General features: G+C 58.6%; 54 protein-coding genes (1 of these 54 only partly in view). 46 read left to right on the top strand and 8 right to left on the bottom strand.

Annotated elements, in window-relative coordinates; translation table 11 throughout:
* The 3 genes from ACO9S2_RS02055 to ACO9S2_RS02045 all read left to right on the top strand — a co-directional run.
* Positions 1 to 1,139 carry the 3' portion of an arylsulfatase gene (locus ACO9S2_RS02055; protein WP_423720141.1) on the top strand. 400 nt of this gene lie to the left of the window's left edge, so the window shows 1,139 of its 1,539 coding nt (coding positions 401-1,539); its start codon lies off the left edge, out of view; its stop codon occupies positions 1,137 to 1,139.
* Positions 1,140 to 1,235: 96 nt separating this feature from the next.
* A complete protein-coding gene (locus tag ACO9S2_RS02050) occupies positions 1,236 to 3,659 on the top strand; it encodes an arylsulfatase (RefSeq protein ID WP_423720139.1) in 2,424 nt (807 codons plus the stop codon).
* A gap of 61 nt (positions 3,660 to 3,720) precedes the next feature.
* Positions 3,721 to 4,338: a DUF1214 domain-containing protein gene (locus ACO9S2_RS02045; RefSeq protein WP_423720138.1), complete on the top strand. Its 618-nt coding sequence runs from the start codon at positions 3,721 to 3,723 to the stop codon at positions 4,336 to 4,338.
* 167 nt (positions 4,339 to 4,505) lie between these two features.
* Here ACO9S2_RS02045 and ACO9S2_RS02040 read toward each other — a convergent pair whose 3' ends face one another.
* The gene (locus ACO9S2_RS02040; protein ID WP_423720137.1) at positions 4,506 to 5,525 is read right to left on the bottom strand and encodes a DUF481 domain-containing protein; all 1,020 of its coding nucleotides are present in this window, start codon (positions 5,523 to 5,525) and stop codon (positions 4,506 to 4,508) included.
* 249 nt (positions 5,526 to 5,774) lie between these two features.
* Here ACO9S2_RS02040 and ACO9S2_RS02035 point away from each other — a divergent pair, with 249 nt between their 5' ends.
* The 3 genes from ACO9S2_RS02035 to ACO9S2_RS02025 all read left to right on the top strand — a co-directional run bounded on the left by ACO9S2_RS02035 (position 5,775) and on the right by ACO9S2_RS02025 (position 8,876).
* A complete protein-coding gene (locus ACO9S2_RS02035; protein ID WP_423720136.1) occupies positions 5,775 to 6,251 on the top strand; it encodes an META domain-containing protein in 477 nt (158 codons plus the stop codon).
* A 119-nt stretch (positions 6,252 to 6,370) separates the two neighbouring features.
* Positions 6,371 to 7,717: an esterase/lipase family protein gene (locus ACO9S2_RS02030; RefSeq protein WP_423720134.1), complete on the top strand. Its 1,347-nt coding sequence runs from the start codon at positions 6,371 to 6,373 to the stop codon at positions 7,715 to 7,717.
* 271 nt (positions 7,718 to 7,988) lie between these two features.
* Positions 7,989 to 8,876 carry a hypothetical protein gene (locus ACO9S2_RS02025; RefSeq protein WP_423720133.1) on the top strand — a complete coding sequence of 296 codons (888 nt, stop codon included), beginning with the start codon at positions 7,989 to 7,991 and terminating at the stop codon, positions 8,874 to 8,876.
* Positions 8,877 to 9,021: 145 nt separating this feature from the next.
* Here ACO9S2_RS02025 and ACO9S2_RS02020 read toward each other — a convergent pair whose 3' ends face one another.
* Both ACO9S2_RS02020 and ACO9S2_RS02015 read right to left on the bottom strand, forming a co-directional pair.
* Positions 9,022 to 9,987: a hypothetical protein gene (locus tag ACO9S2_RS02020; protein WP_423720132.1), complete on the bottom strand. Its 966-nt coding sequence runs from the start codon at positions 9,985 to 9,987 to the stop codon at positions 9,022 to 9,024.
* Between the two features lie 20 nt (positions 9,988 to 10,007).
* Complete coding sequence (locus tag ACO9S2_RS02015; protein ID WP_423720130.1) at positions 10,008 to 11,483, bottom strand: DUF4403 family protein; 1,476 nt, start codon at positions 11,481 to 11,483, stop codon at positions 10,008 to 10,010.
* A 380-nt stretch (positions 11,484 to 11,863) separates the two neighbouring features.
* Here ACO9S2_RS02015 and ACO9S2_RS02010 point away from each other — a divergent pair, with 380 nt between their 5' ends.
* A complete protein-coding gene (locus tag ACO9S2_RS02010; RefSeq protein ID WP_423720129.1) occupies positions 11,864 to 12,361 on the top strand; it encodes a hypothetical protein in 498 nt (165 codons plus the stop codon).
* A 12-nt stretch (positions 12,362 to 12,373) separates the two neighbouring features.
* Positions 12,374 to 13,465: a hypothetical protein gene (locus ACO9S2_RS02005; RefSeq protein WP_423720128.1), complete on the top strand. Its 1,092-nt coding sequence runs from the start codon at positions 12,374 to 12,376 to the stop codon at positions 13,463 to 13,465.
* An 18-nt stretch (positions 13,466 to 13,483) separates the two neighbouring features.
* On the opposite strand, the gene lhgO is transcribed toward ACO9S2_RS02005, so the two are convergent.
* Together lhgO and bioA are read right to left on the bottom strand one after the other, a co-directional pair.
* Positions 13,484 to 14,683, bottom strand: coding sequence for an L-2-hydroxyglutarate oxidase (gene lhgO / locus ACO9S2_RS02000; RefSeq protein WP_423720127.1), 1,200 nt, complete (start codon positions 14,681 to 14,683; stop codon positions 13,484 to 13,486).
* Entirely contained in the window at positions 14,670 to 16,040 is a 1,371-nt protein-coding gene (bioA, locus tag ACO9S2_RS01995) for an adenosylmethionine--8-amino-7-oxononanoate transaminase (protein WP_423720125.1), read from the bottom strand. Before bioA ends, lhgO begins: the two co-directional genes overlap by 14 nt.
* 156 nt (positions 16,041 to 16,196) lie before the next feature.
* Here bioA and lepA point away from each other — a divergent pair, with 156 nt between their 5' ends.
* From lepA to amrB, 17 genes are all read left to right on the top strand, one after another.
* Entirely contained in the window at positions 16,197 to 17,996 is a 1,800-nt protein-coding gene (gene lepA / locus ACO9S2_RS01990) for a translation elongation factor 4 (protein WP_423720697.1), read from the top strand.
* Positions 17,993 to 18,748 carry a signal peptidase I gene (gene lepB, locus ACO9S2_RS01985; protein ID WP_423720124.1) on the top strand — a complete coding sequence of 252 codons (756 nt, stop codon included), beginning with the start codon at positions 17,993 to 17,995 and terminating at the stop codon, positions 18,746 to 18,748. The genes lepA and lepB overlap by 4 nt, the downstream gene beginning before the upstream one ends.
* Positions 18,749 to 18,768: 20 nt before the next feature.
* A complete protein-coding gene (gene rfaE1 / locus ACO9S2_RS01980) occupies positions 18,769 to 19,794 on the top strand; it encodes a D-glycero-beta-D-manno-heptose-7-phosphate kinase (protein WP_423720123.1) in 1,026 nt (341 codons plus the stop codon).
* Positions 19,787 to 20,587, top strand: a complete 801-nt coding sequence (gene kdsB, locus ACO9S2_RS01975) for a 3-deoxy-manno-octulosonate cytidylyltransferase (protein WP_423720122.1) — start codon at positions 19,787 to 19,789, stop codon at positions 20,585 to 20,587. The genes rfaE1 and kdsB overlap by 8 nt, the downstream gene beginning before the upstream one ends.
* A gap of 49 nt (positions 20,588 to 20,636) precedes the next feature.
* A complete protein-coding gene (locus ACO9S2_RS01970; RefSeq protein WP_423720121.1) occupies positions 20,637 to 22,238 on the top strand; it encodes a CTP synthase in 1,602 nt (533 codons plus the stop codon).
* A 152-nt stretch (positions 22,239 to 22,390) separates the two neighbouring features.
* Positions 22,391 to 23,218, top strand: a complete 828-nt coding sequence (gene kdsA / locus ACO9S2_RS01965; RefSeq protein WP_423720120.1) for a 3-deoxy-8-phosphooctulonate synthase — start codon at positions 22,391 to 22,393, stop codon at positions 23,216 to 23,218.
* 38 nt (positions 23,219 to 23,256) lie between these two features.
* Positions 23,257 to 24,219, top strand: a complete 963-nt coding sequence (locus ACO9S2_RS01960) for a KpsF/GutQ family sugar-phosphate isomerase (RefSeq protein WP_423720696.1) — start codon at positions 23,257 to 23,259, stop codon at positions 24,217 to 24,219.
* A 16-nt stretch (positions 24,220 to 24,235) separates the two neighbouring features.
* Entirely contained in the window at positions 24,236 to 24,832 is a 597-nt protein-coding gene (pgsA, locus tag ACO9S2_RS01955; protein ID WP_423720119.1) for a CDP-diacylglycerol--glycerol-3-phosphate 3-phosphatidyltransferase, read from the top strand.
* Positions 24,833 to 24,948: 116 nt separating this feature from the next.
* Positions 24,949 to 25,554, top strand: coding sequence for a glycerol-3-phosphate 1-O-acyltransferase PlsY (gene plsY, locus ACO9S2_RS01950; protein ID WP_423720117.1), 606 nt, complete (start codon positions 24,949 to 24,951; stop codon positions 25,552 to 25,554).
* Between the two features lie 86 nt (positions 25,555 to 25,640).
* Entirely contained in the window at positions 25,641 to 25,991 is a 351-nt protein-coding gene (locus ACO9S2_RS01945) for a hypothetical protein (RefSeq protein ID WP_423720116.1), read from the top strand.
* Positions 25,991 to 27,826, top strand: a complete 1,836-nt coding sequence (locus ACO9S2_RS01940) for a glutamate mutase L (protein ID WP_423720114.1) — start codon at positions 25,991 to 25,993, stop codon at positions 27,824 to 27,826. Before ACO9S2_RS01945 ends, ACO9S2_RS01940 begins: the two co-directional genes overlap by 1 nt.
* A gap of 79 nt (positions 27,827 to 27,905) precedes the next feature.
* A complete protein-coding gene (locus ACO9S2_RS01935; RefSeq protein WP_423720113.1) occupies positions 27,906 to 29,036 on the top strand; it encodes a hypothetical protein in 1,131 nt (376 codons plus the stop codon).
* 181 nt (positions 29,037 to 29,217) lie between these two features.
* Positions 29,218 to 30,381, top strand: coding sequence for a DUF6754 domain-containing protein (locus ACO9S2_RS01930; protein ID WP_423720112.1), 1,164 nt, complete (start codon positions 29,218 to 29,220; stop codon positions 30,379 to 30,381).
* Positions 30,378 to 31,028: a hypothetical protein gene (locus tag ACO9S2_RS01925; protein ID WP_423720110.1), complete on the top strand. Its 651-nt coding sequence runs from the start codon at positions 30,378 to 30,380 to the stop codon at positions 31,026 to 31,028. The genes ACO9S2_RS01930 and ACO9S2_RS01925 overlap by 4 nt, the downstream gene beginning before the upstream one ends.
* 106 nt (positions 31,029 to 31,134) lie before the next feature.
* The gene (locus ACO9S2_RS01920) at positions 31,135 to 31,980 is read left to right on the top strand and encodes a hypothetical protein (RefSeq protein WP_423720109.1); all 846 of its coding nucleotides are present in this window, start codon (positions 31,135 to 31,137) and stop codon (positions 31,978 to 31,980) included.
* A 15-nt stretch (positions 31,981 to 31,995) separates the two neighbouring features.
* On the top strand, positions 31,996 to 32,745 hold the full coding sequence (locus ACO9S2_RS01915) for a hypothetical protein (protein ID WP_423720108.1): 750 nt from the start codon (positions 31,996 to 31,998) through the stop codon (positions 32,743 to 32,745).
* Between the two features lie 135 nt (positions 32,746 to 32,880).
* The gene (gene amrB, locus ACO9S2_RS01910; protein ID WP_423720107.1) at positions 32,881 to 34,125 is read left to right on the top strand and encodes an AmmeMemoRadiSam system protein B; all 1,245 of its coding nucleotides are present in this window, start codon (positions 32,881 to 32,883) and stop codon (positions 34,123 to 34,125) included.
* 240 nt (positions 34,126 to 34,365) lie between these two features.
* Here the strand turns inward: amrB and ACO9S2_RS01905 are convergent, their stop codons facing one another.
* Positions 34,366 to 35,403 (bottom strand): thioredoxin domain-containing protein, encoded by a 1,038-nt coding sequence (locus ACO9S2_RS01905; protein WP_423720105.1) that lies wholly within the window; start codon positions 35,401 to 35,403, stop codon positions 34,366 to 34,368.
* Positions 35,404 to 36,181: 778 nt separating this feature from the next.
* On the opposite strand from ACO9S2_RS01905, the gene ACO9S2_RS01900 reads away from it, so the two are divergent.
* The gene (locus ACO9S2_RS01900; protein WP_423720104.1) at positions 36,182 to 36,319 is read left to right on the top strand and encodes a hypothetical protein; all 138 of its coding nucleotides are present in this window, start codon (positions 36,182 to 36,184) and stop codon (positions 36,317 to 36,319) included.
* Between the two features lie 165 nt (positions 36,320 to 36,484).
* Here the strand turns inward: ACO9S2_RS01900 and ACO9S2_RS01895 are convergent, their stop codons facing one another.
* Both ACO9S2_RS01895 and ACO9S2_RS01890 read right to left on the bottom strand, forming a co-directional pair.
* Entirely contained in the window at positions 36,485 to 37,492 is a 1,008-nt protein-coding gene (locus ACO9S2_RS01895; RefSeq protein ID WP_423720102.1) for a tetratricopeptide repeat protein, read from the bottom strand.
* Between the two features lie 105 nt (positions 37,493 to 37,597).
* On the bottom strand, positions 37,598 to 37,957 hold the full coding sequence (locus ACO9S2_RS01890; RefSeq protein ID WP_423720101.1) for a four helix bundle protein: 360 nt from the start codon (positions 37,955 to 37,957) through the stop codon (positions 37,598 to 37,600).
* A 367-nt stretch (positions 37,958 to 38,324) separates the two neighbouring features.
* On the opposite strand from ACO9S2_RS01890, the gene ACO9S2_RS01885 reads away from it, so the two are divergent.
* The 20 genes from ACO9S2_RS01885 (at position 38,325) to ACO9S2_RS01790 (ending at position 56,620) form a co-directional block, all read left to right on the top strand.
* Positions 38,325 to 38,492 carry a Flp family type IVb pilin gene (locus ACO9S2_RS01885; RefSeq protein WP_423720099.1) on the top strand — a complete coding sequence of 56 codons (168 nt, stop codon included), beginning with the start codon at positions 38,325 to 38,327 and terminating at the stop codon, positions 38,490 to 38,492.
* Positions 38,493 to 38,604: 112 nt separating this feature from the next.
* Complete coding sequence (locus tag ACO9S2_RS01880) at positions 38,605 to 38,772, top strand: Flp family type IVb pilin (protein ID WP_423720099.1); 168 nt, start codon at positions 38,605 to 38,607, stop codon at positions 38,770 to 38,772.
* A gap of 73 nt (positions 38,773 to 38,845) precedes the next feature.
* The gene (locus tag ACO9S2_RS01875; protein WP_423720097.1) at positions 38,846 to 39,010 is read left to right on the top strand and encodes a Flp family type IVb pilin; all 165 of its coding nucleotides are present in this window, start codon (positions 38,846 to 38,848) and stop codon (positions 39,008 to 39,010) included.
* 14 nt (positions 39,011 to 39,024) lie between these two features.
* Positions 39,025 to 39,540, top strand: coding sequence for an A24 family peptidase (locus ACO9S2_RS01870; RefSeq protein WP_423720096.1), 516 nt, complete (start codon positions 39,025 to 39,027; stop codon positions 39,538 to 39,540).
* A gap of 113 nt (positions 39,541 to 39,653) precedes the next feature.
* Positions 39,654 to 40,475, top strand: coding sequence for a Flp pilus assembly protein CpaB (gene cpaB / locus ACO9S2_RS01865; protein WP_423720095.1), 822 nt, complete (start codon positions 39,654 to 39,656; stop codon positions 40,473 to 40,475).
* A gap of 12 nt (positions 40,476 to 40,487) precedes the next feature.
* Entirely contained in the window at positions 40,488 to 41,129 is a 642-nt protein-coding gene (locus ACO9S2_RS01860; RefSeq protein ID WP_423720093.1) for a pilus assembly protein N-terminal domain-containing protein, read from the top strand.
* A gap of 64 nt (positions 41,130 to 41,193) precedes the next feature.
* Complete coding sequence (locus ACO9S2_RS01855) at positions 41,194 to 42,630, top strand: type II and III secretion system protein family protein (protein WP_423720092.1); 1,437 nt, start codon at positions 41,194 to 41,196, stop codon at positions 42,628 to 42,630.
* Between the two features lie 55 nt (positions 42,631 to 42,685).
* Entirely contained in the window at positions 42,686 to 42,985 is a 300-nt protein-coding gene (locus ACO9S2_RS01850) for a hypothetical protein (protein WP_423720091.1), read from the top strand.
* A gap of 13 nt (positions 42,986 to 42,998) precedes the next feature.
* Complete coding sequence (locus tag ACO9S2_RS01845) at positions 42,999 to 43,400, top strand: TadE/TadG family type IV pilus assembly protein (RefSeq protein WP_423720090.1); 402 nt, start codon at positions 42,999 to 43,001, stop codon at positions 43,398 to 43,400.
* The gene (locus tag ACO9S2_RS01840) at positions 43,393 to 44,505 is read left to right on the top strand and encodes a pilus assembly protein TadG-related protein (protein WP_423720089.1); all 1,113 of its coding nucleotides are present in this window, start codon (positions 43,393 to 43,395) and stop codon (positions 44,503 to 44,505) included. The genes ACO9S2_RS01845 and ACO9S2_RS01840 overlap by 8 nt, the downstream gene beginning before the upstream one ends.
* A 25-nt stretch (positions 44,506 to 44,530) precedes the next feature.
* On the top strand, positions 44,531 to 45,751 hold the full coding sequence (locus ACO9S2_RS01835) for an AAA family ATPase (RefSeq protein WP_423720087.1): 1,221 nt from the start codon (positions 44,531 to 44,533) through the stop codon (positions 45,749 to 45,751).
* Between the two features lie 120 nt (positions 45,752 to 45,871).
* A complete protein-coding gene (locus tag ACO9S2_RS01830) occupies positions 45,872 to 47,185 on the top strand; it encodes a CpaF family protein (RefSeq protein WP_423720086.1) in 1,314 nt (437 codons plus the stop codon).
* Positions 47,179 to 48,165: a type II secretion system F family protein gene (locus ACO9S2_RS01825; RefSeq protein WP_423720085.1), complete on the top strand. Its 987-nt coding sequence runs from the start codon at positions 47,179 to 47,181 to the stop codon at positions 48,163 to 48,165. The genes ACO9S2_RS01830 and ACO9S2_RS01825 overlap by 7 nt, the downstream gene beginning before the upstream one ends.
* A gap of 15 nt (positions 48,166 to 48,180) precedes the next feature.
* Positions 48,181 to 49,131, top strand: coding sequence for a type II secretion system F family protein (locus ACO9S2_RS01820; protein WP_423720084.1), 951 nt, complete (start codon positions 48,181 to 48,183; stop codon positions 49,129 to 49,131).
* 959 nt (positions 49,132 to 50,090) lie between these two features.
* Positions 50,091 to 51,104, top strand: coding sequence for a DUF362 domain-containing protein (locus ACO9S2_RS01815; protein ID WP_423720082.1), 1,014 nt, complete (start codon positions 50,091 to 50,093; stop codon positions 51,102 to 51,104).
* A gap of 14 nt (positions 51,105 to 51,118) precedes the next feature.
* Positions 51,119 to 51,451, top strand: a complete 333-nt coding sequence (locus tag ACO9S2_RS01810; protein ID WP_423720080.1) for a hypothetical protein — start codon at positions 51,119 to 51,121, stop codon at positions 51,449 to 51,451.
* Positions 51,452 to 51,701: 250 nt separating this feature from the next.
* Complete coding sequence (locus ACO9S2_RS01805) at positions 51,702 to 52,904, top strand: acyltransferase family protein (RefSeq protein WP_423720078.1); 1,203 nt, start codon at positions 51,702 to 51,704, stop codon at positions 52,902 to 52,904.
* Positions 52,905 to 53,848: 944 nt separating this feature from the next.
* A complete protein-coding gene (locus ACO9S2_RS01800) occupies positions 53,849 to 55,825 on the top strand; it encodes a putative bifunctional diguanylate cyclase/phosphodiesterase (protein WP_423720077.1) in 1,977 nt (658 codons plus the stop codon).
* Between the two features lie 2 nt (positions 55,826 to 55,827).
* Positions 55,828 to 56,190, top strand: a complete 363-nt coding sequence (locus tag ACO9S2_RS01795) for a response regulator (RefSeq protein ID WP_423720076.1) — start codon at positions 55,828 to 55,830, stop codon at positions 56,188 to 56,190.
* A 184-nt stretch (positions 56,191 to 56,374) separates the two neighbouring features.
* Positions 56,375 to 56,620, top strand: coding sequence for a hypothetical protein (locus ACO9S2_RS01790; RefSeq protein ID WP_423720075.1), 246 nt, complete (start codon positions 56,375 to 56,377; stop codon positions 56,618 to 56,620).
* Positions 56,621 to 56,776: the final 156 nt, after the last annotated feature.

Genomic DNA, 56,776 nt, shown 5'->3' with positions numbered 1-56,776 from the left:
ATGAGATGCTGCCGACGAACCACGGGTTCGATGAGTTCTTCGGCAACCTCTATCACCTGAACGCGGAGGAGGAGCCGGAGCATCCTGATTATCCGAAGGAGTCCGAGTATCCGAACTTCAAGAAACGGTTCGGGCCGCGCGGCGTCATTCACAGCTTCGCCGATGGGCGAATCATGGACACCGGCCCGTTGACGAAGAAGCGTATGGAAACCATCGATGAAGAGGTCAACGCCAAGGCGCTGGACTTCATGGAACGCGCCAAGAAAGCGGACAAGCCGTTCTTCGTCTGGTGGAATTCCACCCGCATGCACATCTTCACACATTTGAAGAAGGAATCTGCCGGCAAGACCGGCCTGGGGACCTATGCGGACGGCATGGTCGAGCATGACGGCCACGTTGGTCTACTGCTCGCCAAGCTCAAGGAACTGGGTCTGGAAGAGAACACGATCGTCATGTATTCCACCGACAACGGCTCGGAATCCTTTTCCTGGCCGGACGGGGGCACCACGATGTTCCGCGGCGAGAAAGCCACGAACTGGGAGGGCGGCTACCGGGTGCCGACGCTCATCCGCTGGCCCGGCGTGATCAAGCCCGGCACGATCATCAACGAGATCGGTTCGCACGAGGACATGATGCCGACCCTCCTTGCTGCGGCAGGGGACAAGACAATCAAGGAAGACCTGCTGAAGAGCAGGAAGATCGGCGACACAACCTACAAGGTCCACCTCGACGGCTACAACCTGCTGCCCGCGCTAAAAGGTGAGGGACCGTGGCCGCACAAGGAGTTCATTTATTGGACGGACGACGGCAGCGTCGCCGCCCTGCGCTACGGCAACTGGAAGGCCACCTTCCTGCGACAGGACGCTCACGGCTTACACGTCTGGCAGGAGCCGTTCACGCAGTTGCGCGCTCCGATGCTGACCAATCTGCGCATGGACCCATTCGAACTCGCGCACGAAATCGGCATGGACTATCAGCGCTGGTTTGCCGAGCATATGTTCATGATTGCTCCTGCGGCCGGGTATGTCGGCCAATGGCTGCAGAGTTTCCGCGAGTTCCCGCCGCGTCAGAAGCCCGGCAGCTTCAATCTTGACCGTGTCATGGAAGCGGTGAGCAAGCCGCAGGGCGCCGGTAACTGAAACTGTCATAGCGGACAGGCGAATCGACCCGCCGGACCACATCCGTCGTCACGGCGGGTGCGGCCTCACAAGCCACACAACCGGAAAAGGGAACTCATGATGACAATCGCACGATCACAACATCTCCTTGCCATCGTCCTTAGCGTTGCGCTGGGCGCGGTGTGCGTGTTTCCGGCAGGGGCCCAAGAAGTCCTGCCCAGACCCGAACAACCCTTCGGCGGCAAGATCGGCCGCACGACCAAGGAGTCCATTAAGGACTTTCCCAAGGAAGTTCACGCGCCGAAAGGCGCGCCCAACGTTCTGCTCATCATGACCGATGATGTGGGTTTCGGGGCGTCGTCTACCTTCGGCGGGCCGATCCCGACCGCTACGATGGACTGGTTGGCGAAGAACGGACTGCGCTACAACCAGTTTCACACCACCGCGCTCTGTTCGCCCACGCGCGCGGCATTGCTTTCCGGGCGCAATCATCATTCGGCGGCGACCGGCATCATCATGGAGCTTGGCACCGGCTTTCCTGGCTACAACTCCCTGATGCCGAAGAGCGCCGGGACCTTTGCCGAGATTCTCAAACAGAACGGCTATAACACCTCCTGGTACGGCAAGAACCACAATGTCCCTGACTGGCAGAATAGCCAGGCCGGCCCGTTCGATCTCTGGCCGACCGGGCTCGGCTTTGAATACTTCTACGGCTTCATCGGCGGTGACACCAGCCAGTGGAATCCGGCCATCTTCGAGGGCACCAAGCCCGTCGAGCCGCCGCACGATGCGAAGGAGTATTTTTTCGACAAGGACATGGCCGACCACACGATTTCCTGGATCCGGATGCAGCATGCGGTCGCGCCAGGCAAGCCCTTCCTTGCCTACTACGCTCCCGGCACGGCGCACGCGCCGCATCACGCGCCGAAGGACTGGATCGCGAAGTTCAAAGGCAAGTTCGACCAGGGCTGGGACAACGTCCGCGAAGAGACCTTCGCCCGGCAGAAGCGGATGGGCCTCATCCCGGAGAATGCCAAGCTGACCGCACGCTCGGCGGGCATTCCCGCTTGGGATTCGCTCGATGCCGATCACAAGAAGGTCTTCGCCCGCATGATGGAGGTGTATGCGGCCGCTCTGGCGCATGCCGACTACCAGATGGGCCGTATCCTCGACGCCATTGAGGCGCAAGGCGAGCTGGATAACACGCTGGTGATTTACATCCAGGGCGACAACGGCGCCAGCGGCGAGGGCGGCATGCAGGGATTGCTCAACGAGATGACGGTGTTCAACGCCATTCCCGAGGACTTCAAGGACGTCCTGCGTCGCATGGGTGAACTCGGCGGCCCGACCACGTTCAACCATTACCCGGTCGGCTGGGCGCACGCGATGGACACGCCGTTTCAGTGGACCAAGCAGATCGCGTCCCACTTCGGCGGCACCCGCAACGGCCTGGTCATCTCCTGGCCTGCGCGCATCAAGGACGCCGGCGGCATCCGGACACAGTTCCATCACGTGATCGACATCATGCCGACGATTCTCGAAGCCGCCGGTGTGCCCGCGCCGTCGTCCATCAACGGCGTCCCGCAGAAACCCGTCGAAGGGGTGAGCATGGTCTACACGTTCGACGACCCGAACGCTCCGTCGAAACGCACGACGCAATATTTTGAGATGTTCGGCAACCGCGGGATCTATCACGACGGCTGGGCGGCCGCCACCACGCCGCCCATCGCACCGTGGGTCTCCATCGCGAAGCCCGTCGATGTGAATGCCTACCAGTGGGAACTGTACAAGGTCAGCGAGGACTTCTCCGAAGCCAGCAACCTCGCGGAACGGGAGCCTGCGAAACTGACGGAGTTGCAGGAACTCTTCTGGGCGGAGGCGGCCAAATACAATGTGCTGCCGATTGATAACAGCAGGGTCGAACGTTTCGACGTGACCAACCGCCCGAGCTTGACCACCGGCCGTAACAAATTCGTCTATTACGCCGGCCTGGTGCGTATTCCCGAAGGTGCAGCGCCGGATCTGAAGAACAAGTCTTTTCAGATCAAGTCGGAGATCGTGATTCCCAAGGGTGGAGCCGAAGGGATGTTGCTTACCCACGGGGGGCGCTTTTCTGGTTACGGGCTCTACTTGCTCAAGGGGAAGCCGGTGTTCCTCTACAACCTTGCAGGCGTGGCGCGGTACAGCGTGGCTGGCAAGGAAGCGCTCAAGCCGGGCAGGCACACCATCCTGTTCGATTTCACGTACGACGGTGGCGGGCTTGGCAAGGGAGGCAATGGCACGTTGCAAGTGGACGGGAGGACGATGGCCACCGGGCGGATCGAACGCACGCTGGGCTTCCGTCTCTCGCTCGATGAGACGCTGGATTGCGGTGAGGACACCGGCACACCCGTCAGCGAGGACTATGCAGCGAAGATGCCGTTCAGGTTCACCGGCGAACTGAAACAGGTCGTCATCGAACTCGGCAAGAGCGGGCTTTCAGCGAGCGATGAGCAGGCGCTTGAAGAAGCGAACAAGAAGCTCGCCGCGGTGCGGGAGTAAACACTGCACTGGATGAGTAGCTGAGGGTTCACTGATCGGGCCGCAGGCGCCGGATTGGTGGATGCGGCGGATCGGCATCGAGCCCAGACAGTCGTTTGATCTCGGGAAGCCGGAAGGTGTTGTCAAAGGCCGGTGGACCGTGCCGTATCCGACGCTCTCACGGCCATGCGGGAGAAGACCCCGACGCTTCCGCGTCGTAAACGGCTGGCAGATGAACACCGATACGATGGGGGTGTACGGGAATTCCTGTCTCAAGCGGGCCATTATCGCGATGGTCGCTCTGGGCGCCAACCTGCCGGAAGACGCGGTTTATCCACTCAACCTCGGCGACGCCGACGGCAAGCCGCTGATCGGGGCGAACAAGTACGTGCTGCGCTTTGCCAAGAACGAGATTCCACCCGCGAACGCCTTCTGGTCGGTGACGCTGTACGACAAGGACGGGTTCCCGGCGGCCAATGACCTGAAGCGGCACGCCATCGACGAACGCGATGCGTTCAGGTCCAACCCGGATGGCTCTGTTGAGCTGTATATCCAGCACGAGTCGTCCGGTACGGACAAGGAATCCAGCTGGCTGCTCGCACCGGCAGGGGACTTCAACCTGACCATGCGGATGTATTCCCCTCGAGCCCAAGTACTCGACGGAAGTTGGGCGCCACCGGCGATCAAGAAAGTGCAGTAGGATTAATGCACGATGTCACACCCGCTGCGGTCATTCGGCGGGTGTGATACGGTCCAGAAGAAAACAATTATTATGAACACCCCGCGCACATGGTGCAGGTTTGCCGCCGCGTTCGTTGGTGGCCTGGTTGTCATCACTGCGACGGTTGCGCAGGCCGGTTCCCGTCTCTACGGTTTTATATCGTAGCTGAATCCAAGGATCATCGTGGTGTCGGTCTTCTTGCGTCCGATGTCGGGCACCGAGTTGTATCGGATGTCGTATTCAAAATTCACCCGCCAGTTTCCGATCAGTTTTATGCGCAGTCCCTGATCGGCATTCAGCCGAATCGCGGACCCGTGCCCCAGATCCTGAAATCCCTGTTGCTTATGGAACACAATCACATCGTCGCCTCGCATCATGAATTCGTAACGCAGAAGCCATGTCGCGGAGGGTGTGACAGTGGAGGGATCTGTCGTGAAATCCTGATACACGGCGGCGGGGCCGGCAGCGACGGTCAAATTGTGATGTTCCCGGTCGAGCAGATCGTAGCCCATGAGCAGGCCGCTGGTGTTGCGCAGGCGGAGATTCTGGAACTGGTCCGTTTCGGCCAGGTTGAATCCGCCCACGTAGAACCGGCGCGCCACGAAGTAGTCGTATTTGATGGTGAGGGCGGCGTTATTGGCCGTATTTTCTCCCCCGGCTTCCGCGCGATTATATTTGCCATCCAGCAGGAAGCGATGTCCGTCTATCCGATACGTGAGCGTTCCTGAAACGTTCAGCGCCTGGGTTTCGGTGTTGCCGAACGATTGATTGCCGCCGAGGCTGAGGTAGCCGCGATAATCGTTCTCCGCAAAGTTGATCGCGCGCACGTCTTCAAGCCGGATGGCCCTGTCTTCTCCGAGCGACCTGACGGTGAGCCGGTGGAGTTGGCGATCTCCCGTGCCTTCGGGCAGGTCGACCTCACCGTACAACATGACCGACATGGGACGCTCGGTGGTCACGCTCTGGACGTCTTCCCATTTAATCCTGATGATGCCTGCAGAGGGCATATCGATCTCGAGCCGCTTATTCTCCATTTTCACGATCCGGCCGGTAATCCGATCGCCGTTCTTGAGCACGACGACCGCCGCGTGCGCCGGGCCGGGAATGGCCAGGAGACAGGCCGTGAACAGACTGAGGATGAAGACGGTGGTGATTGAATAACGCATCACTGTGTGGGGGTGAGGTATCCGGTGGAGAGCAACCGGCCGGCCTGAGGCCCTGGAGGGAGAAGATCCGCCGCCGCGATTGCTGCGCGCTAACGCAGGAGAGGGCGATTTTACGGAACGCCTGCCGATCTTTCAAGCGCAGGGGGCAAAAAATGGCAATCAATCGGATGGATTTTCTCGCACGATCTGGGTAGCATCCGCGCAGTTCTCTCTCTCGTCACACGACACCGCCGGCGGAGGGCCATCATCATGGAAACTACGCGCCCATACAACCTTCTTGCCGCTGTGTTCGTCGGTGCACTGGCCTGTGCAGCACCCGTTGCATGCGCCGCAGACCCTGCGGCTTCGCTGGACGCCGGTGCGCCGTCGGGTGCGAACAGGCTCGCCGGCATCAAGTGGCGCGTTGTCGAGCTCTCAGGACATCCCGTTGCGACGCCGCTACACGGAGAGCGGCCCTTCATCCTGTTTGACCAGGCGAAACAGCAGGTTACAGGCTACGCCGGCTGCAACAGATTCTTTGGTGGCTACGAACTCGACGGCGCCGCGCTCACATTCGGGCCGATCGGCGCGACCAAAATGGCCTGCCCGGATCTCGAGGCGGGTCTCGAGACGGAATTCTTTAAGGTGCTCGATGCCACCAGAGGCTGGAAGGTTGTAGAGGGGGTGCTGCGGTTGTTGAGCGGTGATGCAGTGCTGGCTCGCCTGGAGAAGGTGCAAGGACCCTGAGTGGCAGATGGCGCGTACGATCGACGCAGACGCGTGAGGGCTTTAACCGGGGTTTGCTCCCATTCAGCGGGAGCGTCGGTAAAAGAAAAGGCGCGCTCAATAGACGAGGAGGCTGGAGGATGGGTGATTCGGCATTCAAACCAGGTCAGTATCGCGCTGCGCATATGGGGATCTGGATCATCGCCTGCCTGATTCTGACCGGTTGTGTTTTTCAGGGGGTCCGCGACCAGCAGAGGAAAATTGAAGACCGCTGCGTGATTGGCGGGACGGTCACGACGGAGCACGACAGTGCCAACCCGATCCTGGTAGGACTGATGCGCCACACGGGTGGCGAGATTGAGTCACCGCAGAATTGGGCGCTTGTCGATCACTTTGTGCTGGAATCCGCGGGGCGCTGGATGTTTCACGCCGGTCCCAGCACCTACGGGCTCGTGGCGTTTGAGGACAGCAATGCCGACGGCATATATCAACCCGGTGAGCCCTTCCTGAATGTCGACGCGAAGCGGCTGCTGACCTGTCAGAGGGGCGACCGCAAGAACGATGTGGCGCTCGTCATCCCGACCCAGAGGCGTTCGCGTCTCGAAGGGGAGATCAATTTCGACACGCTCCAGGCGCGTACCTCGAGCGAGCAGGTGCGCGCGAGCCTCGGACTCGCGACGGCCTACGGTGAGGTCGTGACGCTCGACGACCCGCGTTTCCGGGAGGAACAGGCGACGAACAGCCTGTGGCGGCCGTACGACTTTATCTTCGACGTCCATCCCGGCGTGTATTTCCTTCAGCCGTACGATGCCGGGAAAATTCCGGTGCTCTTTGTGCATGGGATCAATGGCACCCCGAGCAACTTTCGTTCGCTCATCGAGCGGCTGGATCGGAGCAGGTACCAACCCTGGGTCTACTATTATCCCTCCGGCGCCCGCCTCGCCGTCGTCTCCGACCATCTCGATCAGATTATGAAGCATCTGCAGTTGCAGCATGGCTTTAGACGCTATTACGTGGTCGCCCACAGTATGGGGGGGCTGGTGTCGCGCGGCTTTCTGTTGCGGAATCAGACGGGGGGGAGCCGTGCGCGCATCCCGCTGTACATCACGATCTCCACCCCCTGGGCGGGGCACAAGGCGGCCGAGTCCGGCGTGAAGTATTCGCCCGCGGTGGTGGGCGTCTGGAACGACATGGCTCCCGGCAGTGCCTATCTGACCGATCTCTTCTTCCAGGAGGGCGGCGGCGCTCCGGTGCACCGGCCGCTGCCGGCCGGTGTCCGGCATCACCTCTTGTTCGGGTACAAGCCAGGCGGAAGCCCCGTCGGTGAGTGTACTGACAGCACGGTGACGCTGGCGAGTGAGCTGTATCCGGGCGCACAGGAGGACGCGAACCGGCTCTACGGCTTCGACGAGACGCACATGGGCATCCTCGACAGCGTGGAGACTTCGCGTGTGGTCAATCGTCTGCTCGACGAGGCGTCGCGTTAACAATGGCAAGGGATTCAGCCATTTGGTCTCGCCATGCCCGCGCGTGGGCCTCGTAGGTGGCTCCGCGGACCGGCAGAAAGAGTCTCTGACAGCTTCTTAGTCCCCTGTTGCCTCTGCTTCTTGACGGGTGAAAGCCTTCTCGCTATGCTGCCGCCCCATTGCTCATTCTCCGACGGGCACAAGACAATGTTTCGCTCGCCAGGCAGTTCAAGTGGACAAGTGGGATCATCGGGTGTCCCTGAGGGGGACATATCATATGGAGGAGATGTGTATGCGGCAAGGTGAAGTCATGATGTCCGTGCGTCGGGCTTTCTCGCGGTTCCGGAGTGTGCCGCTCCTGGCGGCGTTCGCCCTGGGCCTGCTTTGCACGGGGCCATCGATCGTGAGCGCGGAGGAGCCGGCGACTCCTGAACTGACTGACAAGTTGATGCTCCGCGGCGGGTGGGCCTATGTCTTCGGGGCGACCGCGAACGTGTCGGTCGGTGGCCCTGTTTTAGGCGTCGGCACAAACATTGACCTCACCAACACCCTGGGTGTGAACAGCAGCACCGATGCCTTCCGACTCGATGGCCTTTATCGGTTCAACGACCGGCATGCCATCGGGTTGTCCTACTATCGGGTGGGGTTGAGTGGGGACAAATCGATCAACCAGGAAATTCTCATCAACGACCAAACTGTTGCAGCTGGTGCGGCGACCCAAACCAGCCTGAGCTTCAACACCTACCGGTTGATCTACAATTACACCTTTTACCGGAACGACAAGGTGGAGTTGGGTGTGTCCCCCGGGCTCTACATGATGCAGACTAAATTTAGTTTCGCGGCGCAAGGCACCATTAATGGCACCGTAGCCAATTCAACAGTGGTCAAGGAGGAGTTGACGCTTCCGCTTCCGTCGATCGGCCTGGTCGCGAACTATAACATCACGCCGAAGCTGCAGTTTCAGAGCCGCTATGACATCTTCTATCTGACCATAGGCAATTACACGGGAGCGATGTTTGAGTTCTATGCCGGACTTGAGTACCGGCTCCATAAACACTTTGCGATGGGCGCCGCGTTCGACCGGCTGCAAGCCGAGTTGAGGGGAAGCGGAGATGAAGGGTTTAACGCGAATTTTAGTTACAACCTGGCTTATGTGTATGCGACCATCTACGCGTTCTAGGTATCTCCGCGCGGGTGGTGTCTCGTCAGCCTGAAGCACGATTAGATCTCGGTGTGTGCGTTCTATGAGCCCGGCGGAGGGGCGCTACACTGTCCCTGACTTGCATTGGGATTTGGTATAGCCGGAGGGGGGCTCTGCCGCTCCCCTAGAAGCTGCGGAACATGTAGCGCACGCCGACCTCGACATTCCAATCGTAGGCCCCGATCAGATCCCGCCCGAACACCCCGACTCCAGGCCTGGCATATACCCCCAAGGGCCCCACGACACTCCGCCCGACTTCAAGTTCCAGAGTCAGACTGCCTTTCGCGTTCCGCTCCCAATCGATCTGCCAGACCGTCTGCGCGATGCTCCACCAACGCTCGGCCCAGAACGAATTGATTTGTGCGACGAACCGCGACAGATTCAAGGACTTTCGAGCCGGATCGCCGCCAACGGAGACTTGTTGTGAGAACAATCCGATCAGGAAGGACTCCCATTGGGGAAGAAACCGGGCCGTGGCAATGGTGGGGCCGACCGTGTACTTGCCGAGGCCCAAACCGGTCTCGGCGGCGGTCGGCATCGTTGAGACCACCCCGACGAGGAGGGCGTATTCGGGCGTGTTATAGGCGCGCCACCCGGCTGTGACGGCGAGGTCGCTGAAGCCTTGTGTGCTGGTGATGCCGGTACGGTTCGGATCGCTCCATTTTATGAATGGCGCATCCACGCGGAACAAGAAATCCTTCCGGAACGGCAGATCGACCCGGGCGATGGTATCGCTGGCGCGCGCTCCCTGAGCAAGGTCGTTGTAGGCGGAAGACAGTTGCATGCGGCCCACGATGGCGGTGGGGTCGGTCCCATACTTGGCGGCGAGTTTTCTGAGACGCTCCGCCTCTTCCCGCTGTTCCGGTGTCACCGGCTGCGGCCCCAGCCGTTTGAAGAGGCCGCGTCTCATGGGGACGACCTCGGGCTCTTCCGCCGGCTCGTCCATCTCCACTTTCGGGCCCGACTCCGGGGCGCTCCGCACCGGCGGCTCAGGGCGTGGTCCCTGTGCCTGCCCGGCAAGGGGACAGGCGAGGACCAGTGCCAGTATCCAGCTGCATTCCCAGGCAAGCGCGGTTCGTGACGACTTCATCTGGACCATCCGGATGGCAATCATTGAATAGATAAGTTGAGTGTGCCATCCAGGACGAACTGTATTTCGATGCCGCCTGGGACCGGGTAGATGCCGCGCGGGTCGAATTTGGTGATGGCGCCTCCAATCGAAATGCCGGGAGCCAGTTCGCGGTTCATTTGCCGTTGTACCCGTGAGCGCAACCCCTCAATGCGGTCGCCTACTTCAATCTTCGTGTTGGGAAGGACTTTCTCGCGGATGGTGTCGTGCATCGTACGATTGGTAAATTTTGCCAGCCTGTCGGAGGTCTCCACCGTGAAATCGAAATGGCTCAGCTCCAGCGTGCGCCCGTCGGGAGTGAGCGTCGGCTTGCCCTGGAGATAGAGCTTGCCGTTGAGTCCTCCTGTGACCGTGACCTCGCTGATGAGGTTGTTGCCGCTCCCGTAGACCCGGATGCCGGTTACCTGGATTCTGGACCCGACCGGCGGAATAATTTCTTGGCCCACGAATTCCTTGGCCATCCGGTCGGTCAGCTCCTCATAAGGAATGAGCATGGGAACGGCCAGGTGAAAGCCTTCCTGTGCGGACGGCCCGATCTGGAGGGATGGGAGCGGGTTGCTCTCGATGCGCGGTTTGGGACCGACGACGATCCTCGGCTCGAAGGCAAAGCTGATGGTGGTCTGGACTGATTGGTCGCCATTCAGGGTTACCGGCCCCGGCCGGGGGTTTTGGGGGCGGTACAGCAACCACGTGCCGGGCCTGAGCTCCATTGGCTCCTGGAATTTCTCCCAGACGATCTGGGCCCGTTTCTTCGCCTCGGCATGTTTGAGGAAGGTGTCATCGATGGCCGAGGCCAGGGACGGCAGCCGCTGATTGAGCCACTCGTCCAGTAACTCGCTCACATCGAGGTCGATCGGCTTCAATCGGCAGGGTTCTCCGAATTGCGGAGGGCCGAACCGTGTGGCGGTGGACATGGTCCAGTTATCGCTCCATCGCACTTCCGACGTTGCCTCCAGGCTCATGCGCATGTGCGCGTTCTCTCCATACCCGCATTCTGCGATCCGGGTGCTTCCGTTCGGGTCCTTCAGCCGCACCCGCACGCGATAGCGGACATCGGGAAATTCCGTGATGAGCCGATCGCCCGCCATTTTGAAGCGCACCGGCCCTCTCCAAAGATAGTATTGATAGTCGAACGGAACTCCGTTGAGTGGCCGCTTGCCCGGGATCCATTCCTTCTCATGCTCATGATGGAGGGTGATGGCCGATTCCACGGCCTCCCTCATTTCCCCGAGGGCTTTCCCGACCTTCAGGTTGACGACGGAGGGCTCAAGTGCCGGGGGAGGGGGCGGCGGCGTGAGGACATCGGTCGGTTTCGGGATGACGAGGTTGGAATCAGCCAGGAGCAGGGGAGGGCTCAAGAGCCAGACCAGCAGGAAGACTGCCGGGATTCCTGCCCGCAAGATTCCGACGACTGTATGAATCGTGCTTGTCCGCGTATACGATAAGTTCTGCATCATGTTCCTCTAACCCTGGTCGTTCGATTGTGATTCAAAGTCGCGTGATTCATCCAGACGGGACTCGTAAGCCTGCGTAATGATTTGCGCGGGCGATGATACGCGACAGCGGGTAGCATGTAAATCCCGGTGCGCATCGATGGGGCGGGAGCGGTCATTTTCAGGTATTTCGAGACCTCCGCATATTGCGTCGTCTATCGGTTCTTGACATTCACTGGAATACCAGGCTTAAGTGCCTACGACTGGCTATGGTTGTCAGGAGAACTGCCTAGGAGTCCGCGAGGTCGTTGCGCACGCTCTCCGGATTGTACATCAGCGGTTTTCTCGGCAGCAGCAGTTAGCGTCCATTTATTTATCCACTCAGAAGGAAAGGAGTCTCAACGATGAAGATGAGATTGTTTGCGTCATTGATGTTTGCCGGGTTCGTGTTCGCGGCGTTGCCCGTGTCGGCCCAGGAGGCCGGCGCCTCCGCTGTGGATACCAACATGGAGATCCTAAAGGAGAAGCTGAAGGCGGACAAGAAATTGCTCGTCGCCGCCAACATGAATCTGACCGACGCAGAGAGCAAGAACTTTTGGCCCTTGTACGACGCCTACCAGAAGGACCTGATGCAGTTGAACGAGCGCATCGGCAAAACCATTTCGGCCTATGCCGAGGCCTACAACCAGGGCCAGGGCACGATCAAGGACGAGACGGCCAAGAAGTTGTTGCATGAGATTCTTGAGGTGGAGGAGGCGGAGGTCAAGCTCAAGCACTCCTATGCAAAAAAACTCGGCAAGGTGTTACCGGCCACGAAGACGGCCCGCGCTATCCAGATGGAGAACAAGATTCGCGCGCTGATCAAGTATGAACTTGCGGCGCAAATTCCGCTTGCGTACTAAGCGCGCAGCCTGATGACGCCATGGCGGGCTCCCGAAGGAGCCCGCCATGAACTGAGCATGATGGTGGGCGCTCATTCTGAACAGGGGAGAACCAATGCAGGGGAGAAGGCGATCAGCCTTCTGTTCTTCGTCCTCTTCCTGTCGCTCTTCTTGTGCGAGACGACCGCCCTTGCGGAGGTGACGGCCGAAGGGCGCGCCACCTTGTTTTACACGGATGACGTCGCGCTGTTTTCTGCCACCCGCCGGTTGAGTGTGCACGGGGATCCAACCCAGCCGGCTTTGGATACCTCCCTTACAGGGAAAGGTTCGGACATGGTGTTCGAGCCAGACCTGATCGTCTCAAAATTGATTGCCTCGTCCTGGGGAAAGACCACGCTGTCCGTCAAGGCCCAGGGGTTTATCTTTGCGGTGAATCCACGGTTCAACCAGGCGAGCGTGGGACTGCAGGCCTTGCACTCATTCACGCCGGATACGGCGATCAGGCTGCGGTACTACACGGCCCCCGACCAGCTTCTCGGCGACAACGAGGAGCGTCGGAGCGGCACCCACTCCCTTCAAGAAGAGCGTGTCACCTCGCATGTCGGGTCGATCCGGTTCGAGCAACGGCTCTCCGAGAACTGGGAATTGCGCATCCTGGGTCGCGTCGGAGCCCGCGAGTACAACGAGGCCTTCGCCCAACGGGATACGACCTTCTGGACGATCGGCCCTCACCTGGACTGGCGCGTAGCTGAGCGCCTGAAATTGTTCCTCGGGTATCACTACGAACGCGGTCTGGCGGATGGCCGAAACCAGCCTCAATTTGAGGACGACACGTCCTACGTCAATCACTTCGTGTCTCTCGGGCTTGAGGCCCAGTTGCTGGACCGTCTTGAGATGGAGCTGGGCTTTCACTTTGAGCGCAATAATTGGACGAGCGCCATTGAGGGGGATGAGCGACACGGCGCGCATGAAACAATCGTTCAGGGTGAGATGATGTTCTTCTACCGGCTCACGGACCAGGCGCGGTTGACGTGTGCCTTCCAGCGGTCGCAACGCCGTCAAAGTTTCGAACAGGAGAGCGTGTTCAATACGAACGTGTCCGTGGGGGCTAGTTATCGGTTCTGATGTGAGGTCCTATCGTGTCTAGGCCATGAGCCGGTCGATCCGGTCGCAGACATGAGCGGCGAAGGGGAGCGAGCAGGTAAAGGCCGGCGAGACGGCATTGAGCACGTGCATGGAACGGCGGTCGCCTTCAAGGACAAAGTCCATCTCCAGTTTCTTCTTCGTGATGTCGAGCAGTTGGGCCCTGATGCCCGGACGCCCCCACTTCACATAGTTCTTCTCCTCCACGCCTTCGGCCAGCACCGAGGCAAGCTCCACCATTTTGCTGCGGGAATACTTGGCAATCTCTTCGACTGCCAGACGCCGGTAGTCGAATTGCGCGTCTGTCAGCAGGCCTAATCCACGGCCGGCCACTTCCATCATCTCCCCCAGCTTGAAATTGCTGAGCCCCTCGTAATTCTCGCGCCACAAAGCCGGAATGGCCGTGGGGCCGATCTTGGCCTTTCCATCCGCTGTAATCGTGAAGTGGACGCCGAGGAAGGGATTTCTCAAATCGGGAACCGGATAGATATTGGTGCGGATCGCGCCCGGCGGTTCATTCGAATAGAGGTAGAGGCCCTTGAAGGGCAGGATGCGGTAGTTTTCGGAGAACCCGTATTCCAGGGCGATCTTGTCCGCATACAGCCCGGCGGCGTTCACGGTGTAGTCGGCCGCGATCAAGCCTTGGCTGGTCTGGATCCCCTGCTCGGTGCGCTTTACATAGGCGGTGCCGAGGCGTAGCTCGATGCCTTCATGCATCGCGTCGCGCTGTATGGCTTCAATTACATGAAGCGGATTGACGGTTGAGGTGCGCGGCGAAAACAGGGCCCGCTGAAAGGTTTTGACGCGTGGTTCGATTTTCCTGGCTTCCGCCTCGGTCAATTCCTGAATGTCGATTCCGTTCATCCGTCCGCGTCTCAGGAGTTCGTCCAGAGACGGGAGATCGCGCTCATCCTTGGCCACAACGAGCTTCCCGCATCGATTGATCGGGATACGGTTCCGCTCGCAATAGGCGGTCATGCGCTCATTGCCGAGTTTCGTGAATTTCGCCTTGAGGCTGTCTGGCGAATAGTAGAAGCCCGCATGGAGGACGCCGCTGTTACGTCCGCTGGCGTGGGCTCCACATTCCGTCTCTTTCTCGATTAAGACGATACGAGCATCGGCATGGCGCGTCTTGAGTTCTCTGGCGATACTCAGGCCGATGACGCCGCCGCCGATGACCAGAAAATCATAAGGAGTCATGGGTGCTCACGATGGATTGCCGGATGATCGAGACCATGCGCTGCAATTCGTTCAACGTGACGGACAGCGGAGGCATGAGGACGAGCACGTTGCCGATCGGGCGCAGCAAGAGGCCCCGGCCGCGCGCCTCCATGGCGACCCGGTGGCCCATCCTGGCAGCGAGCGGGTAGGCTGCTTTGGTTGCGCAATCCCGCACCAGCTCGATGCCCACCATGAAGCCCCGCTGACGAATCTCGCCGACATGGTCCAGCCTTGCAAGCGGACGCAGGAGGCGTGTGAGCGCGGCAATCTTAGGGCGCAGTTTCGTCAGTGTTTGTTCCTTCCTGAAGACCTCCAGATTTGCGAGTGCCACGGCGCAACCCAGCGGGTTGCCCGTGTAGCTGTGCCCGTGAAAGAAGGTCTTGAAGTCTTCATATCTTCCCAGGAAGGCCTTATAGATGTCTTCGGTCGTCAACGTGGCGGCAAGGGGCATGTAGCCGCCGGTCAATCCCTTGCTGATACACATGAGATCCGGCGTGACGCCTTCATGCTGGCAGGCGAACATCTTGCCCGTCCGCCCGAAGCCGGTGGCCACTTCGTCGGCAATCAACAGGACATGGTATTTCGTGCAGAGCTCACGGACTCGTTTGAGGTAGCCGGGCGGCGACGTGATCATGCCGGCCGCGGCCTGGACCAGCGGCTCGATGATGAGTCCGGCAAGGTCGCGATGGTGCCTCTTGAGCAGCTGTTCAAGCGGATCGACACAGGCGGTCCCGCAGTCCGGGTAGGTCAACTTGAGCGGACAGCGATAGCAGTAGGGCGGGTCCGCTTCAACGGTCGGGAACAGCAGCGGCTTGAATCGGCCGTGGAATAGTTCGATGTTACCGACACTGACGGCGCCGATGGTGTCGCCATGATAGGCCTGCTTCAAGTGCAGAAACGAGGTCTTGGGTCCGACATCTGGATGGCGCTGCTGCCAATATTGCACGGCCATCTTCAGGGCGACTTCGACCGCCGTCGATCCGTTGTCGGAATAGAAGACCCGTCTCAGTCCCTTGGGCGCGATGCGGATCAGTTCGCGCGCCAATTGAATGGCCGGTGGATTGGAAAGGCCTAAAAAGGTGGAGTGAGCAATCCTGCCGAGCTGGTTCTTGATGGCGCGATCGAGGGTCGGGTGCCGATGTCCATGAAGGTTCACCCAGATGGAAGAGGTGCCATCGAGATAGCGGTCGCCCTCCGCATCGATGAGGTATGAGCCTTTCCCTCGTTCGATGATGAGGGGGGCTTCCTGTTCCCACTCCTGCATCTGGGTAAAGGGATGCCAGAGATATTTATGGTCCCAATCCGCTAATCTGTCAGGGCCTGTTCTTTTGGGCATGCGAATCAAGACGTCTGAGAAGATAACCGGCGACGGTGTGCGTGGAAAGGAACAGAAAATCAGCGTGTGGTGAGGATTATACGGGCGCGCAGCCGCTTTGACAACCCGGAGGGCAGTTACTATAATGAACCGATTTTCTTCAGAAAAGAGCTGGATTTGCAAAGTCTTATTCGCAATTTCTCGATTATCGCCCATATCGATCACGGCAAATCAACCCTCGCTGACCGGATCCTCGACGCAACTGGCGCGGTGACCGCCCGGGAGGCCAAGGAGCAGATCCTTGATGCCATGGACCTGGAACGGGAACGTGGCATTACGATCAAGGCCCATGCGGTTGCGATCAAGTATCGAGCCAAAGACGGGAAGATCTACTCGCTGCATTTGATCGATACGCCAGGGCATGTGGACTTTACCTATGAAGTCTCCCGCAGTCTTGCGGCCTGCGAAGGAGCGCTCTTGCTGGTGGATGCCACTCAGGGAGTCCAGGCGCAGACCATTGCCAATGTGAATCTGGCCATGGCGAACAACCTCACCATCATCCCGGTCATCAATAAGATCGATCTGGCCAGCGCCGATGTCGAAGGCACCAAACAGTCGATTTCGGATGTGCTGCAGCTGGATGCCAGCGATGCCATGCTGATCAGCGCCAAGGAGGGCAAGGGGGTGCCGGAGGTGCTGGAGGCCGTCATCGAGCGGATTCCGCCGCCTTCGGGGGATCCCAACGCTTCGCTGAAGGCGCTCATCTTCGATTCCTGGTTTGACAATTACCAGGGCGTGATCGTCTTGACCCGGATCGTCGACGGTTCGGTTCGTCCCGGCATGAAGATCAAAGTGATGTCGAACGATCGGGTTTTCGAAGTGATGGAGGTCGGGCAGTTCACGCCGAAGCGGACCAAGAAATCCGAATTGTTGACCGGCGAAGCGGGCTATCTCTGTGCGAACATGCGGGAAGTGGCGGACGTCAAGATCGGCGACACGCTGACCGATGCCGCCCAGCCGACGAGCACCCCGTTCCCCGGCTACAAGGAAGTGAAGCCTCTGGTCTTCTGCGGCCTCTATTCGACCGATACGGCGAAATACGAAGACTTGCGGGATGCGCTGGTCAAGCTGCGTTTGAACGACTCCTCCTTCATCTATGAGCCGGAGACCTCGCTGGCGCTCGGGTTCGGGTTCCGGTGCGGCTTTCTGGGTCTGCTGCACATGGAGATCATTCAGGAGCGCCTGGAACGGGAGTACGGGCTGACGCTGATTACCACGGCCCCGACGGTGGTCTATCGCGTTCTGACGACGAAAGGCGATGTGCTGGAAATCGACAATCCGGCCGAGCTGCCGGAGCCGAGCAGCATCGAATCGTTCGAGGAGCCCTTTATTCTGGCCACCGTCATCACGCCCGAACGGTATATGGGGTCGATTCTCAAGCTTTGTCAGGAGCGCCGCGGCATTCAGAGGGATATCCATTTCCTCGACCCGACGCGGGTGGTTATCAGCTACGAGATGCCGCTCAACGAAGTGATCCTGGACTTTTACGACAAGCTGAAGTCGCGCACGCAGGGCTACGCGTCGCTGGACTACGAACTGCTCGGCTATCGGGAGTCCAAGCTGGTGAAGATCGATATTCTGCTGAACGGCGAGGCGGTCGATGCCTTGTCGTTTATTACGCATGAAGAACGGGCCTACTATCGTGGAAGGCAGATGGCGGAGAAGATGAAAGAGCTCATTCCCCGCCAGATGTTTGAAATCGCCATCCAGGCGGCGATCGGGAATAAGATCATCGCCCGCGAGACGATCGGCGCGATGAAGAAGAACGTGATCGCCAAATGCTATGGCGGTGACATCTCCCGCAAACGGAAGTTGCTCGAAAAGCAGAAGGAAGGGAAAAAGCGCATGAAGTCGGTGGGGAGCGTCGACGTTCCGCAAGAGGCGTTTCTCGCCCTCTTAAAAGTCGGTGACGAATGAGCGCCGAGCCGACCCCTCCCAATCTGGACGATGTGCCTGATCCTTCGGCCGAGGCTTCCTCCGGGTCGCCGGACACCGCCGCGGATCGGCCGACCGCCAAATCGATCGTTCGTGAATATGCCGAAGCCATCGTCGTGGCGATGCTGCTGGCGTTTGCCATTCGCGTGTTCGTGGTGCAGGCGTTCAAGATTCCGTCCGGGTCGATGATTCCCACGCTGCTGATCGGGGATCATATTCTGGTCAGCAAGCTGGCGTACGGCCTGCAGTGGCCGACCGATTGCAAACTGCAACCCGCCTTTCCTCCGGTGAATTGCTATACCTCCAGTACGGTCGTCGCTTTCGGGAAACCGCAGCGGGGCGACATCATCGTGTTCCGGTTTCCCGAAGACGAAGAGAAAGACTTCATCAAGCGGATCGTGGGCGGGCCCGGCGATACGGTGCAGATTCGAAACAAAATGGTCCTCGTGAACGGGCAGCCGTTGGACGACAAAGCCTTTACGCAGCGCATCGATCCCGGCATCATCGACAGTTCGGTCAATCCGCGCGACAACTTCGGGCCGGTGACCGTCCCGGAAGGCTCCTATTTTGTCATGGGCGACAATCGGGATCAGAGCCTCGACAGCCGGTTCTGGGGCTATGTGCGCGAAGAGAAGATCAGGGGCAAAGCCTTTCGCATTTATTGGTCCTGGAGCGGGCAGGGCGATTGGACCGAGTGGGTTCGATGGGACCGGTTCGGCAAGGCGATTCAGTAGGGAAGGACAGGCAGCAGGCCATGGCACCTCAGGTATGCAGCGGCTCCAAATCGCCGGCCTCTCCGAAGGCGCTCCGTCAGTACGTGCAGCGATTTCCCCAGGCCTGCGTGCTGGTCATCGGCGATCTCATTCTGGACCATTATGTCATGGGGCGGGTCAGCCGGATTTCTCCCGAAGCGCCGGTGCCGGTCGTGCATGTGGAGTCCGAATCCCTGCGGTTGGGCGGCGCGGCCAATGTGTTCAATAACATCCTGGCGTTGGGCGGCAAGGCCGACCTCTGCGGCGTGATCGGAGCCGATGAGAGCGGACGGTTGCTGCTGAAAGAGCTGGGAAGCCGGCGGACAGGCCGGTCTTCCCGTGGCGGCGTCATCATCGATCACGACCGTCCCACGACGCGAAAAAGCCGAGTCATCGCCCATAACCAGCAGATCGTGCGGTACGACGTGGAGGGGCGCCAGGAGCTGAAGGGCACGCTGCAGAAACGTATGTTGCGGTATGTCGAATCCCGTATGCGGGAATTGTCCTGCCTGGTCGTGTCCGACTATGCGAAGGGAGTCGTGACGGCTCAGCTCATGACGGAATTAACGAGGCTGGCCGCCTTGCGCCGGATTCCGATCATCGTGGACCCCAAGGTCGAGCACTTCAGTTACTATAAGAATGTCACCGTGATGACTCCGAATCATCTGGAAGCCACGCAGGCGGCCGGGCTGCACGGCGATGACGATCAGACTGTCGATCAGGCGGGGGCACTGCTCCGGCAGCGACTGGGCTGCCAGTCCGTCCTGATTACCCGCGGTGAAAAAGGCATGAGCCTCTACGAGGGGGAAGGAAGTTCCTGGCATTTGCCGACGCAGGCGCGCCAGGTTTACGATGTCACGGGCGCCGGCGATACCGTGATCGGCACCCTGGCCCTCGCGCTCTCGACCGGCGCCAGCATGCGCGAAGGCGCGACGCTGGCCAATTATGCGGCCGGGATCGTCGTCGGCATGGTCGGGACCGCAACGGTTTCCCCCGAGCAGTTATTGGAGGCGGTGGGGAATGGGTAACTCGTCGCAATCGGTGACCGTCGTCATTCCTGCGCGCTACGGGTCGTCCCGCTTCCCCGGAAAGCCGCTGGCCCAGTTGGGTGGGAAACCCATGATCCAGCATGTGTATGAACAGGCTGCGGCCTGCCGGTCGGTGGACGAGGTGCTGGTGGCCACCGACGATGACCGGATCAAGCAGGCGGTGGATCAGTTCGGCGGGCGCGTCGTGATGATGACCGGGGACTACCGCACGGGCACCGACCGGGTGGCCGGCGTGGCGCGGATGTTTGCCGGCGAGTGTTTCGTGAATTTGCAGGGCGACGAGATTCCGCTGAACCCCGAACTGCTCTCGGACCTCATCGAACCGTTTATGGAAAGCGGCGCGGACATGGGGACGTTGAAGCGGAAGATGGATGCGACGGATGACCTCCAGAATCCGGCGATCGTCAAAGTGGTCTCTGATGCGCGAGGCTACGCATTGTATTTTTCGCGTGCGCCGATTCCCTGGGTACGCGACGATCCGAGCCGGCAGGTCGTGAGCGGTCTCCACTATATCCACCTGGGCGTCTATATGTACACGAAGGACACTCTGTTGCGGATCGCCGCGATGGGCACCAGCCCCCTGGAAGATGCCGAGAAGCTGGAGCAGCTCCGCGCGCTGGAAAACGGGGTTCGCATCAGGGTCTGGGAGACCGGGCATGCGTCGTTGCGCGTGGACATGCCGGAGGATGTGCCGGAGGTGGTCGAGAAGCTGCAGCAGTACGATTCGATGAAGCGGGAATTGGGCCGGAATCGAGTGGTGCCGAGCCGATGAGACGGGTGGACGCATCGCAATGGGGCGGTCGCCGATCGTGGGGGCAACCATGAGCAAATTTATTTTCGTGACAGGCGGAGTGGTCTCGTCGTTGGGTAAAGGGCTGGCTTCGGCCTCCATCGGGAACCTTCTCGAAAGCCGCGGGTTGAAGATTACCTTCCTGAAGCTCGACCCGTACATCAACGTCGATCCGGGAACGATGAACCCGTACCAGCACGGCGAAGTGTTCGTGACCGATGACGGGGCGGAAACGGATCTCGACCTCGGCCACTATGAACGGTTCACGTCGCTCTCGCTGACCAAGGAAAACAACTATACGACCGGCCGGATCTACAACTCCGTCATTACCAAAGAGCGGCGGGGCGATTATCTCGGCGGCACCGTGCAGGTCGTTCCGCATATCACGGACGAGATCAAGCAATGCATCATGCGCATCTCGAAGGGCATGGATGTCACGATCGTCGAGATCGGCGGGACGGTCGGCGATATTGAGAGTCTGCCGTTTCTCGAATCGATCCGGCAGATGCCCTACGATGTGGGGCGCGATAACGTCCTGTATGTCCATCTCACGCTGGTGCCCTATATCGGCGCAGCCGGCGAACTCAAGACGAAGCCCACCCAGCATTCCGTGAACAAGCTGCGTGAGATCGGTATCCAGCCGAATATTTTGTTGTGCCGGACCGACCGGTACATTCCGCCGGAGATGAAGGCCAAGATCGCGATGTTCTGCAACGTCGAGAAGGATGCCGTCATCACCGCCAAAGATGTCGAAACGATCTACGAGGTGCCGATCGTCTTCCGGAAGGAAGGCCTCGACGAATTGATTGTCCGGCAGTTGCACATCGAGACCGGTCCTCCCAATCTCCGTGAATGGGATGCGATGGTGCAGAAGATCAAGCACCCCAAGCACGAGGTGTCGATTGCGCTGGTCGGCAAGTATGCCGGGCTCAAGGAGTGTTACAAGAGTCTGTCTGAAGCGCTGGTGCATGGCGGGATCGATCATGAAACCAAGGTCAATATTTCCTGGATTGAGTCCGAAGACGTCGAGCGTCAGGGGACGGAGCGGATCCTGCGCGAGGCCGACGGGATCTTGATTCCCGGCGGGTTCGGGACGCGCGGGATCGAAGGGAAGATTCTCACCATCACGTATGCGCGCGAGCGCCAGGTGCCGTTTCTCGGGCTCTGTTTGGGGATGCAGTGCGCGACGATTGAGTTTGCAAGGAATGTGGCCGGATTAGCGGGGGCCAATAGCGCCGAGTTCGACGAACGGTCGCCCCATCAGGTGATCCACTTGATGTCCGATCAGCAAGGGGTCAGCGACAAGGGCGGGACGATGCGGCTGGGCTCCTATCTCTGCAAATTGGGCGAGGGCACGCTGGCGCAGAAGATGTACGGGGTGAGCGAGGTCCGTGAACGGCATCGCCACCGCTACGAATTCAACAATGCCTATCGTGAACAACTGACGGCCAAGGGGTTGGTTCTGAGCGGCCTGTCGCCGGACGGACGGCTGGTGGAGATCGTCGAACTCAAAGAGCATCCCTGGTTCCTGGCGACGCAGTTCCATCCCGAGTACCGCTCGCGCCCGCACCATCCACATCCCTTGTTCAGCGGATTTGTCGGTGCCGCGTTGCGCCGCAAGTGTGGACACTAAGTTGCGATGCTGAAGCAGGCTCCCAACTTCGTTCTCGGCTCGACAAAATCCTCAACGTACCCCTGAGGGTACGCCTCCGGGTTTGTCTCGCCTGCGGCCTTGTTGGATAGCCTGTTTGAGCATCGCAAAAGAAGTTGGAAGAAGATTGGATTATGGCACACGAAGTTCAGATTGGTTCATTCAAGGTCGGCGCGGGACATCGGCCGTTCCTGATTGCCGGTCCCTGTGTCATCGAGAGCGAGCAGCTCGTGATGGACACGGCCGGCCGGATTGCGGAGATCGCCAAGTCCCTCGGGATTCCCTACGTCTTCAAGGCTTCGTTCGATAAAGCCAACCGCACTTCCATCAAGTCCTACCGCGGTCCGGGCCTTGAGCAGGGTCTCGCGGTCCTGAAGAAGGTCAAAGACCAGTTGGGGCTTCCGGTGCTCACCGACGTCCACACGGACGAGCAGGCGACTGAGGCGGGGAAGGTGGTTGATGTATTGCAGATTCCAGCCTTTCTCTGTCGCCAGACGGATCTACTTATCGCCGCGGCGAAGACCGGCAAGGTCGTCAATGTGAAGAAGGGGCAATTCCTGTCACCGCCTGAAATGGCGAATGCGGTGAAGAAAGTGGAAGAGTGCGGAAGCCAGCGCATCGTGCTCACCGAGCGCGGATCCTCCTTCGGCTACAACAACCTCGTCGTCGATATGCGTTCGTTTCCCATCATGCGGAGCTTCGGCTATCCCGTCGTGTTCGACGCGACGCATAGCGTGCAGTTGCCCGGCGGCGGGGGCACCAAGTCCAGCGGCCAGCGCGAGTTTGTCGAACCGTTGGCCTGCGCGGCGGCCGGCGCCGGCGTGGACGGATTTTTCATGGAAGTGCACCCCAACCCGGACGAGGCCCTATCCGACGGTCCGAATATGGTGCCGTTGCACCAATTAAAAACTTTGCTCGAACGGGTCATGCGGATATGCGAAGCAGCAAAACCTCGAAGCTAAAGACCAAGCGTTCCCCGGGGCCCAAAAGCGTGAAGAGCCTGGGAAGCCTGGGCGACGGGAGGCGTGTGCTCGAAATCGAAGCGCGCGCGGTGCAGGCGATGGTCACGCGTCTGGACGACACGTTCGCCAACGCGGTGGATTTGCTCTTTCAGTGCAAAGGGAAAGTGGTCGTGTCGGGCATGGGCAAGTCCGGCCTGATCGGGCAGAAGATTGCCGCGACCCTGGCCAGCACCGGCACCTCCTCCTTCTTTCTTCATCCTGCCGAAGGGGTGCATGGCGATCTGGGCATGTTGGCCCGCCGCGATGCGTTGATTGCGATTTCCAATAGCGGTGAGACGGCTGAACTGTTGCAGATCCTGCCCTACGTCGAGCGTATGGGTATTCCGGTCATCGGGCTCACGGGGCGGATGAACTCCACCCTGGCGAAGAATAGCGACGTGGCATTGGATGTGTCTGTTTCGGAAGAGGCCTGCCCGATGGGGCTCGCTCCGACGGCCAGCACGACGGCGACGTTGGCGATGGGCGATGCACTGGCCGTGGCGCTGTTACAGAAACGGGGTTTCAGGGAAGAAGACTTCGCCCAATTCCATCCGGGCGGCACGCTGGGGCGCCGCCTGCTGGTGCGGGTCAAAGATCTCATGCATTCCGGGGCCGATCTGCCGCAAGTCACCGAATCGGTCGCCGGTACGACGGCGATGCTGGAAATGACGGCGAAGAAGCTCGGGATGACGACCGTGGTCGATCGGGCTGGCAAGCTTGCAGGCATCATCACGGACGGGGACCTGCGGCGGTTCATTCAGCGTGGCGGAGACTTTGCCAGGGCGACGGCGCGTGAGCTCGCGTCGAGAAACCCCAAGACCATCGGGCCGGACGATCTCGCAGCTAAAGCGGTTGAGATGATGGAACGGTTTTCCATCACCACACTCGTTGTTACGGAAGGCGATCGCAACATCCGCGGCGTCATTCATTTGCATGATCTGTTGAAGAGCGGCATTGTCTAAGGGACACTACTGACCCATGAACCGCGTCCTAGAAGTCTGGCGGGAAATCGGGCAGGAGTCGCTCAACCTCCCCAATCTGCTCACGCTCATCCGCATTCTGCTCATTCCCGTCTTCATCGTCCTCTTTATCACGCCGACGCCGGAGCGGTCATTGATCGCCGCCGTGATCTTCACCGTCGCGGCGATGACCGACATGTTGGACGGCTACATCGCCCGCCGGACCGGGCAGGTCACGAAGCTCGGGAAGCTGCTCGATCCGATCGCGGATAAGCTGCTGGTGCTGTCGGCGTTGATCCTCCTGGTCAATATCGATCGGGTCAGCGCCCTCGTCGCGATCCTCGTCATCGCGCGTGAAGTGGCCGTCACCGGCATCCGGGCCATCGCGGCCGGCGAGGGGATGATCATCGCCGCGGAAACCACCGGCAAGTATAAGATGGCGCTGCAAGTGGTGGCCATTGTGCTGTTGATCCTGGAAGGAACGGGGCTCGCCGAACTCGGCAACCTCCATTTGGCCGGCCTCGCTACGCTCTATCTCTCGCTGGTGCTGGGCTACATCTCGGGCGGGCAGTATGTGTGGAGTTTCTGGAAGCAGGTTGTCGCCAAAGGGCTATAGCCGAATCCCTGTGACGCGTGACCAGTGATGGGTGGAGTCGGTGAATAAGCTGTGACTCTCGCTGCCTGCGCGATAGTTCTCTTACCGCTTTTTCTTCGAGCTTGTCGGATATCTCCATGGACATGAATTGGCTGCTAGTTGCTCTGGTCGTGATCGGGTACCTGCTCGGCGCCGTGCCCTTTGGCGTGGTGGTGTCGAAGGCGATGGGGCTGCCAGACCCGCGTACGGTCGGCAGCAAGAACGTCGGCTTTACCAATGTGTTGCGGGTGTCGGGGAAGAAGGCCGGCATTCTCACGCTGGTCGGGGACATGGGCAAAGGCTGGGTCATGGGGTTTGCGGCGACGCAGTTGCTGCAAGACGAATGGACCATCCTGCTCGTGGCGCTCGCGCCGTTCCTCGGGCATCTCTTTTCCCCGTTTCTCGGCTTCTCAGGCGGCAAGGGCGTGGCAACCGCGCTGGGCTCGGTGCTCGGTGTTGCGCCACTCATCGGACTGATCCTGCTGCTCGCCTGGCTCGGCGCCGTCGCCCTCTGGCGCTATTCGTCCGGCGGCGCACTGACCGCCTTCGGCCTCTTTCCGCTTATCGCCGCGCTCGTCCATCCCACGGTCAGTTTTGTCCTCTTCTCCGTCGTCGTCAGCGGCCTCATTGTGGTAAAGCACAAGGGGAACATCGGACGGCTGTGGAACGGGACGGAGAGCAAGATCGGGCAGAAGAAGACTTGAGCAATCGTATCCTTAAATTGACTCTCTCCCCACCCCTTCCTATAATGCCCTTCCATAATTGTTTTTGACTGCCTTTCCACACACTTATGGCTTCCTTCACCAAGGCGTCGCTGGCGGAAACATGGGGCAAGGTCCGTGCGGAATTCTCGCATGCCTTTTCAACTCAGCCGGACACCGAAGTATTCACGAACGACGATCTCTCCTTGCTCCAGCGCGTCGCCGATGCGGTGGTGACGCGCGGTATGGCGGCGCCGGCCATCGTGTTCCTGGAGTCCCTCGGCCCCATGAGTTTCCTGGGCAGCCAGGCGCTGCATTTCTTCAGGCCGATCATCGAATGGGCCTTCAATGCCTCAGAGGTTGAGCACGTCGCGCGGTTGCTTGAACGGCGTGACACGATTGCCCGCCTGATCACCCTTATCGAGGCGAAGTCTGTTTGATGAGCGCTCCAGCCTACGCATCCGACAAACCCAAGATCGACTATCCGTTGAACGTCATCGTGGCTACCGACTGTGGCAGCACGACGACGAAGGCCATTCTCATTGAGAAGGTCGGCGACGAATATCGCCAGACCTATCGCGGTGAGGCGCCGACGACGGTCGAGGCGCCCTTTGAGGACGTGACGCGCGGCGTGCTGAATGCCATTGCCGAAATCGAAGAGCTTTCGGGCCGCAAGATTCTGGACGGCGACAAGATCATCACCCCCTGCCGTGATGCGAAGACCGGCGTCGATATCTACATCTCCACCAGCAGCGCGGGCGGCGGTCTCCAAATGATGGTGACCGGCGTGGTGCAGAACATGACGGGTGAAAGCGCGCAGCGAGCCGCGCTCGGCGCCGGCGCGATTGTGATCGATGTCCTGGCCTCGAACGATGGCCGCCTGCCGCACGAGAAGATCGAGCGGATTCGCTCCATGCGGCCGGACATGATCTTGATGTCCGGCGGCACTGATGGCGGCGCTGTGACGCATGTCGTCGAGATGGCCGAGTATGTGGCGGCGGCGGAGCCTCGTCCACGGTTCGGCGCGACGTACAAACTACCGCTGATCTACGCGGGCAACAAGGATGCGCAGGGACAGGTGAAGAAGATTCTGGGCGAGAAGGCCGCTCTTGAAATCACTGAGAATATCCGTCCTGTGTTGGAGCGCGAGAACCTGGCGCCGGCCCGGAACAAGATTCATGATCTCTTTCTTGAACATGTCATGCAGCAGGCGCCGGGCTACAAGAAGCTGATGGAGATGGCCGGTGCGCCGATCATGCCGACGCCGGCAGCGGTCGGTGTCATCATGGAGACCATTGCGAAGCGGGAACACCTCAACCTGATCGGCGTCGATATCGGCGGCGCGACGACGGACGTGTTCTCGGTCTTCGAGGGGGTGTTCAATCGCACGGTCAGCGCGAACCTGGGCATGTCCTACAGCATCTCGAATGTGCTGGCCGAGGCGGGGCTCGCGAACATCATGCGCTGGGTGCCGTTCGATATCGACGAGCAGACGCTGCGGAATCGCATCAAGAACAAGATGGTGCGGCCTACGACGATTCCGCAGACCCTCGACGAATTGCAGATCGAGCAGGCCATTTCCCGCGAAGCGCTACGGCTGGCCCTGATTCATCACAAATCGCTGGCGACCGGCCTCAAAGGCGTGCAACAGGAACGGACGATCTCCGACGTGTTCGAGCAGGGAGCCTCCGGAAAAACGTTGATCGACATGCTCAAGCTGGATCTCATCGTGGGCAGCGGCGGGATTCTCTCCCATGCGCCGCGCCGGATCCAGTCGATGCTGATGATGGTGGATGCGTACGAGCCGCTCGGGTTCACGATGTTGTCGGTGGACAGCATCTTTATGATGCCGCATCTGGGTGTGCTCTCGACCATTAACGAGAAAGCCGCGACAGACGTGTTCGTGCGCGATTGCATGGTCTACCTCGGGACCTGCGTGGCGCCGATCGGACAGGCCAAGGACGGCGAGCGGCTGGCCGACTATGAACTGACGGTCCCGGATGGGCGTGTGGTGAAGGAGCAATTGAAAATGGGAGAGTTGCGGCTCTTCTCTCTGGGCGTGAACGAAAAGGCGACGTTGACGATGCAGCCGGCGAAAGCGATCAATCTGGGGCAGGGGGCCGGCGTGCCGGTGACGCGCGAGGTGCAAGGCGGGGTGGTGGGTGTCATGCTCGATGGACGCGGCAGGCCGTTGCAGTTGCCCGCCGATTCGGCGGCCCGCGTGGCCGCGCTCACGAAATGGTTCAAGGCGGTGGAGTTGTATCCGAAGGTGTAGGCGAGGGGCTTGAGGCTAGAGGCGATGGGCGTGATTTCCTCTAGCCTCTTGCCTCGTACCTCTCGCCACAGGGTTTACCATGGCACATTCCTATACACCAGGGCTGACAGTGACCGAGCAGACCGTCATCAGGCGGCGGCGGCAATTACCGCTGCCTGGCACGGTACTGGTTAATGTGGGCGATCAGGTGCAATCGAATCAGCCGGTGGCCAAAGCCGAGCTGCCCGGCAAGGTCTATCCGCTGAATCTCGCCAACCAGCTGGGTGTCGCGCCGGACGAGATTTCTGACTATCTCGTCAAGAAACCGGGCGAGCCGGTGCAGAAGGACGAGATTCTCGCGGAGAACAAACCGCTCATTAAGTGGTTCAAGACGGAGATCCGGTCGCCGATTACGGGGACGGTCGAGTCGGTTTCAACGGTGACGGGGCAGGTGTTGTTGCGGGAGCCTCCACGGGTTCTGGAAGTCTTAGCCTATGTGGATGGTACGGTCGTGGAGGTGCAGCCACAGCAGGGGGTGACGGTCGAAGCGGTCTGTACGCTGATCCAGGGCATCTTCGGCATCGGCGGGGAGACCTGGGGGACACTGGCGATGGCGGCCCGGTCGCCTGACGAGGTGCTGACTCCGGCGCAGCTGACGGCCGACATGAAGGGGAAAATCGTCGTCGGCGGGTCGTTCCTGCCGGCTGAAACGCTGGCGAAGGCGAAGGCCGTGGGTATTGCGGGCTTGGTGGTCGGGGGGATTCATGATAAGGATCTCCGGGCCTTGCTCGGGTACGACCTGGGCGTGGCGATTACCGGGACAGAGCAGGTCGGGTTCACACTGATTTTGACAGAGGGATTCGGCACGATTCCGATGGCGCAAAAGACGTTCAAGCTGTTGTCGGCTCATGCCGGGCAGAAGGCCGCTATCTCAGGGGCGACGCAGATTCGAGCCGGGGTGATCCGGCCGGAAATCGTCATTGCGAAGCCAGCGGGGGCCGTGTCGGCTGGCGTGACTGTGGCGCCGCAGCGCGAGGGTATCCAGATCGGCGATCCGGTGCGCATCATCCGCGATCCACTGTTCGGCAAGATCGGCCAGGTGTCGGCGCTGCCGTCGGATTTGCAGAAGATTCCGACCGAAAGCGAAGTGCGTGTGCTGGAAGTGCAGTTCCCTGACGGCCAGGTGGCGGTGGTGCCTAGAACCAACATTGAAGTCATCGAAGGCTCGTGACAGGATGTTGAAAAAGCCCCCCAGCGTCGTTCTCGCATCGTTCAGACCCTCAACGTACCCCAGAGGGTACGCCTCGGCCCTTCACTCGCTGCGGCCTTGCTGGATGGTCTTTCTGAACATCCTGTTGTTGATAGTTGTCTGTGGCGTGTCATCTAACATTGTCCTTGCGGAAGACGCCTTGATGCCGCCCGGTCAGGTGCAGGTGTTCGATACACCGAATGACGGAGGGAAGAGTCTCACGGTCGTGTGGGCGGCGGGGAGCCAGGACCGGGAAGATGTCCGCTATGAAATCTGGTTCGGTGAGGTCGGCGACTCCACCGAATTAGGCCCACTGAAAGTGATCGCGGAGTTTCCCGCTGCGACCCACTATGTGCGTGAGTCCAAGCAGGGGTGGTGGACGAGAGTCGGCGCCTCGACCGATCATCTCTTTGTCGTGCGGAATGGGAAGGGTGTCGAACTCAAAGATGGGGTCCGCTACCAGGTGGCGGTGGCTTCGGTGCGAAGGGCGGAACGGCTCGTGGGGCCGACGATCATCGCGACACCGCAGGCGAATTGGTTCAATTGGAATGCGGTGAACAACCTGGTGCTGGCGGTCCTCTTCGGCGGGCTGGTGTTCTACAGCATCGGCCAGGCGAAGAAGAAAGAGATCTTCCTGCGGCGGATTCCCGGCCTCGACGCGGTAGATGAGGCCATCGGCCGGGCCACCGAATTGGGCAAGCCGATTCTGTACCTGACCGGCGCGCACGACATGAGCGATCCCTCCACGATCGCGGCCGCGGTCATTCTCGGGCGCGTCGCCAAACGCACGGCTTCGTATGAAACGGAGTTGATGGTCCCGCATCGCGATCCCATCACGATGGCGGTGTGCCAGGAAATCACGAAACAGGCCTACCTCGAAGCGGGCAAGCCGGATCTGTTCAAGGAAGATTCCAACTTTTTCATCACCAGCGATCAATTCAGTTACACGGCGGCGGTGGACGGCATCATGTTGCGCAAGAAGCCGGCGGCCAACTTTTTTATGGGCGCCTACTTCGCCGAATCCTTGCTGCTGACGGAGACCGGCGCCAGCACGGGCGCAATCCAGATCGCCGGGACCGACTCCGATCACCAGCTGCCGTTTTTCGTGACGACCTGCGACTACACGTTGATCGGCGAGGAGCTGTATGCGGCCAGCGCCTATCTCTCTCGAGAGCCGGTGCAGATGGGGACGCTGCGGGGGCAGGATCTCGGCAAGGCCGTGCTGTTGACGGCCATCGGGGTTGGGACGGCCCTGGCCACGCTGGGTGTGATCCTTCATGCGGAGTGGCCGCAGTTGTTTCTTGAACTGTTTAAGGATGTGAAATGATCTTTTTCCGCCGACAGCTGCCGCTCTTGATCACCATGATTACGGGGTTGGTGTTCGCGGGACAATACTATGTGCCGCATCCGGCGTCGGAGCAGGTCCTGACCTCGGCGACCAAGTGGATGCAGATCATCGGTGGATTTGCGCTGGTGCTGGGCGTGACCAGCCTCTTTCATGTCCATGCGGCCAAGATCCGCCGCAAAGAAGCGGGGTGGGGCTACAGTGTCGTCCTCTACGCGGGCATGCTCGGCACGATTGCGGTGGGTCTCTGGGCCAATGGAAAGGAAAGTGTCGAGGGGGTCTCGACCGCGTTCGGGTGGGTTTACAACTTTATGATGGTGCCGCTGCAGGGCACCATGTTCGCCATTCTGGCCTTTTTCATCGCGTCGGCCGCGTACCGTTCATTTCGGGCCAGGAGCCGGGAAGCCGCTGTGCTCCTCATTGCGGCGGTGATTGTGATGATGGGCCGGGTGCCGCTCGGCGAGTATCTGATTCCCGTGAGCGGCGACGTGTCGCAATGGATTTTGAATGTGCTGAACGCCTCGGTGCGGCGCGCAATCCTGATCGGCGTCAGTCTCGGCACCGTGGCCCTGTCGCTGAAGATCATCTTCGGCGTGGAACGGTCGTATCTGGGCGGGGGGAAAGAGTGACGGCTAGGGGTGCGAGGCGAGTGGCAAGAGGAGGAAATCGGAAGATGTCCAGTCGTGTGACCTCTCGCCTCTCGCCTCTGGCCTCTTGCCAGTGTCATTGGAGTAGATGGTGACTTTCGCGGAACGCATGCTCAAGATCGACCGGCGGATCATCTTTGCGGTGATCGGGCTCTGCACGCTCTTGCCCTTGCTCTATCCGGTCGGGCTTCCAATTAAGATTTCCTCGGAGGTCCGGGGCGTGTACGACTATATCGAGCAGATGCCTGAGCGCTCTGTCTTCCTCTTGTCGATCGATTTCGATCCGGCGTCGAAGCCGGAATTGTATCCCCAGGCGGTCGCCATTCTCCGCCACGCCTTCCGCAAGAATCTCCGTGTTGTCACGATGACGCTATGGGTGTCAGGCACGGGTATGGCCGACCAATTGGTCACGCAGGTCGCCCAGGAGATGGGGAAAGAGCGCGGCAAGGACTACACGTTTCTTGGATGGAGTCCCGGCGGGACGGCGGTCATCATCAACCTGGGCCAGGATCTCTATAACACCTTTCCGAGCGACTATGGCGGGAAGCCGACGAAGGGCCAGGCGGTGCTGGAGGGAGTACAGAGCCTCAGGGATGTCACCTATCTCGTGAGCCTTGGAGCCGGGAATCCCGGTGTCGAGGCCTGGTATGTGTTCGGCAAGGACAAATACAAGTTCGAATTAGGCGGCGGGTGTACCGGCGTCATTGCGCCAGGCCTCTATCCTTTGCTGCGCAGCGGGCAGATCAATGGATTGATCGGCGGCCTTCGCGGCGCAGCGGAGTATGAGACTTTGATTGGACAAAAAGGGCGGGCGGTGGCGGGCATGGATGCCCAGTCTGCGACGCATTTGGCCATCATCGTGCTCGTCGCTCTGTGCAACATCTTCTATTTTTCAATGCGGCGGCAGGCGCGGCAGCAAGGCGAACGGTCGTAGGAAACGGATAACGATATGGACGCAACGCTGATCGGGGCTTGGGTGGCGACAGGGCTGACGCTTTTTATCCTGTCGTTTCTCTATAAAGATAACCCGCTCTTCAAGCTGGCTGAGCACCTCTATGTGGGCGTTTCGGTCGGCTATACGATCGTGAAGGCCTATGACACGGTCCTGGTGCATCTAATCATCAAGCCTATCGTCGAGAACGGAGAGTGGGTGTTGCTGGTCCCCGTGATGATCGGCTCGTTGATGCTGACCCGCTATGTTCCCAAGGCGTCCTGGTTGTCGCGCTATGCGTTTGCGTTCATCGTCGGCGTCGGGTCCGGGCTGGCGATTCCCCGGACGATCTCGTCGTTCATTTTGAAACAGATCGAAGACACCGTTCGCCCGCTGCTGATGCTGGCGCCCGGCGGCGGCGTCACGTTTTCCTGGGATCTGCACAATCCCGCCAGCAGCCTCAACGTGATTATCATTCTGATCGGCGTCAGCTCGGTGCTGTTCTATTTCTTTTTTTCGGTCGAGCACACTGGGCCTGGGAGGATGGTGGCGCGGACCGGGGTGATGTTTCTGATGATCTCCTTCGGCGCGGCCTTCGGCTATACCGTCATGGCCCGCATGTCGCTCTTGATCGGCCGGCTGACCGACCTGATCGAATTCTCCGACGCCTCCTATGGCCGCCCGACGATTTGGCTGGCCCTCGTGACCATCGGCACGTTGATCTTCCTCAGCCGACGGACGGAGGGCGAGCCGCCGGAATCTCACTGACTAGAGGTTTGCGGCCAAGGCAAATGTTCAGGGGGGAACTCCCCCTCGACCTCCCCCCCTTTAACCTGAGCCTTTTCCTGCCGGTTGCAGCTTCTTCTCTCGCTCTATTACAATGCCGGTCAATAAAGGAGCGTTATGACGACTACCACCGCGGCCAAAGATCCCAAGCAGTACCCGGTCCTGCGCAATCTCCAATTCTCGCCCATTAAAGAAGGCGAGGAGCAATACATCGTGCTGTGGGACCCGACCGGCCTGAGCAAAGAAAAGCTCGTCCTGCCGCTCAATTACTTCTTCATCGTCCAGCATTTCGACGGCGAACATTCGCTCCAGGAAATCGGCGCCCTGTACTTGAAGCGGTTCGGCGAGTTCCTCATGCCCGATAAAGTGGGGCAGTTGGTAGCCGACCTCGATACAAAGCTCTTTCTCGAAGGGGACCGGGCGGAGGAAGCCCGCAAGACACAGCGGGCGCAGTATCGCGAAAGCCCCTTGCGGAGGGCGGCTTTTGCCGGCCGTGCCTATGAGGCGGACGGGGCAAAGCTGAAAAAGCAGATCGACGGGTTCTTCACCTCTAAAGAAGGACCGGACTTCAAGCCATCAGAGAATGCCGGGAAACCGATCAAGGCCCTTGTGGCGCCGACCTATGATCTCAAGCAAGCCGGCCCGATCTACGCCTGGGCCTATAAAGAACTGCAAGAAGCGACGCAGCCGGATGTCTATGTCATCTTCGGGACGGCCTACGCCGGCCTCGATAACCTGTTTGCCGTCACGGACAAAGATTTTGAAACGCCGCTGGGCGTGGTGAAGGCGGACCAGCCCTTGCTGGCGAAGATCAGAGAGCGGTTCCCCCTGGCCTTTGAAGAAGATCTCTGCCATCAAGCCGAACATGCCATTGAATTCCAATTGCCGTTCCTCCAAGACATCGTCGGCAGCAAGAAGCCCTTCACCATTGTTCCGATCCTCTGTTCCTTCTCCGCGTTGAGCGTGGCGGAACCGGCCGTGCTGCAATCGGTGGTGGCGTTTCTGGATGGATTGCGCGAGATCCTCAAGGAGTCCGGTCGCAGTTATTGCGTGATCGGGGCGGGAGAACTGGCTCATCTCGGCATGCGCTATGGCGACAAAGAACCGCCGACCGATTTCTCGTTTCATCGCTCGATGCAGCACGATTTGGAGATGTTGAAGCCGGTGGAAGAGCGGAAAGCGGACGAGTTTGCCAACTACATCATCAAAGAGAACGACCAGCGCCGCATCTCCGGGTTCGCGCCGATCTTCTCTCTCTTGCGATTAATCGATGCGGAGTCCGGCCAGGTCCTCCGCTACGACCGCGGCATTACCGATCAGTACAACTCCACCGTCACCTACGCCAGCATGGCGTTCTTCTAGTCCGGCGGTTCCTTCTTCACTTATTCAGGCGGGGCGCAGGAATATTTCCCTCGCACACACCGACGGACCACCGCCTATTCTGGTGAGAGCGGTGAGCCTGAAGGAAGGTGTCCGGTTCTCTGAATCGCCGCGCCGGATGCGTCCCCATATGATGCCGGCAGGGACGGTCATAGCGATTGCGGCTTCCAAAGCGGCCAGTCAGTCCGAGGGATTTTGCTGGTGAGGACGCGATACTCACAGTCATGGCCCAACTAAGGTTGACTCGGCGAGAGCCTTGTCGATCAAGGCGTGAAAATCAGCGGCGGGGTGAGCCCCAATCAGAGGGCGGCCGTTGACAAAGAAGGTCGGAGTGCTGGTAATCCCGAGCTTGAGTCCGTCCCGAAGGTCTTTGGCCACCTCCTCCCTATAGCGTGCTGTGTCCATACATGCAGCAAAGGTCTCCTGTCTCAGCTCAATCTCTTTGGCCAGCTCGATGAAGTTCCACCCTGTCCCTGGCGCTTGACGATCAAACAACAAGTCGTGGTACTCCCAAAACTTGCGCTGGTCTCCCGCGCATTGGGCGGCTTCGGCGGCTTGGGCCGCATAGGGGTGGTTTGGCCCGGGATAATCCCGATACACCAGGCGAATCCTTTCACCGTAGATCCGGCGGAGTTCTTTCATGACCTCCACGCTGTTCCGGCAGTACGGGCATTGAAAGTCTGAAAATTCCACGATGGTGACCGGCGCATCGGCGGGACCGATCGAGGGATCATCATCAACGCTGACCGAGAGCATTGGCGGCTCCGGGGGCTTCATGGCAATCCGAATGTCTGATTTGCGGCGAAGGGTGACCAGCAGTGCCTGCCGAATCCTGGCTTGTTCCTGAAGGTCCTGCCCGGTCTCCTGGTGTGAACCGTTCTGGCCCGGGCTTGAGTTCAACCGTCTGACCGGACCCGGGAGGTTGGCAAGCCTGGCGACGGATTCCGATTGAGCAGCCTCGTTCAGAAGCTGTGAGACGGTGAGCCCTTTCCGCGATGCCTCAGCGTCCAGCAAGAGATCCTCGATTTTCTGTTGGAGCGTCTGGTGCAGCCGTTGGCTGCGCAGTTGATCTATTTGGTAGAGGGGAATGGCCGCCGCCAGCTCCACTTCCTGCACGGTGATGGAACGGCCGTTCACGGTTGCCGCAACCGCGGATGTGGCAGGCTCCGCGCTTGACGACTGAAGCTTCGCCGCGGAGCTGATGAGCCAGGCCAGGGCAATAATGGGGCCGAGGGCGATCAAAAGGCGGGAAGTCAGCATTGGCGTCATCTGTTTGAGGAGTTGTAGAGTCCGTGAATCAAGTCGCTATCGAAAACCATAGCGACGAGGTCCCTGAAAATCCATGATTTGTTGATAATTCGCACCAGGCCTGAGTTCCGTCTCCGGATGCCATGACTCGTGCTACTCGGGTGCGGCGCGCTTGTCCCCCGCTCAAAGAAGTACTCGCCAGTGGATAGCGCGTCCTCCAACTTATCGGTATAGGCGGAGGGGGCATTCCCTTCCAGGCCGAGTCATGCATGCCGCTGAGGAATAACTGCCGCAGAAATTCGGTTGTAGCCGACCGATAAACGCACGATTTACAGAGAGATGAAGCAATGGGAATGCCCATGACGTGGCTTGATCAGTTTGACCGCCCCTCCGCGGCTATTCCGCTCTCCCTTACTATGACGCTGGCGATAATCAGTTTCTGAACTGGAGAAAAGTGAGCATCAGGTCATTTGGGTGCTGACCCCTATTCTCGTCTGTGCGGTATCTGCTGTGGCAAGGCTTCTGATCGTCGGGCACCGGTGACTGAGCCAGTTTCGTGGTGAGTCAGACGGTGCATGCGGCGGGGTCGAATTCTACGTCATTTCCTAAAACAGCCATGCAGTAGCAAGTTCTCCGATAGGACCGGATTGATCTGCAGAGATGGGGAAGCGGGAGACAGGTACGTCCGTAGAGCCTCCATCATCACAGCCGGCTCTTTCCGATCCGCAGGAGGCAATCCGGGATCTCGCAAGATTATCATTCGGCCGGGTTCCATAGAGGAGCTTATCATTTGCGCCCGCAGGACACGGGGCAAGGTCAGATTGACGGCCAAGGGTGGAAGAAGAATGTTGATGCTTTCGCCTTCAGCATTCAAGAAGCTTTGGATATTCTCATGGAGAGCAGCGGCGTCAACTCGCTGTTTACGTAGACCACAACTCTGAGAATCGGAGGATATTTTCTGTCCCAGGGGGCCGGTGACACTTGGAATTGAGAAGGGGGATTCTTGTGGCGCAAACGGGGACTACGGTGGGAGTGAACATGGTCGGTGCGCCCGCCCGCTGAAAGACAGCGGTTCAAATAAGACTCTCTTCCTCTACGATGGACAGGCGGATGGCTCGACAGCAGCGGGGGGCTGGTTAGTCCGTTTGCTTTTTTCGAGCGCGCGTTTAGCCAGCATCAGGTTCTCGTTGGCTTTCTCGTAATAGCGCGGAGAAAGGTCGATGGCCTTCTTGAAACAGGCGATCGCATTTTCCGTTTCATTGCTACTCAAGTAGGAAACGCCAAGGTTGTTATACGCTTCCTCTTCGCTGGTCGCGTGCCTGAAAGATTCCAGCGCGTCGTGGTAACGGTTCAGTTTGGCCAACGTGAGTCCCAGATTATTGTGGATTTTCGGTTGGCCTGAACCAGTGAGCAAGGCGCGATGAAATGACTGGACGGCATCCTCATAGCGTCCGAGAAGATAATAGGCGAGGCCGACATTGTTGAGCAATGTAGCTTCTTCTGGGCGAAGCCTCAGGCCCTGCATGTATTCGGCGATGGCGTCCTGATGGCGTTTTTGCCGATCAAGTACCATCCCGAGAAAATTGAACGTTTGCCAGCGATCAGGTTTCAAGGCGATCGCTTTCCTAAACGAGGCTTCCGCCTCCTCTTCTTTGCCCATCCGGAAATAGGCTTCACCGAGTCCTTCGATCGTGAGGGCATCCTGATCGTCATGCTTGAGGACTTCTTGGAAATGTTGGATCGCATCCTGCGGGAGCCCCTTTTTCAGAAACATGTTTCCAATTTTGGAGTGAATGTGAAACAGGGATGGATCCGCCTCAACGGCGTTTTGGTAGTGCACGATGGCCAGAGAGGGATTGCCCTGCTGCAGATACAGATCTCCCAACCGGTTGAGTTCTTGCGGTGAGATGTCTTTCGAGGTGCCGCTCACCTCATCTGCAGAGGGGGCTAGGCCGGACTTCTGGCGGTCGACAACCTGCTGGTATTCCCCCGGGGTGTAGTTCACTTGCCTTTTGGGACCCGCACATCCGTCCAGGGAAACAACTAGAATCAAGAGGGTCACGCCTAAAGCGCCAAAGGTTCTGTCGATCTCATGGGGCATTCGCTTCTGACTCATATGCAATGCGACTCTCTCGGCATGCATGGTACGACTCCTATCTCCCGACGTGATGGTAACGACTCAGGTGTTTAGGCTGAAGGCCGAAGGCTATCCATTATCTCGCAAGGCACGGATCAAGCCATTCAACACCTTCTCGGTTTCTATGGTCCTGGTTTCAAGCGGAGATGAATCCTCGTCGCGCAAGAAGCACAAACGCTGCGACAAATTTAATTGATAGTGTAGTTCCCTCAATGATCCGAAGGCGATATTGAGAAATCTGAGATACTCTGCCTCACTGTCACGAGCGCAGCCCTCTACAATGTTAGAAGGGACGGACACGGCTGCCCGGCGTATTTGAGAAGTCAGTCCGAATAGTTCTTCTTTCGGAAACCCTGCGGTCGCCCGATACACCAATATGACTACGTCATCAGCCAACTCAAATGCCCGAAGTTGTGTGTGATCTCGCACGATGTGCCCCTAAAAGCCTTCGGTCTATCTACCTAAGTCGTGCTCTTTCTTCCTGCCGGTCATACTGAAATAGAGCCCCTGTTCTGTAAAGGCTTTTTAACGTTTGTGTGGGGACTCCTGAAAAGGCCTATGGAGATTCGCACGGTCATCATGGGTTAGTCGGTACAGAGGGCGTAAGCCAGTCGCTACCTCCCTCTTTGGTATGCCCACCCCCCAGAAGAGATTCCTGAGTACCCCCACTAGGTATCTAGGCAGAACAGCGCTTCGGTGAGATAAACGAACCATGACGACGCGGCCGGCAGCGCAAGCAGCACTGAGGTCGGCGGAGTCGGTGAGAAACAACCTACTAACCAAACGGAGGGATCAGATGGGGAAGCACATTGTACGGTTCATGCGGGAAGAAGACGGCGCGACGGCGGTGGAATACGGGTTGATGGTGGCCCTCATTGCGGCCGTCATCGTGGGTATCGTCACGACCCTGGGCACCAACGTCCGGGGCGCCTTCACGACCGTGTCAAACGCGATCGCGAGCTAAGCGAGGTGGAGAACGCGTGCGGGCCGGCCGTGAGGTGCGGCCGGCAGCGCAAGCAGCAATGGGGTCGGCGGAGTCGGTGAGAAACAACCTACTAACCAAACGGAGGGATCAGATGGGGAAGCACATTGTACGGTTCATGCGGGAAGAAGACGGCGCGACGGCGGTGGAATACGGGTTGATGGTGGCCCTCATTGCGGCCGTCATCGTGGGTATCGTCACGACCCTGGGCACCAACGTCCGGGGCGCTTTCACGACCGTGTCAAACGCGATCGCGAGCTAAGCGAGGTGAAGGAATTCGCGGCTGCCGACCACAGTATGGTTGGCAGCCGCAAACCCCAAAGGGTACCAGGCGTATGGACGAAAACCGATACAGATTGTGGAATAGGGAAGAGGGCGCAACGTCAGTCGAGTATGCGCTGGTCGCGTCTTTGATTGCGGGGGTAATCGGCCTGGCCGTGTCCGTACTTGGCGGTCAGATCCTCAATATGTTCACGGTCGCCGCTGCGATGTTTCCTTGATTGACTGAGAGATCATGGGGAATCTGATGGAACCGATGCTGTCGCAATATCTACTGCTGGTCCTCTTGGGCGTGGCTGCGGTGACTGATCTCCGCACATATACCATTCCCAATTGGCTGACGGGACCGGCTGTTCTCGCTGGAATAACTCTCCATACGGTTACGACGCAATTCACCGGACTTGTGTTCAGTCTGGAGGGCGCTGCCTTGGGGTTCGGTTTGTTCGTCATTCTGTATGTGTGCGGATGGATGGGGGCCGGAGACGTCAAATTATATGCGGCGGTCGGCAGCTTTCTTGGTCCCGCACAGACAATCTCAGCTGCCATTGGGATTGCGATTGTCGGGGGGCTGTTGGCCCTCGTGGTTCTCGCCCTCCATCAGGGGTGGAGAAAGATTGGTGTATGGTTGTGGTCTATGGTCTTAACACGGTCGGTGCAACGATTAACTCCAGGCCAAGGTGAAGATCCAAAAGTGCCCTATGCGGTCGCGATCGGTCTTGGGACGATCGGTTCATATTGCTGGCATCTCTAGGGTAGACGTCGCGCCACATGCTTGCAGGCAAGGCCGTGAGTAGGTTCGGGCGGGATTCGTAACAGGTTTTGACGAAAATCAAGTCGGCATCTACACTTCAGGGAGGAGTCGTCATGAAAAAGTATCGTCCGCAGCTCTTCTTCGCGGCTGCAGTTGTGATCGGATTGATAACCAGCCTGTTGGCGATGGGGTGGCTGCGTAACGCAGAGTTGCGGCATGTGGCAGAGGCCGCCATGCCCGTCGCCACGACGACCGGAGTGGTTGTGGCCAAGGCTGATCTCGCATGGGGGACCAAGCTGACTCCCGAGATGTTGCAGGTCGTGAATTACCCGGCCGGCGCCCTCCCTGACGGGTACTATAAGAGCGTCGATGATTTGAAGGATGCCGTGTTGCTGAATGATCTCAAGGCGAACGAAGTCATTCTCCGATCGAAGCTGGCGTCGGGGAAGGATGTGGGGTCGGGCGTGGCGGCTGTCACTGATCCGACAAAACGAGCAATGTCGGTAAAGGTGGATGAAGTGATCGGAGTGTCCGGGTTCATCAAGCCGGGCGACCATGTCGATGTGATGGTGACCATCGAACCGGACTCAAAGTCTCAGAATCCGATTGCCAAGATGATTCTGGGAAACCTGAAAGTTCTTGCGGCCGGCATGCAATACGAAAAGAACGGGACCGAGAAGGATCCGAAGCCGGTCCAGGTGATGACCCTCGAAGTTGATATAGAAGAAGCGGAAAAATTGGCGCTCGCATCCACTCAGGGGAAGCTTCGCCTCGCGCTCCGGAATCCGCTTAACGTCGAAAAGGTGCTGACGAAGGGCGCCAACGTTGCCTCGCTCCTGGCCTCCTTTCGCCCCAAGGAAAGCAAGAAAGAGGCTGAGCCGGAGTTTCATGTCGAAGTCATCAAGGGTGGCGACCGCAAACAAGTGAAATTCTAAGAGGAGAGCACCATGAAATCGATTATTACAGTGAAAACACGGAATACGAGCTTCGCCAGTGTGATTGCGGGAACGATTGTGGCGGCCGGGTCATTGTTGTGGCAACCTCTGTTGGCGAGCAGCTCCGGCCCAATGATCTCGGCCCATGCCAGTAAGCATGTGCAGGAGTTGGATCTCGTACTGGGGAAGTCAACCGTCGTCGATGTGCCGGTTGCGATCAAGCGGGCCTCTCTCGCAGATCCGGCGATCGCCGATGCGATCGTTCTGTCGCCGAAACAAATTTATGTGACCGGAAAAGGCTACGGATCGACCAACTTGACGCTGTGGGGGAAGGACGATCAGATCCTTGCCATCTTCGACGTGGAGGTGGCTCTCGATGTGGCGCGACTCACGGAGCAGTTTAACCGGTTGTTGCCGGAAGAGACCAACCTTCATCTCGCAAGCAGCAATGACCATCTCACTCTCTCGGGAACGATTTCCAGCCCCGCCAAATTGTCCCAAGCCTTGGCGGTGGCGGAAGCCTATGCCCCCAAGAAGGTGATCAATCTGCTGAAAATCTATCCCGATGTGCCGAGCGACGCAAAGCCGGGTGAGCTTGATCAGGTGACCGTCGAAGTGATTCGTGGAACAGCGGTCAATGCGGTGAAGTTCTGAGCCTGATTCGACAGCCAGCGTCGACGAGGGCTCAGCAGAATAACTCGACAAAAGGAGCGAAGTGATGAAGCGATCGATGGCCTGCAGTTGTCTCGTAGCACTCTGTGCAGCCTTGTGGTCTCCAGGGGTCGACGCGCAGGGAACGGCCGACTCGAAGGCCGTAGCCAGCGAGGCGCAGCGTCTGGAACTCGGGGTTGGAAAGTCCAAGGTGGTCGATCTCACGACGTCGATCAAGCGGGCGTCCCTGGCGAACCCGGAGGTGGCCGACACGGTCGTGCTGTCGCCAAAGCAGATCTACCTGACCGGCAAAGCCATTGGCGTCACGACGTTGACCCTGTGGAAAGAGAATGGCGAGCTGTTTTCAGTATTCGACATCACTGTCACTCCGGACTTGAGCCAACTGCGCGAGCAGTTGCACCAGATGCTCCCTGGTGAGAAGGATATTGCCGTGACGGCGACGCACGATCACGTCACGCTGTCCGGCACCGTGAGCAATCTGGCTCGTCAGTCACGGGCGCTGGAAATCGCTGAGCCCTATGCGCCGAAGAAAGTCGTGAACTTGCTTCAGGTGGGAGGGGCACAGCAAGTCATGCTCGAGGTTCGTGTCGCAGAAATGAACCGGGACCTCATTCGGCAGATCGGCGTGAACATGGCCGGAGCTGATCAAGCGGGGAATTTCGGCGTGACGGCTCTCAACTCCATCACGTCATTGACTGGTTCGCCCACGATAGGTCCTACACCTTTGGGCCAGCTTGTGACAGGTGCGGTCAATGCGCTGGTGCGGTTCCAGACCGGCGACATTACCTGGACCGGATTCATCGATGCCTTGAAGCAGGAAGACGTGGTGAAAGTCTTGGCGAAGCCGACGCTGGTGGCGATCAGCGGTCAGGAGGCCCAGTTTCTCTCAGGCGGAGAATTTCCATTTCCCATTCCGCAGGCATTCGGAGTCGTCACGATTCAGTATAAGAAATTCGGGGTCGGGTTGGCCTTTACGCCCACGGTCCTCACGAATAATCGGATCAGCATGGCGGTGTCTCCGGAAGTGTCCGAGCTGGATTTCTCGAACGCGCTCCAGCTGGAGGGATTCACCGTTCCCACGATCGCCACGAGACGAGCCACAACCGTGGTTGAACTCGCCGACGGTCAAAGCTTTGCCATCGCCGGTTTGCTGAAGGACAACGTGCGTGAAGCAGTCAAGAAGTTCCCGGTCCTTGGCGATATCCCGGTTCTGGGAACGCTGTTTAGAAGTTCGCGTTACGTGAAGAATCAGACGGAACTTGTGATCATCGTGACGCCCCACTTTGTCAAACCGCTGGATATGGTCCAGCAGACGTTGCCGACCGACACGTTTACCGAGCCGAACGATTGGGAGTTCTACCTGACGGGGCGGACAGACGGATTCGGGTATGTCCCGCAGGCCAAGCAGGCTCGTGACGGACGAGTTGTCGAGGCGACGGTGTCCCGGCGACTGGAGGGAGAGTTTGGCCACATGGTCCAGTAGCAGGCATGAATGATCACGAATCGCAAATCGTTCGACCAATGATGAAGGAGCTGTTATGAAAGGATTGCTGCTAACAGGAATGGGGCTCTCGCTCCTCGCCGTTATCTCCGTGACGGGATGTACGACACGGCCCACGACATTGGGGCCGGATGTCGGGTTGGCTTATACCATGGCGCTGGATCATCAGCTGCTCAATCCGGAGGCGGGAAAGAATCTCGATCCTGTTCAGGGGGTAGAAGATCCGACAGCCGCGAAGAACACCTTAGAGCGCTATCAATCCTCATTCGAGAAGCCGGAAGAGTACCGCAAACCCATGGCGATCGGTTCTGTGGTCGGCCAAGGAATGACAAAGTAGGAGGTTGATACAAGTGCGGAAGAAGCTGCGATCAGAATCGGGCGCGTCGGCGGTAGAGTTCGCCCTGTTGCTCCCGCTGCTCATGATGATCCTGTTCGGGATTATCGAGTTCGGCATGGCCCTCTACCGTCAGGCGATTTTGACCAATGCCAGTCGCGAGGGGGCGCGGATTGGAATCGTCCAGTCTGTGCCTGCGATTACTGATGCTCAGATCAATGCCGCGATCGACAACTATTTGACGCCGGCCGGGATCAATCCGGGAAATGTGAGTCGCGCTATTGTAAACGGACTTGTCACCGGCACCCCTGTGCGGGTCACGCTCACGCTCCCGTATACATTTACGGTCCTGCCAGGGCTTACGTCGGTCGCTCCGCAAATCAACCTCACCGCCTGGACGGAGATGCGACATGAGTAAGGCACGATTGGCGCAAAGAATAGGCCAGGCCATTTGCCGCCAGCCGGTGATTCACGATACGAGGGGGGCTGTGGCGGTGACGGTTGCCATCGTGATGGTGGTCTTGTTCTCATTCGCGGCCCTGGCGCTGGACATCAGCAATGCCATGATCGCGCGGAACGAGTTGCAGAATGTGGCGGATGCCTCGGCCCTGGCGGGGGCGAGGCAATTGGGCGTGATCTATCAGGCCCTGCCGGCAGGAACACCCTACACCACTTATCAGCTTAGTGATGCCAGCGCTGTGGTAAATGCCGCGACTACGGTCGCATCCCAAAATCAGGCTCGAGGCGTCGCAATATCCCTCAATCCCGCTGATATTGTGATCGGTGTGTGGAACTCCGGTCCTCGCACGTTGACTCCTGGAAACGTCGGCGCGACAGGGGTGCGGGTGACGGCTAGAAGAGACGGGGGAGCCAACGGGCCGGTGGCGACATGGCTGGCCGGCATCATGGGCATCAACAGCATGAATGTTGTCGCGACGGCGACAGCCGCCCTCACTGGAACGGGCACTCTCTTGCCGGGAGAAGCAAACGCGCCCTTTGGGCTTGACCAACTGATTTTTGATAATCCCGCCTATTGTAATACGCCGATCCAATTCTATCCGACCAACAATCCACCGTCAGGTTGCGCCGGCTGGAACACGTTCCTTGAGAATCCTCCCAATGCCAATACGGAGAGGCAGATAGTTCAGGGACTGACCCCCAGCCCACCAACGTATGTCACTCCTCAAATATCGTCAGGGGTAACGAGTTTGGAGTATATCGGAGGAAATGTAGCTTCCGCCTTCCCAAGCTTGATTAATCTCTACCTGGCCAAGCGGGTGCCGGCGGCAAGCCCTAGCGGATATTGCTGGAATGTCACGGTACCGGTGTACGCGAACCAGAACTGTACGAATCCGGGCGGTCCGTTAATGACCATTGGGTTCGCCTCGGCTTGTGTATGGAATGTGCAGGGTGTTCCCACGCAGCAGATTGACGCCACCATAACCTGCGGTGAAGTCACGAACGGAGCTGGTGGCGGGGGGAACTTCGGGACCTTGGGCAGCATTCCCGGGCTCGTCGAGTAAATTCGCAAGAGGAGGATCTGATCACATGTCTGGATTTGTGACGGTATGGCTCGAATGTCGGAGTGATTCGGTCCGGCGCATGTTTGAGGAATTGCTGGCTTCCCATCGGGCGTTCCTGATCAAGCAAAGCGGCGGTCCTGCGACCGTCGATGTGGTCTGCGTGGAGTTGGATGAGATCAATCCGGAGCGAACCCTGGCCTCGATGAAGGGGCTGTTAGAAAAGAATCCCGCACTCGAAGTGTTTCTGACGGGCGGCAGGACGGATTCCCAGGTGATGCTGGAAGCGTTCCGCATCGGGATTAAAGAGTTTCTTCCACAGCCGATTAACCGGAAAGAGTTCGACGCGGCCCTGAGCCGGTTGAAAGACCGCCTCATGTCGAAGGCGGGGAACAGAAGTGCCAAGGGAGGGAAGATTATCGCGTTCCTGGGTGCGAAGGGAGGAATTGGGACCAGCACCTTGGCCGTGAATTTGGCGATGAGTCTGCGACAGCTCAAGCAAGCGAAACAGGTGGCGTTGGTTGACCTGAATCTCGATGACAGCGACCTGCCGCTGTTCCTAGACCTTCAGCCGGGAAAAGGCTTCCGGGACCTTGTGCGCGACCTCTCGAGAATGGACGCGACGTTTGTGCAGAGCCTCATGAGCAAACACGAATCCGATCTTCATCTCCTTCAATCGGGGTTGACAGGAACAGAGGGGCCAACGGGCGAGGCGATTCCGGGGGGGGCCGCGTTACACACGTTGGATGTCATGCGGTCGATGTATGACCATGTGTTCGTCGATTGCGGGCACACCCTCAATCCCGAAACCCGTGAGGCCCTGGATTTCGCCTCGATGGTGGTGTTGGTCACCACCCTCAGCCTTCCCGCCATCCGCCGGGCAAAACAGTTTCTCCAGGTGATGAGAAATGCAGGGTTTGATCGTGACAAAGTCACGATCGTGGTGAACCGCTATCAGTCTTCAGATGCCGAATTGCTTCAACATGCTGAGGAATTGTTCGAGCAAAAAGTCGGGTGGTTGGTACCGAACGACTATCAGATGGCCAGCAGTTCCTTGAACAAGGGTGAGCCATTGACGGTACATGCCCCTCGTGCTGCCCTGACCCAGTGGTATCTAGCCCAAGCGGCATCGTTGGCAGGGGACAAGTCAGTGAACGCTGTCGAAGCCGGGGGCGGCTCAGAGCAGAAGAGTTCTCTCTTCTCGCGCTATTGGGGAGGATTGACCTTCTCGGCAAAGGCGAGAGGATAGTTGTACCTGCTCAGGTCGATAGACTGAAGGCTCTTAGTTGTTAGCCTACAGGTCTTCAGCCTGAACACCTGAGTTGTCACGCGTAGTCTTCATGAGAAGAACCACGAAGGGAGATCGATTGTGCTAAGCGCCAAACCGATTGATCAATCCACACAACAGGCCTATTACGAAGAACTCAAGGCGAAGGTGCATCAACGCGTCATCGAACTGCTCGACTTAACGGTGGCGAGTGCGATGGCGGAGGAACAGTTAGGTCAGGAGCTCAGTCGCCTGGTCGAGAACATCTTGCAGGAGGAGAAAGTCGCCCTCAATCAACGGGAGCGCGGGCAACTGGTGCAGGATATTCTGCACGAGGTCAGCGGACTCGGTCCCTTAGAGCCGTTGCTGAAGGACCCTACGATCAACGACATCCTGGTGAATACACACAAGCAGGTCTACGTCGAGCGCTATGGGAAGCTGGAGAGAACGGCTGTCCGGTTCCGGGACGAGGCCCATCTTCGAAGAATTATCGAGCGCATTGTGGCCCGGATGGGCCGTCGGGTCGATGAGTCGTCGCCCATGGTGGATGCCCGGTTGGCGGATGGGTCACGCGTGAATGCCATTATTCCTCCCTGTGCCATCGATGGCGCGTCCGTGTCGATCAGAAAATTCAGCAAGGATCCGCTGCAGGTTTCCGATTTGGTCGAGAAGCGCTCTCTCACTCCTGAGATTGCTGAGTTGCTAAGAGGGATCGTCCGGGCGCGGCTCAATGTGCTGATCTCCGGTGGGACGGGGTGCGGAAAAACCACGATCCTGAACATCCTCTCCGGGTTTATCCCGGCGACTGAACGCATCGTGACGATCGAGGATGCCGCCGAACTTCAACTACGGCAGGATCACGTGGTGCGGTTAGAGACCAGGCCGGCCAATATCGAAGGCAAGGGAGAAATCGGCCAACGTGAGCTCGTGAAGAATGCGCTTCGTATGAGGCCGGATCGCATCGTCGTGGGCGAGGTCCGAGGCGCAGAAACGCTGGATATGCTTCAGGCCATGAATACGGGCCATGACGGGTCGCTCACGACCGTTCACGCCAATTCCGCCCGCGATGCCCTGACCAGGATTGAGACGATGGTGGCCATGGCGGGTTTGGATTTGCCGAGCAAGGCGCTGCGGTATTACATCTCCTCCGCTCTGGATGTGATTGTGCAGCTGACGCGTATGTCTGATGGTTCCAGAAAAGTGGTGAGTGTCCAGGAAGTGAGTGGCATGGAAGGCGATGTGGTCACGATGCAGGAAATCTTTAAATTCGAGCAGACCGGCGTGGACCAGAACGGGAAGGTCAAAGGGCGATTTCGAGCGACCGGTATCCGGCCCAAATTCGCCGAGAAGTTTCAGGCTATGGGCATCCAAATCCCCAATGAACTGTTCGATGCAACCAAGGTGTATGAATGCTAACCCCGTTGATCGCCTTCGGCATTTTTATCACGGTCGTCCTCCTCTTCGAGGGGCTCTACTACTTTGTCGGGTCCAGGTCACGTGGCGCCCGCGATGAGCAACGTGTGAAGGAGCGGTTGCAAAGCTGGACGGAACGGCCGGATCTGAACACAACATCGAACCTCGTTCGGAAGGAAACGTATAGTGAGATCCCCTGGTTGAATGAGCTGCTGGCAAAGCTGAAGGAGGGCCGACACGCTGCCCGGCTTGCAAAGATTCATGATCAGGCCAAGGCTCCCTACTCGCTGGCTGTCTATGTTCTGGCTTCGGCACTCCTGGCCGTTCTTGGAGGAGTTCTTGGAAACAGAGCGATCTTTGGGCAGCCGTTCATCATGCTGGGCAGCGCGGGAGTCGGAATGGTCCTCCCTTGGGGACATCTCTACTATAGAAAGTGGCGCCGGCTTAGCGAGATCCATCGGCAACTTCCGGATGCCCTTGAGCTTATGGGGAGGGCGCTTCGCGCCGGACATGCGCTGTTCGTCGGCATGAAGATGGTCGGTGGCGAAATGCGGGACCCGATCGCGGGGGAATTCCAGCGAGGGTTCGACGAAATCTCCATGGGAGTCTCCGTGCCGGAATCCCTGAGTCATATGGCCGATCGTGTGGAACTGATGGACGTGAAGTTCTTTGTTACCTCCGTGAACATTCAACGGGAAACGGGCGGTAATCTGGCGGAGATTATTGATTCGCTGGGGCGATTGATCAGGAAACGCTTCGAGTTGAAGATGAAGGTGCGCGCCTTATCCGCCGAAGGTCGCATTTCGGCCGTCGTGTTGATGTCGTTGCCGATCGGTCTGGCGTTGGTTCTCCATCTCGTCAATCCGGAATACCTGGAGCCGCTCTTTACCGACCCTATGGGGCGGATGATGGTCGCTGTCGCAGCGACCATGATGATTCTTGGTGCTTTTGTGATGAAGCGGATGATTGCCATCAAGGTTTAACGAAGGACACGCGATATGGATATGACCTGGATTATCAGTCTGTTGATCTTCATGATGGTGCTGCTGTGCAGTATGGGGCTGTATTTTGTCCTGGGGTCCCGGGCAACGCTGAATGCCATCAAGCGTCGCGCCGAAGGTCATGTCGGCGTTGCCCCCTCTGAAAATGAATCCATTGGGCTGAATGTTAAGGGCAAACTTCATGCTTTGGTCACGCGTCTCGGAGAGGCGAACAAGCCATCCAGTGAATCGGAAGTCTCGGCCATTCGGGAAGCGCTCCTGACCGCCGGCTACCGGCATGCTCAAGCCCCGATCCTGTTTATGGGCGCCAAACTCCTCTCCGGTATCCTCGCTCTCGGGATCGTGATAGTGCTTCCCGCCAATCTGCTGGGGTTTCCGACGGCGACTGCGCAATTAGTGATTTATGTCGGCGCGGCCTCGGCTGGATATTTTCTCCCGATGTTGTGGCTCCGCCAGGCGATCGCTCAGCGAAAAGATAAAATTCTGACAGCTTTTCCTGACGCGCTGGACCTCATGGTGGTCTGCGTCGAGGCTGGGCTGGGATTGGATGCGGCGATTAGCCGGGTGGGCAGCGAAATCCGGTTTGCGCATCGGGAATTGGCGGATGAGTTCAATCTGGTGTCACTCGAACTGCGCACCGGCTTATCCCGTGCCGAGGCGCTGAAGAACCTGAGCCGACGTGTTGATCTGGAGGAGGTCGGCAGCCTCGTGGCCTTGTTGGTCCAGACGGACAAATTCGGGACGAGCGTGGGACAGGCGTTACGGGTCCATTCTGATGCGATGCGGGTCAACCGGCAACTCCGCGCGGAGGAGTTGGCGGCTAAGCTGCCGGTAAAATTGCTCTTCCCTTTGGTGTTTTTCATCTTCCCGAGTTTGTTTGTGATCATCGTCGGACCTGCGGCGGTGAAGATTGCCAGAACGCTGTTGCCCTCGCTAGGAGCGCAATAAGTTGATATCTTGCCACTGAAACATTCTCAACTCGACCACGCGCTGAGATTCCTCGATGCGCGTGCGTTGCCCGAAGGCGGGTTTTCGCCCAGGAGGGGGGAACCATTTCGTAGTGATGCCACTGCGTGGGCGATCTTGGCCCTGAGCCGGCTTGCCCCTGGTCACACCCTGTTGGGTCCTGCAAGGGATAGATTGACAACCGTTCAAGAGCCTGATGGTAGGGTCTCGATGAGTAGGGGGCATGAGGCGGCTTTTTGGCCAACCGCCCTCAGTGTTCTTGCCTGGAATGGGTCTCAGGTGCATGAGCGTCACTCTAGTCGAGCAGTTGCGTTCCTTCTCAATACGACAGGGAATCATTGGAAGAAAGGGCCGGATGATCCATTCGGCCATGACCCCAGTGTTCTGGGATGGCCCTGGATTGAGGGCACGCATTCGTGGGTCGAGCCGACTGCGCTGGCCGTGATTGCGTTGCAGGTTGCCGGACATGGACAGCATGATCGTGTCAGGCAAGCCGTCCGAATGATGCTCGACCGACAATTGCCGCATGGGGGATGGAATTACGGGAACACGATGGTGTTCGGGCGAGAGCTTCATCCAATGCCGGAAAGTACAGGCGCTGCCCTGGTTGGCTTGGCCGGCGAGGTTGAGCAGAGAACTGTCGCCCGAAGTCTTGACTATCTTCAAGGTGAAGTTGATCGCTTACGCACTCCGGTCTCGTTGGGTTGGGCTTTGCTTGGTCTCGCGGTATGGGGCAGATCCCCGTCTAATGCCGCATTCCTGGTCGAACGTTGTTTGACCAATCAAGCCCGCTACGGCGAATACGATTCATCGGCGCTCTGTCTCCTATTATTGGGCGCGTTAGCCGATGAGGCTGACACAGGAACCGCTCTGTTTGTGCACGCAAGTCGCAAGCTGGCACCCGGGGTCTTCACTCAGTGAGGAGTGCCTTGTCAGGCCACATGGATCCCACATCGAAAGGCGGTCTCACGCGCCGCGATCTGCTTCTGGCAGGTGCAGCCGGTCTCTTGCTCGGTTCAGGATTACTCCTGGTTCCGAAGCGGCATTTTAGGATGCCGCAACAGGCGCAATCGTTCGTGACCAAGGTCGCCCACTACCACGTGGAGATTGCCGATGCGATTACGAGAGGAATTCGGGAGTTGGGTGTTACTCCGGAGGAATTGAAGGGTAAACGGATTTTACTGAAGCCGAACCTGGTCGAGACCGCCTCAGGAGCGCCCCACATCAATACGCATCCGCTGGTCCTGCGCGGCGCGATCGAGGCGTTTCTTCGGTTGGGTGCGGAAACGGTGATGGTGGCCGAAGGCCCAGGCCATCGGCGTGATACGCTGGCTGTCTATGAAGAGTCCGGCTTGGCTGATGTGCTGACGGAAGATCGCATCCGGTTTCACGATCTCAATTATATTACGGGGTACGAGCTGCCGAATGCCGGTCGTCAGTCTTCGATGCGAACTCTCACGTTTCCGGCCCTTTTCCAGGAAGTGGATTGGATCGTGTCGGTGGCAAAGATGAAGACGCATCATATAGCCGGAGCCACGCTCTCGATGAAGAACTTATTTGGCGTCATGCCGGGCATTTACTATGGCTGGCCCAAGAATGTGCTCCATCACGCCGGGATCGAGAGTGCGATTCTGGACATCAATGCGACATTGAAGCCGCATTTTGCCATTGTCGACGGGATTGTCGGAATGCAGGGCGATGGTCCGATCCTGGGAGATCCCAAACAGGCAGGAGTCTTGGTGATGGGACGCAATCTTGCGGCGGTCGATGCGACCTGTTGCCGGATCATGGGCATTGATCCTTATAAAGTCTCCTATCTGGAGAGGGCCGACAATTGGCTGGGGCCGCTCAGTGAAGGGGCGATTGAACAACGCGGCGAAGCGATTCCTTCCGTGCGAACGAACTTTGAGCTGATCGAACAGATTCCAGCTCACCGGGGGATTCGTCTCGTATGATGGGGGCATGGAGTATGATGAAAACATTTATACTGGGTTTCTTTTTCATAATCCCGCTTGGCGTCTGCCTGGCGGAGACTGAGCCGCCCACGTCCCAGACACAGGAGCAGGACCTGTACGACCACTTTGTGGGAATGCAGCAGACGCAGGAGCGATTACCGCAACGTTCTCTTGAGGAGCAGGAACGGCTTCAACCGCAGATACGGCGGGCCGAGCTCCAAGCTTGTCAACGACTCAGGAAAGACCGGCAGGAAGGCATGCGGGATGACGATTACCGTCGTCAGGGCGGGGTTGAATTCGAGGCGTACGTGCTGCAGTTCGAAAAGTATTGCGAGACGCTCCGCTAAGAAGCCCTACGCGATAGGCCTAAGCGAATGGCTCCGGGTTATGCAAGGATGTTGTTGCTCCACAGTTATGCAAGGACATGCCCGGCAGGTAGGCGAGCTAGTGGAAAAAATCCGGCCAACTGCGGGTTGGTCGATAAGATTCTTCCGTCTTGCTTAATCAGCATGTTCGATCCGGCATTCGGAATCCAATTCCAGCCTCGGGTCTGTGCGTATTCTTGTGGCAGGCGCTCCTATCACCCGTAGAGGCGAGATGCAGGAATCGAAGGCCCGCAGTCTATCCTCAGGTCCAACTTTCAGTTACGGGGCCTCTACCTACGTGCCAGCGGTCGATGGGCTGCGAGGAATCGCCATTCTCTTGGTCCTTTGGTATCACGCCCCATTCCTCTTTCGTGATCTTCCTGAGTTTACTGCCAGCCATTCTCCCTGGGAGGTCCTCGGTCTTGCCGGAACAATGAGCCTCGGTGGCTGGATCGGAGTGGATCTTTTCTTCGTCGTGAGCGGGTTCCTCATCACAACGATTCTGCTTCGCTTGCGAGATCGGGGAGGCTCCTTATGGGTGTTTTGGGGGAGACGGGGACTGCGAATACTTCCCCTTGCCACGTTGTACCTCCTGGTCCTATCTGTCCTTACGTGGCTCGGCGATCCACTGAAGATGGTATCTCACTTCGAGGGGTGGGCGTGGTATGCCTTGTATCTCGGGAATATCCATATCACCTTATATGGATGGCAACCGCTGGCCATTATGATTCTGTGGAGTTTGGCAATTGAGGAGCAGTTCTACCTCGTCTGGCCTTTGCTCGTTCGAGCCTGCAGTAGACACCGGCTGCTTTGGTGGAGCGGGGGCATTATGGCTGCGGCGCCTGTGGTGCGGGCCATCATGCTCTCGGTAGCTGATTACCCTGCAACATACGTCTTTACCATCTGTCGGCTGGACGGGCTTGCTGCCGGCGCGGTGGTGGCGGTTATATTCGGCAATCCCAAATGGCAAGCCGAGGCCACCCGTTTATGCAATAGACTCGCACCTTTTGCGTCGGTTGTGATCCTTTTGGCCTTTCTTGTTCCATTTAGCCCTTCTCTTCCTGAGACAAGGCCATGGTTCTTCAGCGTTTTCGGGTACTCATGGTTAGCTGTGAGTTTTGCCATTCTCCTCGGCGCGAGCCTTAACGCAGTTGGACTTTGGGGTGCCCTTCTGAAATCACCGCTCCTCACTTTTTCAGGGAGGCGCTGTTACGGACTCTATCTGTGGCATGTTCTCATCGCGGGCTGCATCACCGCCGGGTTGCAACCGTTCCAATTCGGTTTTCATGTCCACCTGTGTCTTTGGTTGGCGGCTCTCCTGATCGTCGCAAACGGGTCCTGGCTGTTCTTCGAGGAGCCGCTTCTTCAGCTTAAACAATTTCTCCCATACGTGGGGAATGAGCCATTGCGGTCGGAGTCGAAATTAGTAGCCTGAACAGCGGCCTGGTACCACCTGTAGGATGTCATTGATCCTGCATCCAGGCACAGTGAAATTCAGGACCGTTTGTTCCCCGTGAGGTGGACACGGGAAAGAATACAGATCCTTTACAAGGACGCACGGCGCACATAGCGACGTTTCAGTGCGCCTTCCTTCAAGGTGTCATGAGCTGTCCTTGGTGCTGGCGTCCCTCTCACAAACCGAGAGGGGGCCTGCGGATTATTTCCTGCCCACACCTGCGAGCCCCCCCCTTCGAGGTACCTCTTTTCGGTCTACCGCGTTCGCCCCGGCCCTTCTATGCTTGTATCACCCAATGAGCTCCACGGAAAGATTCACAGTGCAACAGGATCACTGGACCAACGTCAACTGCGGCCATGCTGTAGGTTCCGTCATGGCAGTGATTCGGCAACTTCTGAACACCGCTGCGCTACATCTGAGAGTCCATACAGATGTGATGCATGACGCAGAGCAAGCGGAACAACCTATGACCCTGTTGGCCGCATGATTCGATCGTGGCAATTGATAGGGCTCGCGGCGCCTCAGGAATATCGGGCCGCAGTGATCTCCGTGCGAGGCGTACTCCTATGGGAGAGCAAGTCTCCCTCGTCTACATCCCCTTCAAAAGAGAGTGGTCCAATACCCCACCTGGGGAGCTTGGCAAGAAGCAGATCTTCGGAGATAAGTGACCTATGACGGTGCGGGACTCGATCAAGAAGACAGTAGCTGCGGCTGGAGGGGAATGTGTTGACGGCGGGAGCCCCATGTCGAGACTCATGGTCATACCCATAACGATGCTCGGAGGCCTGAGGCTCTCAGTTGTTGAGGGGCTCGGGGCGCGTCCGTTCATCCCGTACCGGTGTGGAAATTAAGCAATGAACGCTCTTGCATTGGATAAAAGATTGCACCCGGACCGAGCGCCTGAATTCGGCAACGAGGCTAGCGTGTCCACCGGTCTCCTCAATCAATCGGGAGCAGCGGTGACTCTGCCGCCGGATCACTCAACCCATCGCGACAGTGTCCCGCCAAATGTGGCGCAGGCCATAGCCGCGATGAGAGGAGAGGTCCGATCGGTGTTTATCTTCCTGCAAATCCTCGTGCTGGGGGTGATGGTGGGCAGCGCCGTCTTGCATTTCAAGGTCCTCCAGCTTGAATACGCGCTGTGGCTGCCCTTTGCAGGGCTTCTTGCCATCTTCGGAGGGTTGTTGTTCCTGCCCATTCGCCTGATCGCGTCGGATTGGTTTCCAGGTCTTCTGGCGATACTCGACACCGTTATCACCGCCACGCTGTTCTATTATTCCGGCAGCGCGGGAGCCGACGCCTATGCAGCGTATTTCCTCATCCTGCTCATCGCGGTCCTCACCCGCACCAGACAACAGACCATCCTCTATGCGGCCGTCGTGACGACCATGTACGGGTTGGCCTTCTATCAGGATGCGGGGCGGGCCGGCGGCACACTGGATTACCATGTATTGCAAATGCCGCTCACTCTGGCCGTGGCAGTCGCGTGCGGGCGGGCGATGGAATCAGTGAGGCTCCTCGCCACCTGTGACCCCCTGACCGGCTTGCCGAGCCGCACACAATTCGCGCATCTCGTCAGTCGCGCTGTGAAGCAAGCCCGCCAGTCTCGCGAGAAACTCAGCGTGCTCGTTCTGGAAATCGCCGGGATGGACCAGATCGACAAGACGAAGGGGCATGCCGCAAGCGATCGCGTCATGAAGCAGCTCGTGAACCGGCTCGTCCCGCTGCTCAAACCGGGCGACGTGGTGGCCCGACATGGACAGGCGAGCCTGGCTATTCTCACAAAAAGCTATGACACTCCGGCGGAGGTGGCGCAGCTGGCGCATGCCTCCATCGATATGCTGCGAGTCCCGCTCATCGAGTCAGGCGAGAGAGTCTCTCTCGCCGCCCATATCGGGGGAGAACTCGTTCCTGACGCGCATAAGGTTGTGGTCAGCGGAATACTCAACAATGCCAGCAAAGCGTTAGCTTGCGCCAAAACGCGAGGGAAGAACCATTGCGAGTTCTACGCAGCGGACATGGCGGCTCGGCCCTATGACCCCCTGTTCATGGAAACGAGCCTGCGCCATGCGCTCGCTCGCCGTGAGCTGTCCGTGTCCTATCAACCCAAAATCAATCTTGCGACTGGCCAACTCGTCGGGACAGAAGCCCTGATGCGGTGGCAGCACCCGGATTTTGGTTTGGTATCCCCCGTTCATTTTATCCCGTTAGCGGAAGAGTCCGGCCTGATCGAAGCCATGGGAGAGTGGATTCTTCGTGCGGCCTGCTTGCAAGGCATAGGATGGCAAGAACGGGGCCTACCGCCTCTCTATATCGGGGTCAATGTCTCGCCCAAGCAACTGCGGAATCCCCAGTTGGTCAGTACGGTTGCACGAGTCTTGAAGGAAACCAATTTAAATCCGCAGTATCTTGAGTTGGAAATTACCGAGAGCGTGCTGATCGCAGAAGCAGATGCCGCGTTGGAGAATCTCTACAAGCTGAAAGCTCTGGGGGTGCGCCTTTCCGTGGATGATTTCGGAACCGGGTATTCGGGGTTGAGTTACCTGACCCAGCTTCCGGTCGATGCCCTGAAGATTGACCAATGCTTTGTGCGAGAGATTGGCAATGGGCATCAAGCCAAGGCCATCATCAAGGGAGTCATAGGCATGGCATTGAATATGGGGCTGAAAGTCACCGCCGAAGGCGTGGAGAGTCAGGAGCAAGCCATGGTCCTCCGGGATCTTGGCTGCCATGAGGGACAAGGGTTTCTGTATAGCAAACCGCTTTCATCCGGAAAGATAGAACAGTACATCCAAGGCGAGCAACAGCGTCAGCGGGTGGAAGCCACCAAAGACGCATTGATTGAGGCATTGTCGAGCCATTATGCGAAAAAGCATTCGCCGCTTACGGGAGGGGTGTGACCATGGCAACCATACTTGTCATTGATGATCAGGAGCCAATACGCGCGCTTCTCCGTGCCGTTCTGGAAGGGGCCGGCCACCAAGTCCTGGAAGCCTCAAATGGCCGTCGCGGACTGGAGGTGTATCGGGAACGATCTGCGGACTTAATCATCACCGACATTGTGATGCCGGAGATGAATGGTCTCGAACTGATGTTGGAGTTGACCAGGAGTTTTCTCAACGTCAAAGTCATCGCGATCTCCGGCAGTCTCGAGAGTGAGGGCGGGATCAACGTGGCCAAGCTCCTGGGTGCGCGTCAGACGTTTCCCAAGCCCCTGGATATGGAACAATTACTCAGTGCCGTGCGCTACGAATTGGCACATTAGCTGGCCAGACGACTGCTTGCCGACCCGCACACGCCGGAGGTGCCATAGAGGCAAGGCGTGGCCTGCTGTGTTCCCTGGCCCCCCTCTTCCGAGGTACTGCCTTTGGGTCTTTCGCGCCCCATGGTGTGCGCTATGCTTTCTCCATGGGCGATGAGTGCCAAGGCTTACAACAAGGAGAAGAATCATGAATTGCTCACGTTGCCAGGGGCTCATGGTAGAAGACCAACTCCTCGACCTTGAGGGGGGATACGGAGAGATGTGGACGACGAGCTTGCGCTGCCTGAATTGCGGTCATGTTCACGACTCCGTGATCGAGCAGAATCGCCTGCTCCAACAGGCGAAGGTCTCGGTGCTTTCAACCGGTGGGCCGGACTATCAAGAGGACGAAGGCTCTCTTGAGGCAGAGTCCTTCATCAGGTTAGCAGCCTAACTGATCTGGTCTGACGGTGAAGACGGGTTGGTGTGTCCAAACGATGGGTCTTTGACTGAGCGGAGGAGCCTGAAGCAGGCAAGCCACTAGGGGACATGGAAACCGAACCCGCGCTTCAGGGCGGAAGCGGCAGACCGGTCGATTACGAAATCAGTC

Origin of the sequence: Nitrospira sp. NS4, assembly GCF_049546785.1 — a bacterium.
GTDB lineage: Bacteria > Nitrospirota > Nitrospiria > Nitrospirales > Nitrospiraceae > Nitrospira_D.
This window is presented reverse-complemented; position numbering and strand designations above follow the sequence as displayed.

What these genes read in the sequence shown, in the direction of transcription:
- ACO9S2_RS01855 (WP_423720092.1), top strand. Translation starts at nt 41,194, where the DNA reads ATGAAGCGATCGATGGCCTGCAGTTGTCTCGTAGCACTCTGTGCAGCC.
- pgsA (WP_423720119.1), top strand. Translation starts at nt 24,236, where the DNA reads ATGAACCGCGTCCTAGAAGTCTGGCGGGAAATCGGGCAGGAGTCGCTC.
- bioA (WP_423720125.1), bottom strand. Translation starts at nt 16,040, where the DNA reads ATGCCCAAAAGAACAGGCCCTGACAGATTAGCGGATTGGGACCATAAA.
- ACO9S2_RS01805 (WP_423720078.1), top strand. Translation starts at nt 51,702, where the DNA reads ATGCAGGAATCGAAGGCCCGCAGTCTATCCTCAGGTCCAACTTTCAGT.
- kdsA (WP_423720120.1), top strand. Translation starts at nt 22,391, where the DNA reads ATGGCACACGAAGTTCAGATTGGTTCATTCAAGGTCGGCGCGGGACAT.
- ACO9S2_RS01925 (WP_423720110.1), top strand. Translation starts at nt 30,378, where the DNA reads ATGATCTTTTTCCGCCGACAGCTGCCGCTCTTGATCACCATGATTACG.
- ACO9S2_RS01940 (WP_423720114.1), top strand. Translation starts at nt 25,991, where the DNA reads ATGAGCGCTCCAGCCTACGCATCCGACAAACCCAAGATCGACTATCCG.
- plsY (WP_423720117.1), top strand. Translation starts at nt 24,949, where the DNA reads ATGGACATGAATTGGCTGCTAGTTGCTCTGGTCGTGATCGGGTACCTG.
- lepB (WP_423720124.1), top strand. Translation starts at nt 17,993, where the DNA reads ATGAGCGCCGAGCCGACCCCTCCCAATCTGGACGATGTGCCTGATCCT.
- ACO9S2_RS01935 (WP_423720113.1), top strand. Translation starts at nt 27,906, where the DNA reads ATGGCACATTCCTATACACCAGGGCTGACAGTGACCGAGCAGACCGTC.
- ACO9S2_RS01920 (WP_423720109.1), top strand. Translation starts at nt 31,135, where the DNA reads ATGGTGACTTTCGCGGAACGCATGCTCAAGATCGACCGGCGGATCATC.
- rfaE1 (WP_423720123.1), top strand. Translation starts at nt 18,769, where the DNA reads ATGGCACCTCAGGTATGCAGCGGCTCCAAATCGCCGGCCTCTCCGAAG.
- kdsB (WP_423720122.1), top strand. Translation starts at nt 19,787, where the DNA reads ATGGGTAACTCGTCGCAATCGGTGACCGTCGTCATTCCTGCGCGCTAC.
- ACO9S2_RS01875 (WP_423720097.1), top strand. Translation starts at nt 38,846, where the DNA reads ATGGACGAAAACCGATACAGATTGTGGAATAGGGAAGAGGGCGCAACG.
- ACO9S2_RS01790 (WP_423720075.1), top strand. Translation starts at nt 56,375, where the DNA reads ATGAATTGCTCACGTTGCCAGGGGCTCATGGTAGAAGACCAACTCCTC.
- ACO9S2_RS01970 (WP_423720121.1), top strand. Translation starts at nt 20,637, where the DNA reads ATGAGCAAATTTATTTTCGTGACAGGCGGAGTGGTCTCGTCGTTGGGT.
- ACO9S2_RS01885 (WP_423720099.1), top strand. Translation starts at nt 38,325, where the DNA reads ATGGGGAAGCACATTGTACGGTTCATGCGGGAAGAAGACGGCGCGACG.
- ACO9S2_RS01880 (WP_423720099.1), top strand. Translation starts at nt 38,605, where the DNA reads ATGGGGAAGCACATTGTACGGTTCATGCGGGAAGAAGACGGCGCGACG.
- ACO9S2_RS02030 (WP_423720134.1), top strand. Translation starts at nt 6,371, where the DNA reads ATGGGTGATTCGGCATTCAAACCAGGTCAGTATCGCGCTGCGCATATG.
- ACO9S2_RS01895 (WP_423720102.1), bottom strand. Translation starts at nt 37,492, where the DNA reads ATGCCCCATGAGATCGACAGAACCTTTGGCGCTTTAGGCGTGACCCTC.
- ACO9S2_RS02035 (WP_423720136.1), top strand. Translation starts at nt 5,775, where the DNA reads ATGGAAACTACGCGCCCATACAACCTTCTTGCCGCTGTGTTCGTCGGT.
- amrB (WP_423720107.1), top strand. Translation starts at nt 32,881, where the DNA reads ATGACGACTACCACCGCGGCCAAAGATCCCAAGCAGTACCCGGTCCTG.
- cpaB (WP_423720095.1), top strand. Translation starts at nt 39,654, where the DNA reads ATGAAAAAGTATCGTCCGCAGCTCTTCTTCGCGGCTGCAGTTGTGATC.
- ACO9S2_RS02050 (WP_423720139.1), top strand. Translation starts at nt 1,236, where the DNA reads ATGATGACAATCGCACGATCACAACATCTCCTTGCCATCGTCCTTAGC.
- ACO9S2_RS01795 (WP_423720076.1), top strand. Translation starts at nt 55,828, where the DNA reads ATGGCAACCATACTTGTCATTGATGATCAGGAGCCAATACGCGCGCTT.
- ACO9S2_RS01915 (WP_423720108.1), top strand. Translation starts at nt 31,996, where the DNA reads ATGGACGCAACGCTGATCGGGGCTTGGGTGGCGACAGGGCTGACGCTT.
- ACO9S2_RS02015 (WP_423720130.1), bottom strand. Translation starts at nt 11,483, where the DNA reads ATGATGCAGAACTTATCGTATACGCGGACAAGCACGATTCATACAGTC.
- ACO9S2_RS02010 (WP_423720129.1), top strand. Translation starts at nt 11,864, where the DNA reads ATGAAGATGAGATTGTTTGCGTCATTGATGTTTGCCGGGTTCGTGTTC.
- ACO9S2_RS01945 (WP_423720116.1), top strand. Translation starts at nt 25,641, where the DNA reads ATGGCTTCCTTCACCAAGGCGTCGCTGGCGGAAACATGGGGCAAGGTC.
- ACO9S2_RS01850 (WP_423720091.1), top strand. Translation starts at nt 42,686, where the DNA reads ATGAAAGGATTGCTGCTAACAGGAATGGGGCTCTCGCTCCTCGCCGTT.
- ACO9S2_RS01815 (WP_423720082.1), top strand. Translation starts at nt 50,091, where the DNA reads ATGGATCCCACATCGAAAGGCGGTCTCACGCGCCGCGATCTGCTTCTG.
- ACO9S2_RS01840 (WP_423720089.1), top strand. Translation starts at nt 43,393, where the DNA reads ATGAGTAAGGCACGATTGGCGCAAAGAATAGGCCAGGCCATTTGCCGC.
- ACO9S2_RS01835 (WP_423720087.1), top strand. Translation starts at nt 44,531, where the DNA reads ATGTCTGGATTTGTGACGGTATGGCTCGAATGTCGGAGTGATTCGGTC.
- ACO9S2_RS01825 (WP_423720085.1), top strand. Translation starts at nt 47,179, where the DNA reads ATGCTAACCCCGTTGATCGCCTTCGGCATTTTTATCACGGTCGTCCTC.
- lhgO (WP_423720127.1), bottom strand. Translation starts at nt 14,683, where the DNA reads ATGACTCCTTATGATTTTCTGGTCATCGGCGGCGGCGTCATCGGCCTG.
- ACO9S2_RS01810 (WP_423720080.1), top strand. Translation starts at nt 51,119, where the DNA reads ATGATGAAAACATTTATACTGGGTTTCTTTTTCATAATCCCGCTTGGC.
- ACO9S2_RS01860 (WP_423720093.1), top strand. Translation starts at nt 40,488, where the DNA reads ATGAAATCGATTATTACAGTGAAAACACGGAATACGAGCTTCGCCAGT.
- ACO9S2_RS01820 (WP_423720084.1), top strand. Translation starts at nt 48,181, where the DNA reads ATGGATATGACCTGGATTATCAGTCTGTTGATCTTCATGATGGTGCTG.
- ACO9S2_RS02025 (WP_423720133.1), top strand. Translation starts at nt 7,989, where the DNA reads ATGCGGCAAGGTGAAGTCATGATGTCCGTGCGTCGGGCTTTCTCGCGG.
- ACO9S2_RS01930 (WP_423720112.1), top strand. Translation starts at nt 29,218, where the DNA reads ATGCCGCCCGGTCAGGTGCAGGTGTTCGATACACCGAATGACGGAGGG.
- ACO9S2_RS02040 (WP_423720137.1), bottom strand. Translation starts at nt 5,525, where the DNA reads ATGCGTTATTCAATCACCACCGTCTTCATCCTCAGTCTGTTCACGGCC.
- ACO9S2_RS02005 (WP_423720128.1), top strand. Translation starts at nt 12,374, where the DNA reads ATGACGCCATGGCGGGCTCCCGAAGGAGCCCGCCATGAACTGAGCATG.
- ACO9S2_RS02020 (WP_423720132.1), bottom strand. Translation starts at nt 9,987, where the DNA reads ATGAAGTCGTCACGAACCGCGCTTGCCTGGGAATGCAGCTGGATACTG.
- ACO9S2_RS01905 (WP_423720105.1), bottom strand. Translation starts at nt 35,403, where the DNA reads ATGCTGACTTCCCGCCTTTTGATCGCCCTCGGCCCCATTATTGCCCTG.
- ACO9S2_RS02045 (WP_423720138.1), top strand. Translation starts at nt 3,721, where the DNA reads ATGCGGCGGATCGGCATCGAGCCCAGACAGTCGTTTGATCTCGGGAAG.
- ACO9S2_RS01870 (WP_423720096.1), top strand. Translation starts at nt 39,025, where the DNA reads ATGGGGAATCTGATGGAACCGATGCTGTCGCAATATCTACTGCTGGTC.